This window comes from Spirochaetota bacterium (genome assembly GCA_004297825.1).
Classification (GTDB): domain Bacteria; phylum Spirochaetota; class UBA4802; order UBA4802; family UBA5368; genus FW300-bin19.
Genome location: SCSX01000089.1, coordinates 57,672 through 101,558, shown reverse-complemented (window position 1 = coordinate 101,558; position 43,887 = coordinate 57,672). Strand labels below are relative to the sequence as shown.

At 58.8% G+C, this 43,887-nt stretch carries 45 protein-coding genes (1 of these 45 cut by a window edge); 14 read left to right on the top strand and 31 right to left on the bottom strand.

What is annotated here, in order from left to right; genetic code table 11:
• Positions 1–109: 109 nt before the first annotated feature.
• Positions 110–496, bottom strand: coding sequence for a nucleotidyltransferase domain-containing protein (locus tag EPN93_20100; protein TAL30420.1), 387 nt, complete (start codon positions 494–496; stop codon positions 110–112).
• Positions 438–842: a HEPN domain-containing protein gene (locus tag EPN93_20095; protein TAL30419.1), complete on the bottom strand. Its 405-nt coding sequence runs from the start codon at positions 840–842 to the stop codon at positions 438–440. Before EPN93_20095 ends, EPN93_20100 begins: the two co-directional genes overlap by 59 nt.
• Positions 843–1,029: 187 nt before the next feature.
• Here EPN93_20095 and ispD point away from each other — a divergent pair, with 187 nt between their 5' ends.
• A complete protein-coding gene (gene ispD, locus EPN93_20090) occupies positions 1,030–1,722 on the top strand; it encodes a 2-C-methyl-D-erythritol 4-phosphate cytidylyltransferase (protein TAL30418.1) in 693 nt (230 codons plus the stop codon).
• Here the strand turns inward: ispD and EPN93_20085 are convergent.
• The 10 genes from EPN93_20085 to EPN93_20040 form a co-directional block, all read right to left on the bottom strand.
• Positions 1,719–2,240 carry a hypothetical protein gene (locus tag EPN93_20085; protein TAL30417.1) on the bottom strand — a complete coding sequence of 174 codons (522 nt, stop codon included), beginning with the start codon at positions 2,238–2,240 and terminating at the stop codon, positions 1,719–1,721. The genes ispD and EPN93_20085 overlap by 4 nt on opposite strands.
• Positions 2,237–2,674 carry a hypothetical protein gene (locus tag EPN93_20080; GenBank protein TAL30416.1) on the bottom strand — a complete coding sequence of 146 codons (438 nt, stop codon included), beginning with the start codon at positions 2,672–2,674 and terminating at the stop codon, positions 2,237–2,239. The genes EPN93_20085 and EPN93_20080 overlap by 4 nt, the downstream gene beginning before the upstream one ends.
• A 12-nt stretch (positions 2,675–2,686) precedes the next feature.
• Positions 2,687–3,187 carry a hypothetical protein gene (locus EPN93_20075; GenBank protein TAL30415.1) on the bottom strand — a complete coding sequence of 167 codons (501 nt, stop codon included), beginning with the start codon at positions 3,185–3,187 and terminating at the stop codon, positions 2,687–2,689.
• 4 nt (positions 3,188–3,191) lie between these two features.
• Positions 3,192–3,887: an MgtC/SapB family protein gene (locus EPN93_20070; protein TAL30414.1), complete on the bottom strand. Its 696-nt coding sequence runs from the start codon at positions 3,885–3,887 to the stop codon at positions 3,192–3,194.
• Positions 3,880–5,292 carry an argininosuccinate lyase gene (argH, locus tag EPN93_20065; protein ID TAL30413.1) on the bottom strand — a complete coding sequence of 471 codons (1,413 nt, stop codon included), beginning with the start codon at positions 5,290–5,292 and terminating at the stop codon, positions 3,880–3,882. Before argH ends, EPN93_20070 begins: the two co-directional genes overlap by 8 nt.
• Before the next feature lie 53 nt (positions 5,293–5,345).
• A complete protein-coding gene (locus tag EPN93_20060) occupies positions 5,346–6,374 on the bottom strand; it encodes a hypothetical protein (protein ID TAL30412.1) in 1,029 nt (342 codons plus the stop codon).
• The gene (locus EPN93_20055) at positions 6,374–8,404 is read right to left on the bottom strand and encodes a hypothetical protein (protein TAL30411.1); all 2,031 of its coding nucleotides are present in this window, start codon (positions 8,402–8,404) and stop codon (positions 6,374–6,376) included. Before EPN93_20055 ends, EPN93_20060 begins: the two co-directional genes overlap by 1 nt.
• 151 nt (positions 8,405–8,555) lie before the next feature.
• Positions 8,556–8,906: a flagellar protein FlaG gene (locus EPN93_20050; GenBank protein TAL30410.1), complete on the bottom strand. Its 351-nt coding sequence runs from the start codon at positions 8,904–8,906 to the stop codon at positions 8,556–8,558.
• 158 nt (positions 8,907–9,064) lie between these two features.
• Positions 9,065–9,907, bottom strand: coding sequence for a flagellin (locus EPN93_20045; GenBank protein ID TAL30409.1), 843 nt, complete (start codon positions 9,905–9,907; stop codon positions 9,065–9,067).
• A gap of 269 nt (positions 9,908–10,176) precedes the next feature.
• Positions 10,177–11,028, bottom strand: a complete 852-nt coding sequence (locus tag EPN93_20040) for a flagellin (GenBank protein TAL30408.1) — start codon at positions 11,026–11,028, stop codon at positions 10,177–10,179.
• Positions 11,029–11,654: 626 nt separating this feature from the next.
• Here EPN93_20040 and EPN93_20035 point away from each other — a divergent pair.
• Positions 11,655–12,233, top strand: coding sequence for a DUF2179 domain-containing protein (locus EPN93_20035; GenBank protein TAL30407.1), 579 nt, complete (start codon positions 11,655–11,657; stop codon positions 12,231–12,233).
• A gap of 10 nt (positions 12,234–12,243) precedes the next feature.
• Here the strand turns inward: EPN93_20035 and EPN93_20030 are convergent, their stop codons facing one another.
• Positions 12,244–13,365: a DNA photolyase gene (locus EPN93_20030; GenBank protein TAL30406.1), complete on the bottom strand. Its 1,122-nt coding sequence runs from the start codon at positions 13,363–13,365 to the stop codon at positions 12,244–12,246.
• Between the two features lie 265 nt (positions 13,366–13,630).
• Between EPN93_20030 and EPN93_20025 the strand changes: the two genes are divergently transcribed.
• Both EPN93_20025 and EPN93_20020 read left to right on the top strand, forming a co-directional pair.
• Positions 13,631–14,110, top strand: a complete 480-nt coding sequence (locus tag EPN93_20025; protein TAL30405.1) for a hypothetical protein — start codon at positions 13,631–13,633, stop codon at positions 14,108–14,110.
• Between the two features lie 221 nt (positions 14,111–14,331).
• Positions 14,332–14,679, top strand: a complete 348-nt coding sequence (locus EPN93_20020) for a histidine triad nucleotide-binding protein (protein ID TAL30404.1) — start codon at positions 14,332–14,334, stop codon at positions 14,677–14,679.
• Here the strand turns inward: EPN93_20020 and EPN93_20015 are convergent, their stop codons facing one another.
• The 10 genes from EPN93_20015 to EPN93_19970 form a co-directional block, all read right to left on the bottom strand.
• Positions 14,680–15,939: an HlyC/CorC family transporter gene (locus EPN93_20015; GenBank protein TAL30403.1), complete on the bottom strand. Its 1,260-nt coding sequence runs from the start codon at positions 15,937–15,939 to the stop codon at positions 14,680–14,682. It abuts the gene before it with no gap.
• On the bottom strand, positions 15,936–17,195 hold the full coding sequence (locus EPN93_20010) for an HlyC/CorC family transporter (GenBank protein TAL30402.1): 1,260 nt from the start codon (positions 17,193–17,195) through the stop codon (positions 15,936–15,938). Before EPN93_20010 ends, EPN93_20015 begins: the two co-directional genes overlap by 4 nt.
• Positions 17,196–17,249: 54 nt before the next feature.
• Entirely contained in the window at positions 17,250–17,654 is a 405-nt protein-coding gene (locus EPN93_20005) for an XRE family transcriptional regulator (GenBank protein ID TAL30424.1), read from the bottom strand.
• 50 nt (positions 17,655–17,704) lie between these two features.
• Positions 17,705–18,895 carry a M23 family metallopeptidase gene (locus tag EPN93_20000; protein ID TAL30401.1) on the bottom strand — a complete coding sequence of 397 codons (1,191 nt, stop codon included), beginning with the start codon at positions 18,893–18,895 and terminating at the stop codon, positions 17,705–17,707.
• The gene (locus EPN93_19995; GenBank protein ID TAL30400.1) at positions 18,583–20,868 is read right to left on the bottom strand and encodes a PBP1A family penicillin-binding protein; all 2,286 of its coding nucleotides are present in this window, start codon (positions 20,866–20,868) and stop codon (positions 18,583–18,585) included. The genes EPN93_20000 and EPN93_19995 overlap by 313 nt, the downstream gene beginning before the upstream one ends.
• A gap of 21 nt (positions 20,869–20,889) precedes the next feature.
• The gene (rlmN, locus tag EPN93_19990) at positions 20,890–21,936 is read right to left on the bottom strand and encodes a 23S rRNA (adenine(2503)-C(2))-methyltransferase RlmN (protein TAL30399.1); all 1,047 of its coding nucleotides are present in this window, start codon (positions 21,934–21,936) and stop codon (positions 20,890–20,892) included.
• Positions 21,937–21,968: 32 nt separating this feature from the next.
• On the bottom strand, positions 21,969–22,919 hold the full coding sequence (locus EPN93_19985; protein TAL30398.1) for a DUF4384 domain-containing protein: 951 nt from the start codon (positions 22,917–22,919) through the stop codon (positions 21,969–21,971).
• A 93-nt stretch (positions 22,920–23,012) separates the two neighbouring features.
• Entirely contained in the window at positions 23,013–23,870 is an 858-nt protein-coding gene (locus EPN93_19980) for an NAD-dependent epimerase/dehydratase family protein (GenBank protein TAL30397.1), read from the bottom strand.
• Between the two features lie 11 nt (positions 23,871–23,881).
• Positions 23,882–24,724 (bottom strand): formate dehydrogenase accessory protein FdhE, encoded by an 843-nt coding sequence (gene fdhE, locus EPN93_19975; GenBank protein TAL30396.1) that lies wholly within the window; start codon positions 24,722–24,724, stop codon positions 23,882–23,884.
• Positions 24,725–24,726: 2 nt separating this feature from the next.
• The gene (locus EPN93_19970; protein TAL30395.1) at positions 24,727–24,894 is read right to left on the bottom strand and encodes a twin-arginine translocase TatA/TatE family subunit; all 168 of its coding nucleotides are present in this window, start codon (positions 24,892–24,894) and stop codon (positions 24,727–24,729) included.
• Between the two features lie 426 nt (positions 24,895–25,320).
• On the opposite strand from EPN93_19970, the gene EPN93_19965 reads away from it, so the two are divergent.
• Both EPN93_19965 and EPN93_19960 read left to right on the top strand, forming a co-directional pair.
• On the top strand, positions 25,321–26,871 hold the full coding sequence (locus EPN93_19965; GenBank protein ID TAL30394.1) for a hypothetical protein: 1,551 nt from the start codon (positions 25,321–25,323) through the stop codon (positions 26,869–26,871).
• A gap of 191 nt (positions 26,872–27,062) precedes the next feature.
• Positions 27,063–27,512, top strand: a complete 450-nt coding sequence (locus tag EPN93_19960) for a hypothetical protein (GenBank protein ID TAL30393.1) — start codon at positions 27,063–27,065, stop codon at positions 27,510–27,512.
• Positions 27,513–27,682: 170 nt separating this feature from the next.
• On the opposite strand, the gene EPN93_19955 is transcribed toward EPN93_19960, so the two are convergent.
• On the bottom strand, positions 27,683–28,081 hold the full coding sequence (locus tag EPN93_19955; GenBank protein TAL30392.1) for a hypothetical protein: 399 nt from the start codon (positions 28,079–28,081) through the stop codon (positions 27,683–27,685).
• Between the two features lie 299 nt (positions 28,082–28,380).
• Between EPN93_19955 and EPN93_19950 the strand changes: the two genes are divergently transcribed.
• The 6 genes from EPN93_19950 (at position 28,381) to EPN93_19925 (ending at position 36,276) form a co-directional block, all read left to right on the top strand.
• On the top strand, positions 28,381–28,779 hold the full coding sequence (locus tag EPN93_19950) for a hypothetical protein (protein TAL30391.1): 399 nt from the start codon (positions 28,381–28,383) through the stop codon (positions 28,777–28,779).
• A gap of 206 nt (positions 28,780–28,985) precedes the next feature.
• Complete coding sequence (locus EPN93_19945) at positions 28,986–31,424, top strand: 5-methyltetrahydrofolate--homocysteine methyltransferase (protein TAL30390.1); 2,439 nt, start codon at positions 28,986–28,988, stop codon at positions 31,422–31,424.
• A 154-nt stretch (positions 31,425–31,578) separates the two neighbouring features.
• Positions 31,579–32,094: a hypothetical protein gene (locus EPN93_19940; GenBank protein TAL30389.1), complete on the top strand. Its 516-nt coding sequence runs from the start codon at positions 31,579–31,581 to the stop codon at positions 32,092–32,094.
• 51 nt (positions 32,095–32,145) lie between these two features.
• On the top strand, positions 32,146–34,161 hold the full coding sequence (locus tag EPN93_19935) for a hypothetical protein (protein ID TAL30388.1): 2,016 nt from the start codon (positions 32,146–32,148) through the stop codon (positions 34,159–34,161).
• A gap of 14 nt (positions 34,162–34,175) precedes the next feature.
• On the top strand, positions 34,176–34,994 hold the full coding sequence (locus EPN93_19930; GenBank protein TAL30387.1) for a 4Fe-4S dicluster domain-containing protein: 819 nt from the start codon (positions 34,176–34,178) through the stop codon (positions 34,992–34,994).
• Between the two features lie 22 nt (positions 34,995–35,016).
• Positions 35,017–36,276, top strand: coding sequence for a hypothetical protein (locus EPN93_19925; protein ID TAL30386.1), 1,260 nt, complete (start codon positions 35,017–35,019; stop codon positions 36,274–36,276).
• Positions 36,277–36,376: 100 nt separating this feature from the next.
• Here the strand turns inward: EPN93_19925 and EPN93_19920 are convergent, their stop codons facing one another.
• From EPN93_19920 to EPN93_19890, 7 genes are all read right to left on the bottom strand, one after another.
• The gene (locus EPN93_19920) at positions 36,377–36,787 is read right to left on the bottom strand and encodes an ATP-binding protein (protein ID TAL30385.1); all 411 of its coding nucleotides are present in this window, start codon (positions 36,785–36,787) and stop codon (positions 36,377–36,379) included.
• Between the two features lie 159 nt (positions 36,788–36,946).
• On the bottom strand, positions 36,947–37,831 hold the full coding sequence (locus EPN93_19915) for a bifunctional 5,10-methylene-tetrahydrofolate dehydrogenase/5,10-methylene-tetrahydrofolate cyclohydrolase (GenBank protein ID TAL30384.1): 885 nt from the start codon (positions 37,829–37,831) through the stop codon (positions 36,947–36,949).
• A 250-nt stretch (positions 37,832–38,081) separates the two neighbouring features.
• Positions 38,082–39,467 (bottom strand): EAL domain-containing protein, encoded by a 1,386-nt coding sequence (locus tag EPN93_19910; GenBank protein ID TAL30383.1) that lies wholly within the window; start codon positions 39,465–39,467, stop codon positions 38,082–38,084.
• 88 nt (positions 39,468–39,555) lie between these two features.
• Positions 39,556–40,260: an ATP-binding cassette domain-containing protein gene (locus EPN93_19905; protein TAL30423.1), complete on the bottom strand. Its 705-nt coding sequence runs from the start codon at positions 40,258–40,260 to the stop codon at positions 39,556–39,558.
• A gap of 38 nt (positions 40,261–40,298) precedes the next feature.
• On the bottom strand, positions 40,299–41,060 hold the full coding sequence (locus EPN93_19900) for an ABC transporter permease (protein TAL30422.1): 762 nt from the start codon (positions 41,058–41,060) through the stop codon (positions 40,299–40,301).
• Positions 41,061–41,133: 73 nt separating this feature from the next.
• The gene (locus EPN93_19895; GenBank protein ID TAL30382.1) at positions 41,134–42,807 is read right to left on the bottom strand and encodes a hypothetical protein; all 1,674 of its coding nucleotides are present in this window, start codon (positions 42,805–42,807) and stop codon (positions 41,134–41,136) included.
• A gap of 21 nt (positions 42,808–42,828) precedes the next feature.
• On the bottom strand, positions 42,829–43,179 hold the full coding sequence (locus EPN93_19890; protein TAL30381.1) for a hypothetical protein: 351 nt from the start codon (positions 43,177–43,179) through the stop codon (positions 42,829–42,831).
• A 200-nt stretch (positions 43,180–43,379) separates the two neighbouring features.
• On the opposite strand from EPN93_19890, the gene EPN93_19885 reads away from it, so the two are divergent.
• Together EPN93_19885 and EPN93_19880 are read left to right on the top strand one after the other, a co-directional pair.
• Positions 43,380–43,592: a hypothetical protein gene (locus tag EPN93_19885; GenBank protein ID TAL30380.1), complete on the top strand. Its 213-nt coding sequence runs from the start codon at positions 43,380–43,382 to the stop codon at positions 43,590–43,592.
• Positions 43,550–43,887, top strand: partial view of a hypothetical protein gene (locus EPN93_19880; protein TAL30379.1) — the start only. Its footprint extends 421 nt past the window's final position; 338 of the gene's 759 nt are visible here — the first part of the coding sequence; it begins with the start codon at positions 43,550–43,552; the stop codon falls past the right edge of the window. The genes EPN93_19885 and EPN93_19880 overlap by 43 nt, the downstream gene beginning before the upstream one ends.

Genomic DNA, 43,887 nt, shown 5'->3' with positions numbered 1-43,887 from the left:
ATACACTTCACGCGATCCCCCGCCGACAATGAGGAATCGTTCGTACCATAATCTTACAATTCGTCCGCCCGAAGGTCAACCTGTTTTAATGGAAGTTGAAGGATGGTCATTACGGCGAGACGACCACCGGCACCGTCCCGGCGCGATCGAATACCCACACGGCCTCTTTCTCCACCCTGGCGCCGAATGCGCCCTTTCGCATTGTTTCCCATTCGGTAACCGAATATACGAAAAGGTCCGCGGGTACGGGAAGCGTAGTGGAATCGTACTTCAGGGCGCGTCTCTCGAATGGAATCCCGGTTTCGTTCACCACAACGACAACATCGAGATCGCTGCCTACTCCCCAGTCACCCCTGGCATACGAGCCGAAGTAGCCGATACGGAGTATCCCGGAATGGGTAGCGGCCCGAGTTTTTGCCCAGTCCCGGACGGCCGCGTCAACTGCCTTCGCGTTCGGCCATTTGAGCACGGACGAACTCAACGATCGTACGGGCATAGGTAACCGCCTCCTCACTCTGCTTGCGTCCATAGTGCTCAAAAGGTGCCCCCTCAGTGTGTCCATTCGGGTATCGGGAGGGTATATAGTAACCATCGAGGATGTGTGCCATATCGAGGAAATCCTCCGGTGCGCTCACTTCTGCCGGCAGCTCACGAATAATTTTCGCCAGACCGTGCCCCCACGCCTCCTGACCGCGATTAAGGTGCAGTGCCTTAATCGCTTTTTCCGCGGCCTGGTGCGCGGCAAAACAGGACCACTCGAAACGTGCGGAATGGTGCGAGTCGGAGGCTTGTTCAAGGTCGCGTTCCGCCTGGCGCAGCCAATCCTTTGAACGATCGGGCATTTACCACCTCTTGAACATGGTATCAATCCACGGGCAAATCAAATTCGTTTTGAGGATGCACTGATACGTCGCATGCTGTCAAGAATTACTTTTTATAAGCCCGCCTGCATTAGATAATTGACGCCTGCCGTTATCCCGGAGAGAATTTCCCCGGTCTGAATACAATCGAGAGGAAGCGTCCCGACAAATGTCCTCCACCTACTTCATTATCCTCGCCGGCGGTCGCGGCGCGCGCCTGGGGAACGATACGCCCAAGCAATTCATGGACCTGGGCGGAATGCCCGTCATCGCCTGGTCCATGCGCGCCTGCGCAACGGTTCCGGAAATATCGGGTCTGATACTCGTGTGCCCCGAAGACGAGCGCGGTCGCGTGGAGTCGATCGCCGCTTCGCACGGACGGGGCCTTGTGCGCGCGATTGTCGCCGGCGGCGAGACGCGCCAGGGCTCCGTGTACAACGCGCTCTCGGCACTCCCCTTCGCGGACGACGACATCCTGCTCTTTCACGACGCGGCCCGGCCGTTTATCGGTCCCGGGATCATTTCCCGCTGCGTCATGGAGACCGCCGCGCACGGCGCCGCCGCCGTCTACGTGAGGGCGACCGATACGATCACCCGGGGCGACGGCGGCTTCGTGGAATCGATTCCCCCCCGGGACGCGCTCTTCGCCGCGCAGACGCCGCAGGGCTTCCGGTACGCGGTTATCCGCGCCGCCCACGAACGGGCGCGCGCGGCGGGCCTCTTCGACGCGAGCGACGACGTGCGGCTGGTTATGGAATCGGGGGTGAGGGTGAAGATGGTGGAAGGGGAATATCGGAACCTCAAGATCACGACGGCGTTCGACTACGACGTGGCGCGGATGATCGCGGGGCAATACCGTTAGCTTCCGCTCCGGAGACGATCCATCCAGAAGTCCACATACGTCCGGTCGAGCAGTCCCCCGGCTTTTTCTTCGATGCGTGCACAATCGATTCTATCCTGGTCGCGGGAAGACAGTTTTTTCATGATATACAGGTCATCGAGCGACACGACAGGAATTACACACCCGTCCAGGTCGATTTCGATGCGTCGTTCGAGAATGTTGGACGCAAAAACCTGATTCACGGGAACGATCAGGTCGATTATGATTTCCATCCCCGCGTTGATCCCGATCACTCGCGAGAGTTGAAGAATACCTATGTTCATGGCGGTTTTGTGAAGGATTATTCGTTCGAATTCCGGCTCCAGGGCCCGTGTGATCCTCTCGACATCCGCGAGGGAACCAATGCAAAAATCCACATCCATGGTCGACCGCGGCATGATATGAATTCCAAACGCGAAGCCGCCCGTGAGGGCATAAGGAATTTTCGAACCGTTAAGCGCCTTACATGACGATACAAGGACATCTCTCAACGTCATCATCGATCCTCGCCCGCGCTCTGCCGAGGTCGTCCGCCATTCGGAGTGCTCCTGGATTCGATGATGAATCGCCAGAATCGTCGCTCCCTTTCTTCATCTGTTTGCAACGGAGTTTCGCCGCGACGCGCCGCAATCCAGAGCGCCTTGGAAAGCTCTCCCAGCTCCAGGGTGCGTTCCAGATTTACGCGATATTCCGTGAGATCCTTAGTAAGGGATGAACGGGCAAAAATCCCGTCCAGGGTCCGCGTTGAGCGCTCGCCTGACTCGAAATAAAACTGCGCCGCCTGGGACAGCCACTCCAGTCTCTGGCCCGGGCTCATTCGTTTAAACTCCGTCCCCCCCTGGAACGCCGATTCCGGTATATCGGCGATGAGTGCGCGGAACGCGTCCCGGTTTCCCTGCTCTTCGGAATTTGGCTTTCGCCCGGCCCTTTTCATACTACCTGCGCTTTATCGCCCGCCTTCCAGTTTTTTCAGTGCGTCGATATCGAACGCATCCTTATCCCTGGGCGGATTGACGGACTCCTTCATCTCGATTAGTTTGCCGACCGACACGACTTTAATCACCGCCCCCCCAATATCGGCCTCCACCGTATCATCTATCAGGTTTTCAAAACGATTTTTTTCTGTGAGAAAAACATCCACCTGCCTGTAGGGGTTTCCTGTATCCAGAAAGGTGAATACCAGCGCGTGTTTCTGCTCGATCATTATTGCCCGCTTTTCTTCGTCCAGCAGCGTTTCCGCGGGGACGGGGACCCGCGGTACAAGGTTCAACTCCGTCATGACCTCGAGAAATCGCTTAAGGTTGTCCCTCTCGAAATCCACCGAGAGATCGATATCGAGCGTCATCCGTTCAATGCCATGGAGCACAAGCGCGACGCCCCCGCACACGATAAAACGGACGTGTCGCCCGACCAGGGCCGTCAGGATTTCATGCAGGTGGTTTCTCATTCCCCTACTCGATCCGCAGCGTCTTGATGTGATCGAGCGCCTTGATGGCTTCGAAGAGCAGGCGTATGCTGAAATCCTCGTCGATGCGGCAGTTCAGGACGATCTCCGTGGTCCCCGCCTCCACGTCCTCGGTGACCGAGGTGCTGCGGATGGAGATGTCGAACCGCTTCACCTGCTCGATAACCTGCTTGGGGCTCAGGAGCCTGGAGTTTATCACCACGGTAAGCACGCGCATGTCTTTGTGGGCGAAGAACCGGTCCTCGATGCGGTCGAAAAACTGGAGGATGACGACGAGCAATACGGTGGAGAGCATCCCCAGGAAATAGAATCCGGCGCCGATCGCGAGCCCTACGCCGGAGATGGTCCAGATCGAGGCCGCGGTGGTGAGGCCGCGCACGGTAAAGCCGAACCGGAATATCGCCCCCGCGCCCAGGAAGCCTATGCCGCTGATCACCTGCGCGGCGAGGCGTCCGGGGTCAGAGCCCGGGGACATCTTCATGAAATCGAGCGGGATGTAGATGGACGTAAGCATGATCATGCAGGAGCCCAGCGCAAGCACCATGTGGGTGCGCAGGCCCGCGGGCTGGAAATGCTGCTCGCGCTCGTAGCCGACCATGAAGCCCGCAAGCATGGCCACCAGGAGGCGGACCATGACCGTTACGGGGTGGTCGAGCGGGAGGCCGGTGAGCGCGTCAATCATCCCTTATCGCCTCCAGGCGCTCCCGGATGAGTACGATCTGGGTTTCCACCTCCGGCCGCGCGGTGCTTCCCTTCGAAAGCTTGCGCTCCGGCGAGGTTTCCGGATTGAGCACCTCGCGTATGTCGTCGCCGAACGCCGTACTGAATCCCTTGAGCACATCGAGCGGAAGCTCGAAGAAATTAATTTCACTGTCCTCGCAGTGACGGACCAGGCTCCCCACGATCTCGTGCGCACTGCGGAACGGGACGCCCTTCGCGGCCAGGTAATCGGCGAGGTCGGTGGCGGTCGAAAAGTTCGCGAAGAGCCCGCGCTTCATGTGCTCCCCCTGAACCTGCATTCCTGCGATCATCTCACGCATCCCCAGGAGGGAAAGCTTCACCGTGTCGACGGAATCGAAGAGCGGCTCCTTGTCCTCCTGCAGGTCCCTGTTGTATGCGAGCGGAAGCCCCTTGAGCGTGGTCAGGAGCGACACGAGGTTGCCGTTGAGCCTGCCGGATTTTCCGCGGATAAGTTCGGCGATGTCGGGATTTCGCTTCTGCGGCATGATGGACGAGCCCGTCGTCACCGCGTCGGAAAGCCGCACGAAGCCGAACTCGGCGGTCGACCAGATGACCAGTTCCTCGCACTGGCGCGAAAGGTGCGTCCCCAGTACCGCGGCGAAGTAGAGGAAATCGAGCGCGAAGTCCCGGTCGCTCACCGAATCCATGGAGTTGGGCGTGATGCCGGCGAAGCCGAGCTCATCCTTCACGAAGTCCCGGTCGGTTTTATAGTTTACCCCGGCGAGCGCCCCGGCGCCCAGCGGCGAGAGATCGGCGCTGGCCATGAAGAAGCGGAGCCGGGCGAGGTCGCGCAGATACGCCCACGCATGGGCGAGCAGGTGGTGCGAGAACCGCACCGGTTGCGCAACCTGTAAATGCGTGTATCCCGGCATCACAACGTCGATATGCTCATGGGCGCGGTCCGCCAGGAGTCCGATAAGCGCGCCCAGCAGCCGGGCGATCTCCCTCGATTCGTCGCGCAGGTAGAGCCGGAGGTCGAGCGCGACCTGGTCGTTCCGCGAGCGCGCCGTGTGCAGCTTCCTGCCCGCCTCGCCGATACGCTCGGTGAGCGCCGCCTCGATGTTCATGTGCACGTCCTCACGGGACGGCAGAAAATCGAACCTCCCCTCCCCGATTTCGCGCTCGATGTCCTTGAGGCCCCCGACGATAGCCACAAGCTCGTCCGCGTTGAGCAGCCCGATCTTCTTCAGCATTCCCGCATGCGCGATGGAGCCCCGTATGTCCTGCCGGTACAGCCGCGCGTCAAAATGGACGGAGGCGGAAATCTTCTCGGTGATATCGGAGGACTCCCCCGAAAAGCGCCCGCCCCACAATTTTCCGCTTCCCTCGTTTTTAGGTCCTGTCATTTCATCGTTCCGGTGCTGGATTGAAATATGGTCATTATCTGCGAGTCCGGGATTCATTCCGCGCTCATGCGGTCCAGGAGCGCCCTGACGTGGCCGTCAAGACCCTCCAGCGCGGGCCGGAGCTCGTACTCGAGCACGTCGCTCAGCGAGATGATATCGTTGTTCTCCAACGCCTCGCTCATCCTCGTGATGAGCTCCTGGAGGAACGCGTTCTTCTCCTCGATCGTGACGCCGTCCGACGCGACCTCCCCCGGCTCAAGCTTGAAGCTGAGCATTCCCTGGTTGCACGCGCGGAAATAGCGGTACAGGAAATCGGTGAGCTCGTCGATTTTCACGGAACCCTCGCCGTCCTTCCCGGCCTGGTACGCGAGCGCCGCCTCGCCGGCCGCTTCCGCCCTCGCGGGGACTTCGCGCATTATTTCCTTCAAGGCCGCGATCAGGGTATCCGGGGAATCTATGCTCCTTACGACGAGCGTCCTCACGTGGTCGCTCCGGAGGAGCATGACCAGGATTTCGCGCGCATGCCGCAGCGAGGCTCCCTCGCCCGAAAAGAACCGCGCGGCCTCCCGCGGGGAACGGACGCCCTTCAGGCTTTCATGCGCCGCCTTGAGCGCTTCAATCGTGTGCTGTACGGTAGTGTCGCGGTAACCCGTTGCCGCCGGGTCCAGTTCCAGGAGCGAAAGCGCCGTGCGGATCACCTCCGCCAGCCAGTCCATTCCCGCCCCCAGCGACCCGAGATCGGGGCCGGGCCCGTCGCCCTCCGCCGAAAACGAATCCATGAAGCGGATCGCGCGGTCGCAATAGGCGATTCCCCCCTCGATCGCGGCGATCACCACGTCGGCGCGCGACTGGACCACGCAGTTGAGCACCTTCACCTGGTCCAAGGGTACGTCGGGCACATCGTCCACCGAATAGCTCGTGTCGTCCAGGCGCGCCTCGACGAAAACGAGGTCTCGTTCCTTCGCCCAGTCCGATATCGACCGTACGACGTCCGTGACCGCGCGCTCGTGCTCGAGCTCGAAATTCACTTCGCAGCTGTTGATTCGTATATCCACCCTGTTCTCCTGTCCGATGCGCGGCATCAGTTGCCGCCTTCCCCGGCTTTCATCTGGTTTTTCATCCAGTCCCCCTGGCTCTTGGCGCCGGATATGGACTGTTCCATGCTCGCGAATTTTTTCCGGAGCTTTTCCTCGTATTTTTTCAAATGTTCCTGCTTCCGCGCGATCCTGTCGTCCGCGCTCTTTATCGACGAATCCTCGAGATCCATTTTCGAGGCGATAAGATTTTTCCCCGTACTCACGTACGGCTTCAGGAGGTTTTCGACGGCGAACGCCATGCCGTTGTCGATGCGGTTGTCGCCGTCGGTATCGGACCCGAAAAATTCCTCCACGGCATCCGGCCGCTCGCGTATCGTCGAGGCGAGACTGCCCTCGTCGACGACGAGCTTGCCCTCGCGGATGGTCTCCCACGCGGAATTGACCGCCCCGGTCGAAATCCCCATCTGGGTGAAGAGTTTTATGGGCTTTTCGGTGCGGCCGGGATAGGCGCCGTTCACCGTCGCGCGCAGCGAGTTTTCCAGTCTCAGGATCGTCATGTCTCCCATGAAAATCCCGTTCTTGTCCTTGTTCGCCTGGTATGCCCCCACCTTGTCCACCTTTTCGGCCTTCGTGAGCTGACGGTCGTAATCGATGTACGCGTTATACGCCTCGACGAATTGCTTGATCTTCTGGACGGCCTTTTCCGAATCGTGCTCAACCTTCACGTGCACGGGCTTGACCGTCTTTCCCTTCAGGTTGAGGGTGAGCCCCTTCACCACGTCGTTCAGTCCTTCGTTCCTGTCGCGGGTAATATCGACCCCGTCCACCTTGAGCTTCGCGTCGGCCGGTTTCGAGATGACGTTCTTGGGCTCAAGGAGACCCGTCGTGTCGATGGGCGTCAGGAACGCGGCGTCGGCGAACTTCGCATCGCCCTCGTTGCAGTAGAAAATAACCTTGGTGATTTTTTTATCCTGGAAATCGCGGCCCACGGGAATTTCCATCCTGCCCTTGAAATTTTTCTCGATCGGGTAGAGTTTTTCCTCGCGGGTGTTTTTCTGCGCGTCCACGCTCACCACGCCCACGCCCAGCAGGTCGGTGACCTGCTTTTGGGGCTCCTTTTTATCCAGCGGCCGTATGCGCGACACGTTGTAGCCCTGGAGCTCGATCCCCTTGATGATTGTCTTTTCCTCGGGACCGACCTCCAACTTGAAGGGGAGCGCCTCGTCCTTTTCCCTCCCCTGGGCGACGGCATACTCGACGGCGACCTCGAGCAGGGAATTCTTCTTTACCGCGATCTCGGCGGGCAGCAGGTATTCCCTCCAGAGAAGGCCCGTAAGCTTCACGAACTTACCGTCCTTGTCGAGATCCAGGTTGCCCGTATTCTGGGGTATCTTCGCCTCCCCCGCGTAGGGAACGAAATAGCGCGCATCGAAGACCATGGCCACCTTCTCGTTGTCGCCCTCCTTGGCCCCCTTCACCAATCCGCTCTCGTAAAGAATGTCGCGCTCGCCGGACAGCCTGATCTCGCCCTTCTTTCCGGGGGATTTCGACTCGACGGTCAGGAGCTGCTTGTCCTCGGAGGTGTTCACGATGGACGTGGAAACGATATCGGTCGCGTCCGCGTCCAGCTGTTCCTGGAGGGCTTTGAGCGTGCCGCCGCGGAACTTGACGGCGTGGGACACGCCGTTCACCTCTATCTTGAATTTTCCCGCGGAAAGCTTCTGGTCCGAGGCTACTGGATCGGTCGTGATCTTATGCGCGGCTGCGATTTCATCGACCTGGATGGCGCGTTCCCCCGGCTGGGCGTGCCGGGACGCGATCACCTCGAGAGCCCCGGGATCGTCTGTAATCGCCTTCTTTTCGTTATATTGGGCGCGAAAGCCGTAAAGGTCCTTCGACGCGTCGGATACCTTGGAAAGAACCGTGCCAAGTTTGCCGAGCGCCTGCTTGCGCTGGTTGAAAGTCTCTTTTTCCGCCTGCCACTGGTATATCGGCCTGGCCTCAACCTCGACCAGTTTCTTGATTATACCATCGGTGTCCATTCCGGAGGCCATGCCCCCCATGGTGACCGGCATACATTACCTCTCCCGATCGAAGGCGCACGCATCGACTGCCGAGCGCCTTAAGTCTCAGTACAAAATACCAATACCCGCACACTTCTTCAATATATTATCGGAAGAATCCGTGCGTTCGATGAGAGGCTTTTCGCCCTTCAAGGCTTGCGGCCTAGCGCGCTTCGTCCACGAACATGCCTATGAGCTCGCGCATATGCTCGAGCAGGCGCAGCATCTCCCGGGACGGTATCTCGCGCACCACCTCATGGGTGCTCGAATCCTGAAACCGCATGATCACGCTCTTGGTCTTTTCGTGTATCGAGAAAGACACCGTGCGGTTCACGGATTTTGCCGCCGAGTTCAGCGTATCCACGATGTCGCTCAGCTGATCGCCCGAGAATTTGGGGTCAGCCGCGGACTCCTCGCGTTCGTACGCGTGGCGCTCCTTGTCCGGCCGGACGGGACTCATTCTCGTCTGCGCCGGGTTTTCTACTACTTTGGTCAATACCTTGTTGATTTCCATATCGTACCTCCTTGTATCTGGCAACACTCACCAGAACTCCTTCATACGCCTTTACACCTCCCTGTAGAGTTAAAAAGTTTCCCTCCCCGGCCTCCCAACCGGAGAGGGCTGCCGCATTCCGCACTGCCGAGAATGCGCCAATAAATCAAAAAGGATTCTCATTGGAGCAGCTGTAATATCAGCTGAGGCTTCTGATTCGCCTGAGCCAGCATCGAAATACCACTCTTAACGAGAATCTGGTTCTTCGTAAACTCAACCATTTCCGAGGCCATATCCGCGTCCCGAATCCGGGAGTCGGCAGCAAGCATGTTTTCGTAAGACCGCGTCAACGCGCTCACCGTATTCTCGATACGGTTGTAGTAGGCTCCAAGGTCGGCCCTTTGTCGATTCAGCTTGTCCAGGGCCACATCGATTAAGCCGATCATGGAATTCGCCTGCCCGACCGTCGAGATCGAGCGCTTCTTGTTGCCATCCGACAGATTGAGGGCCTTGGAACTCATCGTTCCTATATAAGCCTTCATCCGCTGCCCCTGGTTAGGCCCCACGTGGAAGAACATGCTTCCGATCTTGCTCTTGCGAGCATACATACCGGTGAGCATCTTCATCCTGTTGAACTCCGCGGAGGTGGTAATGCGATCCACCTCCTCGACGAGCTGTGAGACCTCGACCTGGATCTGCAACCGGTCCGCGTTTGAATAAATACCATTGGCTGACTGCACCGACAACGCACGCACCCTTTGCAAGATGTCGTTGATCTGCTGCAGTGAGCCCTCCGCGACCTGAATAAAAGAAAGCCCGTTCTGGGCGTTCTTTTCAGCCTGGAGCAGGCCGTTGATCTGGGTGCGCATCTTTTCAGATACCGCCAGACCGGAGGCGTCGTCGCCGGCGCGATTAATACGCTCGCCCGACGCCAACTTCTCAATGGCCTTATCCATCTTGTCGGAAACGCTTTGAAGCTGCCTGTTTGCGAAAATGGCGCTCATGTTATGACTGATTCTCATACGACACTCCCTCCCTTAGGAATTTACAGGGCGGCCCCGTATAATTTATTTCAAGGCCGCCGGGGTTTTTCGGCGCCACATCCTGTGACGCCGGGCCGGCCGCCCGTCCGAAGGTATTCTCCTTGGTACTGAAGCCCGGACTGCCCATTATCCAGACAACACCAGCCGCCGGAACAACCGACAGCTTGGACAGTCACTAAAACCCGGGAGATTGTGGTGAGAATCAAGTTGAGTTTTCAAAGAACCGGAAAACGACGATCTTACAATGATTATTGCCCTATCAAGCGTAAGATCGACTGGGGTTGCATATTCGCCTGTGCGAGCATCGCAGTGCCGGTGTGCACAAGTATGTTGCCTCTGGTGAAGTTAACCATTTCCTCCGCCATGTCGGCGTCTCGAATACGGGACTCAGCGGCCTGAATATTCTCATACGCCGTCATGAGACCCTTCGAGGTCAATTCCAGGCGGTTGTAATAGGCACCAAGATCGGCGCGCTGCTTCGAGAGTTTCTGCAGAGACTCATCGAGTATGCCGATCGACCTGTTTGCCCCGCCGGGAGAAGAGAGGGTCAGGATCACCTTACCGGTGGCGTCCCGCATCCTGAAGGCCTGCGCGGTCATGGTGTTGATATACACCTGCTCGCGCTGGTTCGCGTTGGGACCCATGTGGAACCACATGGACGCCTTCGCGCCCTTCCTGCTGAACGATCCCGTAAGGACCTTAAACCTGTTGAACTCGGCCTGTGATGCTACACGGTCGACTTCGTCTACGAGCGCGGAAACCTCCACCTGCATGAGCTGCCGGTCTTCCGGCGAATAGATACCGTTCGCCGACTGAATGGCAAGCACACGTACGCGCTGAATGATCTGCGCGGTCTGATCGAGATACCCCTCGGCGGTCTGAATGAAAGACATACCGTCCTCGGCGTTCCTCTCAGCCTGGCGCAGGCCTGAAATCTGCGTTCTCATTTTCTCGGAAACGGCAAGCCCGGAAGCGTCATCGCCCGACTTGTTGATCCTAGTGCCGGACGAAAGCTTCTGCATGCTCTTGTCCACTTCCCAGTGAGAAAACTTCAGCGTCCTGTTGGCGTTTATCGCGCCCATGTTGTGATTAATGATCATTTTACACTCCTTTGTTCTCTGTATTTGGCTTCCCTGCCGCCGCCGCCCAGGGCAGTGGGCGACGGTTTGATACCAGGAAAAACGGCTGAGACTTACAGTAACAGCCGGGACATACGTATTGTTCCAGGCTTGTCTTTGGGCGAACACAAGCTTGTAACGTCCCGGAATCGGAATGCGTGATCATCGTATCACGGTGCAACCCCAGTGTTTTCAAAGAACATTCGACGTGTGGAGACCACGCCCTATTCGTTTATTCGTCCCCTTCGGCATTAGAATTTAATTTAACTGCAATTTTTTAGGGGTGATTGCGCAGTATTATTCAAAAATGCGGCGTTATATCATGCAATTTTATCCCAAAATGCACTTTTTTTAATTTTTGATGAATTTGTTAGAAAAAGGTTGAATTTTATGCGAATCCCGGGGTGTGCCTATCGTTGGCACGCTTTTCAAGGGGGAATCGGGATTTAACGGGATAAGCGGACAAAGATTTCGGGTGACCGATAGTACCGTCCGTCCGTGTCCCCCCGATCTCTTCAATCTCCGCCTACCCATCAGGGCGCTAAGATTCGATTGCTCCTTGTACTCAGAAAGCCGAATCCCGTTCAATAACCGGGAAGGAGGAACCGATGGACCTGTCGCGCTTCATGCCCCCTGAAATAGCGGGCATGCTCCTCATCTTCCTCGCGCGCATCATGGACGTGTCTATCGGAACGATCCGGATAATCCTGGTTTCACGGGGATACCGCACCCTCGCGCCGCTGTTCGGCTTCGTCGAGGTGCTCATATGGCTCGCGGCCATCCGCGAGGTGATGTTCGGCCTTCACGGGGTCGCGAGCTACCTGGTCTACGCCGCGGGCTTCGCGACGGGCAATTACGCGGGAATGTGGCTCGAATCGAAGATCGCGATCGGGACCCAGGCGATCCGCATCATTACCACGGAGAAAATGCTCACCCTCCCCGTGGTGCTGCGCCAGGAGGGCTTCGGGGTCACCACGATAAAGGGTCGCGGGGCGAAGGGCGAGGTTACCATCATCTATACCATAGTGCCGCGCAAGAAGGCGCGAAAGGTGTTCGAGACCGTAGAGGCACTGGAGCCCGGCGCGTTCATCTCCGTCGAGGACATCAAGTCGCGGGCGCGCGGATTCTTCGGCGAGCGCAGGGGGTTCGCGAGCGTGTTCGGCAGCCTCATCGAAAAGAAGAAATGAAACGCGGAAATCAGCGGACCGATACGCCGAAGGTGCGAATAAGGTGCCCGCTCATATCGGCCTCGAGCTCCTCGTTCGATTCAAACGAACGGCCGAACACGTCCTCCCAGACGTGCCGCGGTTCCATGCAGAGGTATACGTACGGCGCGGATGAGTGCGCGCGGATGCGGGCGAGCATGCGCCTAAAAAGAGCCTTGCGCCGGGGCGCAAGATAGCGAAGCTTGCCATCCGGTCCGGGGAACATCTCGGCGAGGGTGAGGTCCTCGTCGGGGAATGCCTCCCGCAACGACTCCCTGAAACCCGCGCTGTGCCGGAAGCAGCCCAGGGAGATCCATACCACCCTTTGCCCGTCCACCGCGCGGAAAAGCGAATCGGCGACCCGCTCATACTCCTCCTCGCATCCGGGGTAGAGGATCATCGGGTCGAAGTGAAAGGCGACGAAATATCCCGCCCGGACCGCGCGCGCGGCCGCGTCCAGGCGCTCGTCCAGCCCGGCGGCGCCCTCCTCGTAACGGGCGATTGCGCGCGGGGTATTCAGGCTCCATGCCAGGACGGCGTTTCCCTTTTCGCGAATGTCCAGGAGGTGGTCGATGCGCGAGGACTTCGTTTTAAGCTCGATCATGACGTTGCGCATGGTGGCCGCGCGGCTCACGATCGCGCGGCCAAACCCGGTCACCTCGTCCATCATGAGCGAATCGGTGAACTCGCCGGTCCCCACGCGGTACACCATCGAGGTATCCGCGCTTCGCTGAAATGACGCGAGCTCATCGAGCGCGGCGTCCAGGTTGGTAAACTGGACGATCCCGAACGAATTCAGGTAGGAGCTCAGGTAGCAGTAGGTGCAGTTGAACAGGCAGTTGAAGCCCGTGTTGATGAGCCGGTACCGGCAGCAGGTCACGTTCGCGGAACCGGGACAGACCTGGAAGAAACGCCCCAGGAAACGCTTGAGCACAAGGACCTGCTTGGAGGTGAGCCCCTCGTCCCGCGCCCGCGCGAGCATTGCGCCCAGCTCCGCCTCGTTGGCGTAAGAGGCCGCGCGCGGTCCCTCGAGCGCAAGGAACGAGCGTACCAGGGGAAGCGCGCGCTCCGCCCGGTCATACACCACAAGCTTGATGTCCCTTACGGTGTTCATGGGTTCCACTGTGGTGCCCGCCCCCGCGCACGCAAGCAGTTTACCGCGGCACCTCCGGGATTTCCTGTATATCCGACGGCTCCCTCCCGTTTCCCCCACAGAATCCGCCGCCGTCTCCCGCGGTTTCGCCCTTTGTCCCCTCACACATCGGCAGAATGTATATTAATTTTCGGGCGCCCGGAACATAGCCGGGAAAACCGTTCATATTTTCCATGCCCCATTCGTATTCACTTTGGACGCTCGGTTTTGTCCCGGAGGATACGGAATGCTTCGCACTTCTATAAACATGAGCCACATCGTCTTCGTGAATATCGCCCTTGCCGCGGCAAAGCTCAAAACAAGCCGCCAGGCTGTCGTCATCATGCTCCTGAAGCGCGTTCTGCGCGATATTGATCGGTTTCAGGGAGGGTTTACTCTGGTTAAGTATCAGCCCCGTGATCCTTTGAAGCGCTGGCATTGTTTTCCGATTCGCTTCAGGAAGAATGAGAATGAGTTTGCGTCGGATTTCCGTAAGTTGAGCCGGTTCTCGGTCTCATATCTGGTAGCCATTGCGACGAAGCGCTACCTGTACGAGCTGCTGCACGATTCAGCCGGAAGGCATAATTATGTTCGGTTCCCCCATTATGCCATCGGCCAAAGGAGCACAGGGGGCATTCGGTGCTGGGAATTCTACTGGGGGGACACCGAAAACCACCCTACAAGAGCTTCACCCACCAAAATACTCCGCCGCACCGCCTCACATTAAGCATCACACCTGCACACGCACGCCAAACCATGGGTAAGGTATGCACATTTACGCCCACCTCCCCGGAAAATAATACATACCCCATCGGCATGGCGCCGGAACCGGCGGATAGTACTTGACCTTGGCAGTCTTCAATGTTCTGATTTTATTTACGCGCGGATAGCGCACACCGGGACCCCGGACGCGCCCCCCGCGCGCCACCTCTGCGAAAGGAGCTGCGTATGGGATGCCTTTTCTGCGATATTATCGGGGGAAAAATCCCCTCGAAAAAAATTTTCGAGAATGACACGGTGTACGCGTTCGAGGATATCAGCCCCCAGGCACCGGTCCACGCGCTGGTGATCCACAAGACCCACATACGGAACATAGACGAGCTTACGCCGGAAAACAGTTCCATCATGGGCGATCTCTTCCTGGGGGTAAAGGAGGTGGCGCGCATCAGGAAGATCGACGAGGCGGGCTATCGCGTGATCATCAACAACGGCGCCGCGGGCGGACAGGTCATCTGGCACCTCCACGTGCACGTGATGGGCGGGAAACCGGATATGGGCCCCATGCTCTCCCGGTGATCACTTCTTTACGCGGGGGGCGAGCAGCGTCACCTTTTCCGTAAAGCGCGGGGTCGCCTCATCCACGACAAATACGAAGTTATCGAATTCAAACCGGTCGCCCCTCGCGGGTATCCTTCCCAGGTGAAAGGCCAGGAAGCCTGCGACGGTCTCGAAGCCCTTTTTCTCCACGGCAAGCCCGAAACGCCTGTGCAGAAAATCGATGTCCAGGTTGCCGCTCAGTTCGAACTTTCGTTCCGACACCTTTTTAAAAAGCTCCCTGCGGGGATGATCGCGCGTCTGTATCTCCCCCACGATCTCTTCCGCGATGTCTTCCCTGGTCGCCATGCCTTCCACCGCGCCAAACTCGTTCACCACGAATACGACCGGTATCTTCTCGCTCCTCATCTCGTAGTAGAGCGCGTGGATGTTCTTGGTGGAGGGCACGAAGCGCGGAGGATGGATTATCTCCTCGATGCTGCCGACCGCCGTGTTCGCGAGCAGGTCGCGGTAAAACACGTAGCCGATTATGTTGTCGACCCTCCCCTCGTACACCGGGATGCGCGAAAAGCTCGTCCGGTAAATGACGTCGATAAGCGATCTCACGGTCTGCCTCTTTTCCACCGACACGAGGTCGATAAGCGGCGTCATCACCTCGTACGCGGTTACCTTGTGAAACGAAAGAAACTCGTTGATGAGATCGTGGTGATCCTTGTCGATAATCCCGTGACGCACCCCCAGGCGGAACAGGAGGTCGATCTCCTCCCTGGACCGCGCCAGCCCGAACCGGGATGAATCTTCCAGCTTCATGAGCGATCGTATCCCGCGGGAGAGCCCCAGCGAGGCGCGGATCGCGGGCTTGAAGGCCGCCATGAGAACCAGCACCACCGGGGATAGCAGCATGAGAAACGTTTCCGCCTTCGCGCGCGCCAGGACCTTGGGAAAAAGCTCGCAGCAGACAAGAAATACTATCGTTTCGGCCACGGTGATGACCAGGAGCTCGCTCTCGGACGAAAGGTAATACGAGGTTGCGATGTACGCGATAAAGGCCGAGGCGGCGATATTGACGATATTGTTGCCGATAAGCGCCATGCTGATCGCGTCCTCGACGCGCTCCATGACGAGCAGCGCCCTCTTCGCGCGCCTGCTCCCCTTTTCGGCCAGGGGCATGAGCTTCATGGGGCTCGAGCTGATGATCGCCGTTTCGATCCCCGAAAAGAAAAACGAGAAGGCCATGAACGCCACGATCGACATATTGTAAACCACGAATTGCGATATCATCGGTGTTCGTCCCCGCGCATGACCTCGATGCTCACGATGCGATTGTTCGCGGTGCGCTTGACCCGCAGAACGTGCTTTTGGGTCCTGACGACCTCGTCCTTCCCGGGAAAGTGCTCAAGCCGCTCGATCATGAAACCCGCCATCGTTTCGGATTCCGAGCTCGAGAGATCCTCGCCAAAGGCGTGATTGAAATCGTCGATCTGCATATCCCCTTCGATAACGGCGCGATCTCCCGTTATGCGGCGCACCTCCGGCCTGCCCGGGTCGTCCCAGTCCGAGAACTCCCTTCCCATGAGCTCGGACAGTATGCCGGAGAGTGTGACGACGCCCGCGGTGCCCCCGTATTCGTCCACGACGATCGCTATCTGGATGCTCTTGTTCAGGAACTCGACCAGGAGCTCGCCCAGCTCCTTGGTGGCGGGATAGTGGTGCATGGTATAGAGCATGCGGTTGATATTTTGCGCCTTCTTGAATCCCCATCGGTAGGGGATCAGGGTGCGGGAATCCAGGACCCCCACGATATCGTCCAGGTCCTTCTTGAACACCGCGGCGCGCACGAGCCCGGATTTGAGAAAGATTTCGGCCGCCTTCTCGACGCTCGCGCCATAGGGCACGAAGACCGCCTGGTTGCGGGGCGTCATCACGTTCTGCGCCTCCTTCTTTGAAAAGCGGAGCACGTTCTTTATGAAAATCCCCTCCTCCTTGCCAATGAGTCCGCCGTGCTCGCCCATCAGGAGCGCCGCGTCCAGTTCGTCCTCGGTGATCAGGCCCGAGCTGTCGGTCTTCAGGCTGAAAAGCCGGATGAACACGTTCACAAGCGCAAGGAGTGCCTCGCGCACGGGGTAGAAAAGCCGATTGAAAAAATTGAGCGGTGAAATCACCAGCCTGGCAAAGTACACGGGGTCCGCGATCGAAAACGTCTTGGGCATCACCTCGCAGAGGATGATCACCACCGGGGTGACGACCGCGATCGCGATGAAATGTCCCACGTCGCCGTACACCTCCAAAAGCAGCCGCGTGGCAACGGTCGAAGCGGCGAAGCTCACGAGCAGGTTGCCCAGCAGGATGGTAATGAGTATCTTTTCGGGCCTGTTCATCACCTCGCCCACGAGCTTTTCCCGCGCATGCGGCGACGACGCGAATTTGAGCAAATGGGAACTTTTAAGGGAGAACAGGGCGCTTTCCGAACTGTTGAAGAACGCAGAGAGCGCCAGGGAGAACACGATGACCAGATAATCGATTGTGGTATGATTCATGTATGTTGAGCGTTCGCAGGGCCCGGAGAACCGGAACGTGCGGGGGTTCCTTCTTTACGAGGGGAAGAGCTCGGACTCCTTGGTCTTTAATATCTTGGCGCAGGTTTTCTTAAACTGGGCCGTGGGCTCCTGAAGCCCTTTCTCCACCTTCGAAAGGTAGGAGGGCGAGCACCGCAGCTGTTTCGCGAGCTCGTACTGTTTTATTCTCTTTTCCTTCCTCACGCTCCAGAGCTTGTTGCTGAAAGACTTGTTGATCGTGCGTATTTTCGCGTCGTCGATCGCCGCCGGGAAGAGCGAAATCGCGGTCACACCAAGGTACTTGGCGCACGCCTGCCTGAATTTGTCCGAAGGCTCCTGGATGCCTTTTTCAATCTTGCACAGGTACGACGGCGAAACGCGCAGCGCTTTCGCCATATCGTACTGCTTGATATTCTTCTTCCTCCTGATGTAAGGAATCATGTTTTTCACGGACAGGTTCCCCCTCCAGCGTTACCCGGCGCTTCCATGCGCTACTGGATCTCGAGCTTGGCGTTGAAAGTAATATCTTTAACGGCTTCGTTGCCGCGGAAGTCCCGGGCCACGATCTTTACTGTATTGGACCCCTGGGCATAGACCGGATCGCCCACGCGGTAGTATCCCTTCTCGTCGAATAAATCCTGAAATTTTTTGCCTGAAATTGTCAATCCATTTTTCGAGAAATTTATTTCCGAGAAATTTATTTCCAGCACCTTTTTGCCGTTCAGCTCGACCGCGAGGTAGTGAACCCCTACGCTCTCCCTGCCCCCCATGGAATCGGAAATGCTCACCAGCAGGGGGTGGTGCCTGGTCAGCCGTATGTTCGAGTTATTGCCCAGGACATGGTATTTCTCGGGCAGCCGCAGGTAGACCTCGGCGATGCGGGGCGGCGCGGTGTCCTCGAAACCCGGCATGAAGCTCATGGGGTCCACCGAGGAGCGCGAAACGGGATCCATTACCGTGAAGTGCAGGTGCCGCCCATAGGAGCGGCCCGTGTTGCCGATAATTCCCACGACGTCCCTCTCACCGTACGCGTCCTTGTAGGACCCGCTGTCCTCCAGGTGGAGATAGAGCGAATATCTGCCGTCCTCGTGCCTCAACACGCGGTAATTTCCCCCTCCTGAGTAATGGTCCAGGGGGAAGAGCGCCTTGTCCCAAAGATAGGCAAGCTCGCCCTCGGCGATAGGGTACACCTTGAGATCGGCGCACACCATGTCCACCCCGTCGTGGAAATGGTCGGCCCTGGCCTCGCCGAACACGGAGGTTATCTTACCCTGGTCGACAGGCCACCGAAACGAGGCCCCCAAGAGGGCCAGGGTCAGTATGCAGCCGATAAAGAGCGCGCGTTCTTTCATGCCCGAAATTCCCCGTTTCATTTGACCGCCGCCTTGCCCTGCCCTTCCGCCTTCTTCACGTGGATCGGGCAATATTCCCCTGGCTCGGTACCGGAGTAGAATATCTCGTCGACCGCGACACGGGGGCAGATACCCTTCTCCCGCGGAACCATGCCCGAGTCCAGGCAAATCGTCTGCCGCGTATATCCGTCCTCCGGGAGCTGGAAATCCCCGGGGTACGATCCCTTCTGGTAGCATTGTCCGATATAATTCGACCAGATGTTCGCCGATATTACCCCGCCCGCGCGTCCCTGGCCAAGCGAGATGGCGCCCTTCCGGTTCCCGACCCATACCGCGGTCACGATATTCGCCGTATAACCGATAAACCATGCGTCGCTGTAGTTAGATGTCGTTCCGGTCTTGCCCGCGACAGGGAAGGGGATGTTTCTTCCTTTAATGGCGTAATACGCGGTGCCCCCCTCCTCAAACACGCCCTTGAGCATCGATACTGTAACAGCGCACGCCACGGGGTCAATAATTTTACGAAATTTTTTTCTCTTCTCGCGGACCTCGTCGGCGACCTCTTCCTCGAAGTTCCATACGATGTTCCCGTTGTAGTCCTTCACGTGGCGAAGGCCGTAGGGCTTGATGAAATTCCCCCCGTTGACGAGTACCGCGTGCAGGGTGCAGTTCTCCAGCGGGGAAAGCTCGTAGGCGCCCAGCGCCATGGAGAGGGTCTCCTGGAACCTGTGGCCCATCTCGGACGAGGAGAGGTCCAGGCCGGCGCGGATATACCTTATCACCTTCGAATAGCCGGTGGTATCGAGCACTTTTACGGCGGCGATATTGATGGACTTCGCGAGCGCGTCCCGGGCCGTCACCTTGCCCAGGTACTTGTTGTCGTAGTTCTTGGGGGCGTACCCCTTCCTGAACACCTTCTCCTCGTCGATGATCGCGCTGGATGGCGTGATGTCCCGCGCTTCGAGGGCGGCCGCGTAGATGAGCGGCTTGAAAGACGAACCGGGCTGGCGGTAAACTTGCGCCACATGGTCCATCTGATTCTGCGTGGAAAAACTGTACCCGCCCACGTACGACACGATCTCCCCGGTCTGCGGGTTCAATGCGATGAGCGCGCCCTCGATGTTGCTCGCGTTTTCGCGCTCCTCCTCGTACGCCCTGGTGCCGCGCTTCTGCTCGGCCTGCGCGAGGTGGTACTCCCTTTGTCCCAGCACGCCGGCCTTGAGCTCCTTTTCGGCGACGTCCTGCCGCGCCCCGTCTATCGTCGTGTAGACCGAGAGGCCGCCCTTCTTCACCACGTCCTCCCCGAACTTGTCGACGAGCATTTTGCGTATCTGCTCGTTGAACAGCGGCGCGCGATTGACCCGATACGAGCTCATGAGGAAGCTCCCGATGAGCGAGGAGACGGGCTTCCCCCCCGCGTCGAATTTCACGTCCCACTTGCCGGTGAATTTCCGGAACTGGTAATCGGCCGCGTCCTTCCTCGTGAAACCGGCGTCCACCATCGACTGCATGATGCGCTTCGTCTTGGACAGGGAGTTGGGGAGATTGGTGAGCGGCGAGTATATGAGGGGGTTCGATATCGTCCCCACGATCATGGCGCACTCGGTTTCATTCAGTTCCCTGACCGAGGTGCCGAAAAACATGCGCGAGGCCGCCTCCACGCCGTACGCGCCGTTCCCGAAATAAATGAGATTGAGATACATCGAGAGTATATCGGTCTTATCGTAGCGCTTTTCGATCTCCCAGGCGCAGAATGCCTCGTAGATCTTCCGCTTCAGGCTGCGCTCCATGTCCGTGAACAGGACCTTCGCAAGCTGCTGGGTGATGGTGCTTCCGCCCTGCACCACGCGCAGGCTCACGATGTTCACCAGGAAGGCGCGGAAGATGCCCTTGAAGCTCACCCCCCGATGCTCCTGGAAATCCCGGTCCTCGCTCGCGATCACCGCCTTTACCAGCCACGACGGGATCGAAGCATAGGGGACGATTTCGCGCTTCTGCTCGAAAAACTCCCCGATCGTTTTTCCGTTCCGGTCGTAGATGCGCGTGGGGATATCGACCACCTTCGCGGAGAGATCGACGTCGCTGTAGCTGTACGAGGACCCCTGGCGGAGCTCCTCCGTGTGATCGATCAGTTTCTTGTAGCGCGCGAGCTTTTTCAGCGAGCCTTCCTTGTCGTGCTCCCATTCCAGGTACACGATCCCCGTGTACACTGAAAAGCTTACCAGTATCGCCATGGGCGCGTATATGAACACGATTTTCTTGTGCGCACGCACCCAGTTCAGAGCCGCTTTAAGCATCGCCATCGCCTATTTCTCCGCGTTCCATCAAATGCAGTCCCGGTAGCGCCTGCCGGAAAGCTGGCCGCACGCCCCGTCTATGTCTTTCCCCGAGCTCTTCCGCACCGAAACCGGCACGTTCATGATCTCGAGTTCCCGGATAAATTTTTCCATTGCTTCCGCGGACGGGGCCTCCATCCCGTGCCCGCCCGTGTTGAGCGGGATGAGGTTGAGCTTGATGCGCCCGTGGCGGAACAGTTCCCTGAGCCGCCGCGCGTCCCCCGGACCGATATTATCGGCGCGCATTATGTATTCGATCGTCACCCTGTTCCGCGAGGCTGGAAATTTATCCACCAGCATCGCGGCGATGTCGCGGATGGGGTACTTGTTTTCCACCGGCATGTTCGCGCGTCTTTTCTCAGGATCCGTATCGTTGAGCGAAATGGCGAGGTTGTACGGCCGCCCTTCGTCGATATAGCGTTCGAGCGCGTCGGCGATCCCGCAGGTGGAGATGGTGATGCGCCGCACGGAAATGTGGAACCCGAAATCGTAATTCATGATATCGGCCGCGCGCATCACGCTCTCGTAGTTGAGGAACGGCTCCCCCATCCCCATGAAGACGATGTTGTTGTTGCGGACGCCGGAAACCCTGCGCACGTGGCACACCTGGTCCAGTATCTCCGCGGCCTCGAGGTTCCTCTTGAAGCCGATCCGGGCGGTCTGGCAGAACAGGCAGCCCATGGGACACCCCACCTGCGACGACACGCACACGGTGAGCCTCCCGTCGTCGGTACCGTCGCTGCGGATGAGCACCGATTCGATAAAGTGACCGTCCCGGGTGCGGAAAAGGAACTTCTCGGTGCCGTCCAGCGCGGACAACTGGCGGTCGGCGACCTCGATCACGGATACCGCGTAACGCGCGGCCAGTTCCGCCCTGAGGCCCTTGGAGAAATTCGTCATGGATTCGAACGAATCCACGTTCTTCTCGTACAGCCAGTTGAAGAGCTGCCGGGCGCGGTAGGGTTTCTCCCCCAGGCCGCGGAAGACCTCCTCGGCCTCCGGCAGCGTCAGGTTTTTAATTCCGGGTGTGTCCATAACGGAAGAGCGGCGCGATGCGGGCGCGAGGGCTATTCGGAAACCTCCACCTCGAGCACCGTGCTTTCCCACTGGTTCTTCTTGAGCCCGGTCGCCTTCAGGCTTATCCCCCGGGTCATTTCGAGCTTCTCGTTTTCCTTAACGGTCTTGAATCCTTCTCCTGCAAGCTTTGCGGGGTCCAGCCAGTCCACCTTTTTCTCGGTGAAAAAGGCCGCCACGGTGTCGCGTCCCGCGGGCTTCTCGAACTGGAACTCGAACGCGTCGTCCTCGCCGGGGATCGTGTATTCCCGTCCGGCTTTCACCGCGTTGGATTTCGCGTAATCGTTGGGGAAGAGCACCACCACGTCGCCCCCCGGCTGGATGTCGACGATAGTCACGTAGCCGTCCCGGTTCGCCTTGAAGTGGAACACGATGCCCTCGCCCACGCGGCCCGCGCCCGCGGCGCCGGGCGTTATTTTTCCGGCAGCCCCCTTGCGCTCGATCCATATATCGAGCGTGATGTCGGGGCTGTCGTTCCTCATCTTCTTGAGGTTGTCCCGCGCCAGGAAGACCTCGATACCCGCGGCGAGCTTTTTGGCCAGTACGTCTATCTGACCCATGCCGTCCACCGTCGCGGCCGCGATGAGCCTCTGGGTCTCGGCATGCACGGCGCGCGCCGAAATGGAGCCGTTCATCACGGAGCCGTGTATCATGATCTCGATGCCGTGCATCTTTCCTACCTTCACCGCGCTCGCCTCGTCGACGAAGCCCCCCATGCCCAGGGCGAGCTCCTGCTCGTATTCCTTCATCTTCGCGCGCTCGACGAGCCGTATGAATCGATAGCCGGAGAGCGAGGAGGTGAGCCCCCCGATGACCGCTTCCCCATCGCCCTGTCCCTGGGCGGCGAATGGAAGGATGCCGGCCGTCACGGTCTGCTGCTGCGCAATTGCGGCGGGCGCGGACAGGATGATCGTGAGGCAGGCGATTATAAGTAATTTTTTCATGGCATTATACCGGTTCCCGCAAGTGTGCAGTCACGGCGCGATGCGCGCCGGTAGCGATAAAGATACTTTAAACGCGTAAAAAGTAAACCATATTTAGGGGGAAAAGCGCGCTCTCACGAATTCCTCCAGCGAGCGCTCCCAGCCGGGGCATTCTATGCCGGTGTCAGCGCACAGCCTGCCGGCGTCCAGCATCGTATTCGCGGGCCACTCCACGGGACTCACGAATTCCTCGTAAGAAAGCTCCCTCACCCCGGGAACGCCGTCATGACCCCGCACGAAGCCGAGTATTCGCGCAAAACCCCGAAGGAAATCGGCGGCGGACATCGAACCGGTGCTCGCGCAATGGTAGAGGCCCGTGTGCTTTCCGGAGAGGAGCGTGCCCGTAATCCGGGCGACGTCGGCGGCGCTCAGGGGCGAAATGCATCGCTCGCGGATGACGTGCGCCGTTTCCCCGCCCGCAAGCGTCCCCATCGCCGCATCCATCCAGCCGGCGCCTGCCCCGTAAATATCCGGCAGGCGGGCGATCAGGCTGTCGCACCCGCTCTCGCGGACCAGGCGCTCCCCCAGCAGGAGCGAGTCGCCGAACACCGTGGCGGGATCGGCCGGATCGTCCTCGGTATAGGGGCGCGCCTTGCGGCCGTCGAAGACGTATGCGCTGCTCAGGAAGACGAAGCGCACCCCCCGCGCGGCGCAGAGCTTCGCCGCCTCGCCCGGGATGAAGCCGTTCACCCGGTAGGCGTCCTCGCGCGCGTATTCGCAATGCTCGATATCGTCCATGCGGGAAAGATGAAGGTAGGTGTGCGGCTTCATCCGATCGAAAAGCCGGGACAGGAAATCCGCGTCGCCCGGGCTTCCCTCGGCGTCGTCGAACGCGCACACCTGCAGCGTGTTGCGAAGCATGGGGAGCACAATGCGGGCGAGCGCGCCTTCGGCGCCGGAGAGCACTATCATGACGGATTCCCTCAGGGCCTCGAGTACCCCTTTTCCATGGCGGCCGCGTCCAGGCCGGCGGTGAGCACGTTTTCAACGGAGAGGTCCACGGATTCGGGCTCCTGGAACTTGTTGATGATCACGGTCTTGAGATAGCCTTTGCACGCGTCGCAGTAATCGATGCGGTGGCGGGCGTCGCCCTCGATGGTGAAGTATCCCATCGATTCGGTATCGGAATTCCCGCACACGGCGCAGTGCAGGCGCGTATACACCCATTCGGTCTCGCACAACGCGCAGTGAAGGAAGCGGCGACCGTCGTCGGCGCCCGCGATGCGCGCGATATCCGGGTAGTACCCGCACACGGGACACTCGGCGCGGAGCCATTCGTCGTTATTAAAACGCTCCCGGAGCGGCTCCGCGAGGGAGGCCATGAATGGCTTGATCCAGTTGGTCACGACGAACACCAGTTCCTCGAACCCGATCCTGAGCGCCGATGCGCGCTGCGTAAGGCCGTCCAGGTCCCTGGCGAGCAGGTCGTCGATCACCGTCCCGGCGAGTTCCCCCGCATCTGCGTCCCGGAGCACGTCGAAATTCATCCCGGTATTGAAGCCGCCCACCAGGTCGAGCAGTTCCCCCAGCCCCGATGCCAGCGCGAGTCTCGCGGGCGCGGTGAGCGCGATCGAGCCCGGGACCAGGAACGGGGGCTCCCCCGGCAGCGTCAATTCCATGCCGGGAACGAGCGCGGCATATTCTGCGCATCGTGCCGTCTGGTAGTTGAAGAGGGATTGGTAAAACTCGTATGAATCGGCCGGGAGGACCTGTTCCTCCCGCGCCCTTGCCTCGGCTTCGCTGAAAAACCTTCCGTGATCCTGCATTCCTATGACGGTTTCTTGTCGTTTTTGTCGTCTTCGCCGTTGATCGCTTTTTTAAACTCCTTGATTCCCGACCCCACGTCCTTCGCGAGCTTGGGGATCTTTCCCGCGCCGAACACAATCAGCACGATAAGAAAGATTATCACCAGTTCCCATATTCCGGGCATTCCCATTTTCGTCCTCCGCGCATACTACTGAATGGAGCATCTAATCCGTTCGCAAGTTTTTTTGTCAAATTAAAATTCTAACGTCGTCGTGGCCGTCGTAGAGACGTCCCGGCGGGACGTCTCTACGACGGCCACGCCACCGGCTCCCGTAGTATTGTAACCATAGCTCAGGGTGTACCAGGTGTCACGAAAAATCCCGCCGCGTCCACCCGCGGTTCCCGCGTACGCCATCGATCCCGGTACTACGTCGGGATAGGGGGCCGATTCGCACGGTCGCGGAACACGAGCCCGTTTCCAGGGGGGGGGGCGAATTTACGGCGAATCCGCGCATCGGACCCCCCGATTTTTCTATCCATATAATTTCCCGCCGGTCCGAATATATAAGGGAGGAAGGCTCATGCCGAAAATATCGCGCAATCCCGGGAACCCGCTATGAACACGAAGAACAAGATAATCCTCTCCGGCGTCATCATCACGTTCGTCCTTCTTTTTTTCTATGTCTCGATACGCTTCGGCATGATCGAGAGGGAATACACGGACGAGCTGACGGCCGAGTGCGCGGCAATCGCAACGGTCCTGCGCGCCTACGGGGGCGACGGTCCCGTCGAGGGCAAGGACCTGACCAGGTTCTTCGAGTACGCGGGGAAAAAATACGACAACATCGCCGTGCTCGCGGTGAAAGACCGCGCACACAGGCTCCTCGTGAGCGGACGGAACGAAGCCTTCATCGACAGCGAGGGCTTCGAGGGCCTCATCCAGGGATTCACCCGGGACGAGTTCCCGGCAGGAAAGCAGGCGGCGTTCGCGGTCCGATATTACAGCCAGCTCAAATACTACGTATTCGCCGTGGGCGCCCAGGACACCGTGCTGCTCCTCGCCTACCCCTACCGCCTGAGCACCGAGCTCCTGGTCAAGCTCCTCCTCGAACTCGCCCTCATGGCCGTGCTCGCGCTGATGCTCACCGCGGCGTTATACATTTACCTGAAAAAAACCGGGCGCGTCCGCGACGAAGCGCCGTACCGCGTGATTCACCTTATGAAAAAGGAACGGCCCACCGAGGAAACCAGGGAAACCCCCGCGGCGCGCGTCGAGGCCGACGCCGCGCAGGCGCTCCACGACTTCGTGTTCGAGGTGTTCAGCCGCGTATCGGCCGGGTACGGTCCGGGCTCCATCGCCCTCTACGTGATGAACGCCGCATCGGGCGAGCTCGAGAAGATATACGAGCTTTCCGGCTCCACCTTTCTCAAGATCGACTCCGCCGATTTCGAGCGTATCGATCTCTCCGGCGAAATGGGGGAAGAGCTGCGAAAATCGTCAATACTCATGCTCGACCGGAGCCGCAGGATTATCATACCGCTCTCCTACAGGGGCTCGCTCCTGGGGACCATCGTCCTCTTTCGCGACACCGAGTTCCGCGGGCCGGAGGTCCGGGACATCTGCGCCCAGGCGGGGGCGCTGTCCAAGGCGGTGAGCGATTTCCTGGTGCTTTCGGACGTGGTTGTGGACGCGCAGACCGGCCTGTTCAGCAAACCCTACTTTCAGCTCAAGTACGACGAATACTGCCGCGCCCATGAAGGAACCGGTACCGAATTCGCGGTGCTGCTCCTGGCGCCGTTCGGCGCGGGGTCCCCGGCGGACGATACGGCGGCGCTTCGCGTCTTCAAGACCGCCGCCTACAAGACGGCCGGGGTGCTGGGCCGCGCCGCGACCATGAGCCGCTTCGACGACCACATGGCCATCCTCCTGCCGGGCACGGGCGAGGCCGGAGTGCTCGAGGCGGCACAGCGCGTGATCGCGGCGCTCAGGGGCACCAGGGTCAAAATCGGGAAGCGGGAAGCGGTTGATATCACGCCGCTCGTCGGCATCGCCGCGGCGGGAACGGAGGGTCCGGGGGGCGATACCTTCGGCGCGGCACTCCGCAACCTGAACCATTCCAAGGCGCGCGGCGAGAATATCCTGTTCGCGCTGCAAGGCGCACGGTGAGCGGGACATAATGTTATCGTACCGCGATCCGGATACCTTCAATGAAAAATGAATTATTTGCAATTTTTGATTGACAAACAAAGCACCCGGGGCTAATCATCCGCGCAAATCCGCATGAGTGAATTCCCGCTGTTTTCGCGGAGACATGCATGCGAAAAATCACTTTAACGTAACTCAAAGGAGTTAAAAAAATGAAGAAGGTTTTCACCGTTATTCTCGTATCCGTTTTCGCGCTTGCGTTCGTAGCATGCGGTCCCAGCGCCGGTCAGGTTGAGCTCGAGAAGCTTTACAAAGACTTCACCAAGAAGACCGATGAAGCCACCAAGGCCGTCAAAGACGCGAAGATTGCCGACGACGCCCTCAAGGCGATCGAGAAAGGCATTGCGCTTCCCAAGGACCTCGCCGACAAGAAGGCCGAACTCGTGAAGAAATTCGCGGACGCCAAGGACAGCGACGCCACGAAGAAGGTTGCCGAAGATCTGAAGAAAGCCCAGGACGCTTTTGGAAAGGAAAAGGCTGCCGCGAAGGCGAAGTACGAGAAAGACAAGAAGTTTGTTGACGCCCTCGAGAAGCTCGAGAAGCCCGTCGAGAAGAAAGCTGACGAAAAGAAGGCTGACGAAAAAAAGGCCGAAAAGAAGTAGGCTTTCGCACTTTCTTACCACGACAGTGCCGGCACGACAGTGCCGGCATTTCTGTTTTCAGGCGGGGCCGTTTCCCCCCGCGGCTTGAAATCGGCGGTCCACTGCACATCAACCCTGAAGGCGCGAAAACGTTTTCGCGCCTTCAGGGTTATGCGTGCGCGAATGACCTTCTAATAGAATTCCTCTGTAGCGAGCGCGAATATCGTCGCCGACGCCTGCGCCAGGGACATCGCAAGGGATGCCCCGAGCACGGCCAGCGAAACCGGCGTTTTAAATTCGCTCCTGCCCCGCAGTATGAAAAAGAGATGGATGAGGAAGGCGAATACGCCTCCCGCGGCGAGCACGCATGAAAGGACCATGCCCGTGAAGGTCGCACGCTGCACCTGGGTGAGTCCATAGAGGATGACCGCCACCATGGGAATGTGCGCGAGCACGAAACCTCCCCCCCCCCCGGGCAGCCGGAAGAGCTCCCATTCGCGCCAGTACGCGGAATCGATCTCATGCACTACCAGGAGTGTGGCGTTACAAAGGTACAGCCAGATAAGTACGTCTTTAAGGACGGGATCCATGCGCATTCTCCAGTGGATTTTTCGAGGCGGCGCGTCCGCCTTCCGGACATAGCGTTCCCCGGGCTCTTGAAAAAGTAAAGCAAATATGCTTTTAGTCCAATACGCGCACCGCGAATCCCGGTCGCCGATAAAAATATTAAGTTTGACATTTGCCTTTCCGACCCCTATCCTCTTGGTTCGCAGGCATGATCGCGCCTGTCTCCAGGAAATTTTTCTCCGCGACAATCCACCGGGGCCTATTATTTCTGCAGGCAAACGCTTTTCATGGACGCGAATAATTTAATACATGGAGTATCACCATGAAAAAGATCTCTTTGGTAGTATTAGCGGGACTGGTGGCGTTCTCTATCATCGGGTGCGGCCCCTCGCAGGGACAGGCCGAGCTCGAGAAGCTCTACAAGGATTCCAACACTAAAATCGCGGACGCCACCGAGGCCCTGAAGGCCGCCAAGACCGCGGATGAAGCGGTGAAAGCACTCGAAACGGGCTTCGCCGCGCTTCAGGACATGGCGAAAAAAGAAGAAGCCATCCTGAAACAGTACCCGAGCACCCGTGAGAGCGAATCGCTCAAAAAGCTCCAGGCCGACGTGACCAAGATCTCCGAGGCGTTCACCGCCGAATTCATGCCCCTCATGAATAAATTCATGGGCGACAAAAAGGTCATGGATGCGATGGATAAGCTCTCGAAGGTGAAGTAGGGCCTATTCTATCGATCACGCGAAACAGAAGGCGCGGATTCGAATCCGCGCCTTCTGTTTCGCGCGCCTTTGAGCATTCCCGGGCACTTTACACAAAAATTCCATCGACAAATCGGCGCCTTGACGATACTATGGGCAATGGTATCGTACGCAGACCCCAGCCGCTGCACTACGCCTGAACCCTGAACTACCGGAGCAGATACACCATGCCATCACGATCGTCCGTAGAAAGATTTCTCGGGAGACTCAGCGATTCCCCGCCCCTCATCCTCGACGGTGCCACCGGCACCATCATCATGAAGGCGCTGCCCGGGTTTCGCGGGTGCATCGAGTCGCTCAACCTCGAGCGGGCCGACCTCGTGCGCGACATTCACCGGGCATACCTGGACGCGGGTGCCGATATCATCGAGACGAACACGTTCGGGGGAAGCGCGCTCAAGCTGGAGGAATATGGACTGGCCTCTTCCTGCAGGGAGATCAACGAGCGCGCGGCGGCCATCGCCCGCGAAGCGGTTTCCGGGAGCGGGGCGCTGGTCGCCGGGTCGATCGGCCCCAGCGGAAGACTCGTCGAGCCGCTGGGTGAAACGCGGGTATCCGCGCTCTACGACTCCTTCGCGCTCCAGGCGGAGGGACTCGCGCGCGGGGGCGCCGACATCTTCATAATCGAGACCATGAACGACATCCTGGAAGCGAAGACCGCGCTTCGCGCCGCCCGTGACACCGCGCCCCTGCCGGTAATCTGCAGCATGACCTTCGAACCGGGCGGGAAAACGCTCACCGGCACCGACATCTTTACGGGCCTGGCGACCCTCGCGGAGTGCGGCGCCCACGCCGTGGGGATCAATTGCAGCATGGGCCCGGACGGCATCCTTGCGCTTTACCGCGATTCCATAGGCGAGTTAAAGCGAATCGGCGTCCCGCTCACCGTGTGGGCGAACGCCGGGCTGCCTGAATTTACCGGCGGGCTCGCCCATTATCATCTTTCTCCCGAAGAGTTCGCGGATACCTCGATGGAGTTCGCGAGAATGGGCATCGCGGTGATCGGGGGATGCTGCGGCACCACGCCGGGTCATATCGCCGCCCTGAAAAAGAGGTGCACGGCCTGCGGGGAACCGTCCCGGCCGGGGCGGGTGAGCTACCACTTCATCACCAGCCGTTACCAGACACTGGATCTTTCCACGCACGGCGGTCCCCTCTACATTGGCGAGCGGCTGAACCCGACCGCGCGCAAGAAATTCGCCGAGGAGCTCAAATCCGGCCGGAACATTTTTTTGCGCGAGGAATCCCGGAAGCAGGAGGCCGAGGGCGCGTACCTGCTCGATATCAACGTGGGCGTACCGGGGCTCGACGAGGTTGCGTCCATGCGCAACTCTATTTCCATATTAAGCGGCCTGGTCCGTACCCCCCTCATGATCGATTCGGACAATCCGCTGGTGCTCGCGGCCGCGCTCGATCTCTACCCCGGGGTGGGGATCATCAACTCGGTAAACGGAAAAGAGAGGAGCCTTGAGGGCGTGCTTCCCCTGCTCCGGCGCTGCGGTTCGTTCGTGGTGGCGCTCTGCCTGGACGAGACGGGGGTCCACCGGGAGGCGGGTGCGCGCATCGCCATAGGCGAGCGGCTCATCGAGAGACTCGCGGAATCGGGGATCGAGCCCGGGCGCGTGTTCATCGACCCGCTCATGCTCGCGGAAAGCGCCGAGCCGGGGGCTGCGATGGAAACGCTGGCGGTCATCGAGCATTTTTACAGGAAGGGCATCCGGACGAGCCTGGGCATATCGAACATTTCATTCGGGCTGCCCGCGCGCAAGCACATCAACGCCGTGTTCCTCACCATGGCGCGGGAGAAGGGACTCACCGCGGCGATCGTGAATCCGTCGGCCGTCCGGATCATCCGCGAGTTCTCCGTGGAAGAACGGCTGGCCCATGAATTTCTCACGGGAAGGGACCCGGGGGCGACGGCGTATATCAGGAACTTTAAGGATAGCGGGTCCGATACAGCCCCCGCCGTGTCGAAACCGTCGGAGGGCCCGCTTGCGCGTGTCGAAAGGCTCATCATCGAGGGCAACGGGGACGAGATCGAATCGGCCGTGCGGGACGCGCTCGCAACCGAGCCCCCCGACGGCATCATGAACGGCGCGCTCATCAAGGGCCTGGGGACGGTGGGCGATCTGTATAACAGCGGGGAGTATTTTCTCCCGCAGATGATCGCATCGGCGAACGCCATGAAAAAAGGATTCGCCCTCCTGAAGCCCCTGCTCACCACGGAAGGCTCCCCGCGCGCGGGGAAGGTAGTCATTTGCACCGTGCGGGGCGACGTTCACGATATCGGGAAGAATATCGTCGCGATGATGCTCGAGAACCACGGGTTCGAGGTTTACGACCTGGGCAAGGACATACCCGCCGAAGACGTGCTGAAGGCGGTTGAAAAGCACGGGCCCCACCTGCTCTGCCTCAGCTCCCTGCTCACCACGACGCTTGGAGAAATGGGAAAAATAGCCGGGATGATCGAAAGCCGGGGACTGCGGGTGAAAATGCTGATCGGCGGCGCAGTGGCGACACCCGAGTACGCCGCGAGCATCGGCGCGCACTACGCGGCGGACGCGGTTGCGGGCGTAAAAATCGCGAAGGGGCTTGTCGCCGGATAAAAATGGTGCCGTTACCATATTTTTGTTGACACACCAATCTCCGCCGGGAAAATCGAACAGGCGTTACACATCTTCACTTTTTGTTAACTTTTTTTAGTAAAATTTTAATATAGTCGCACCCGCATCAATACTCTAAGTAATAAGGAGAGAGTGTGTGAAACGATCACGATCTTTGCTGCTGTTCTTCCTCCCTTTCATTATTTTCACCTACGGTTCGTTCGTTGTGTTTCAAAAAGCCTGCGATCATGCGATGAACGTTCAGGCGGAGAAAAAGATTCCGTTTATCCACAAAACCCACATCGACAAGTACGGCGCCGACTGTGAAACCTGCCACGCATATTCATCCAACGGACGATTCAAAGGGCTTCCCAGCATTGCGGAGTGCAAGATGTGTCACGACGGGAACTCCGCGAAAGAGAAATCGATGTTCGCCAACTACAAGGACACCGATGTTCCCTGGACTTCCTTCGCCCAGCAGCCGGACCTCGTCTATTTCAGCCACATTGCGGTCATGAAAAACGAGAAACAGGCCCGGTGCGCGTCGTGTCACGGGGACAAGGGGCACTCGACGACTACCGACAAGATCAAGGGCACAATGCCGATGGGCCAGTGCATGGACTGCCATGACGCGCTCAAGATAAGCAACGCCTGCATGGTCTGCCACGACTGATACCCGGTTTGCAGCACAAGAAACCCTGAACAAAGAGGAGTGCGATAATCCATGAATAAACTCGAAAGAAAAGACGTGATAAAACTGGCGGGCGGCGCGGTCCTCGGGACGGCGGTTGGAACGGTGTTCTCCGGCGCTCCCTTCCTGGGCCTCCAGTGGCTGGTCGAATGGACCCAGGACCAGTACGTACCCGGAAGCGGCGATGAAAAATTCATCGCGAGCATCTGCCAGTCCTGCTCCAACAAGTGCAATCTCTCGATTCGCATGATCGGCAACCGCGCGGTCAAGGTCGAGACCTCGAACAGCGCCTGCCCTGTCGGCGCAAACGCCCTCCAGCTCCTGTACCATCCCGAGCGCATACGCCAGCCCCTCAAGAAGGTTGGCGGGAAGGGCAACAGCAAGTTCAAGCCGGTGAGCTGGGACGAGGCGATCAAGGACATTTCCGCGAAGGCCGAAAAGCTCAAGTCCGAAAACAAGGGCGCCGCGATCGCCGCGATCAACGGGCAGAACGCGGGACTCTCCGGACAGCTCCTTGCGCGCCTGCTTAAAACGCTGGGAAGCGCAAGCTGCTTCGTTGAGCCTGGGCTCGCGACTCTTTCGGCGGCCGCGGTCAAGGCAACCCAGGATATCGACGGGTCCCTTCATTACGATTTTGAAAACAGCGATTATATCCTGAGCTTTGGCGCCCGCCTCGTGGAAGGCTGGGGCGAGCCGTCCAGGATGAACAAGGTATTCGCGGGCTGGAAGGCGCGGAAGGCGAAATACGTACAGGTCGATACGATCTGCACGCGCAGCGCTTCCATAGCGGACCAGTGGGTCCCCGTCAAGGCCGGCAGCGAAGCGGCGCTCGCGCTGGGCATCGCCTACTATCTCATGAAGATGGGACGGGGTTCCAACGCGGCGAATTTCGGCGAACTGGCGAAGATCATCAACGCGGATTTCACCCCTGAAAAGGTGTCGCAACTTACCGGCCTCAAGCCCGAAGCGATCGAGCAGATCGCGAAGGACCTTGCGGGCGCGGGCAATGCGGTCGCGGTGGCCGGCAGGGGCGGATGGGGCGTTTCCTCCTCGACGGCGGAGTTCGTCGCCGTGCAGGCGGTGAACAGCCTCATCGGCAGCCTGGGCCGCAGGGGCGGCGTGCAGGTGGCGGTGAACGGCGGACTCGGTGAGCCAGCGGTCGACGCGGCCGCGGCGGAATCGATCAAGAAGGCCAAGAAGCAGAGCGGCCTTGACGATTACATCAAGAACGGTGTTCAGCCCGAGCTTCTGTTCGTGAACGAGGCCGACCCGGTATTCAAGAGCGTCTACGGCGCCCCGCTTGCGGAAAAGATGGAAAAGACCGCGATGGTGGTCGCCTTCCTCCCGCTCATAAACGACACGGCACAGTACGCGGACTACATCTTCCCCACCCTCTCGTGGCTTGAGATTCCCGCCGCGAAGGGCAAGGACGCCGCCGCCGTGAAGACGGAATCGAAGCACGCCGCCGACGCGATTCTCCAGATCGCGAAGAAGATCAAGGGGTCCGATACCGCCTTCGCGTGGAATTCGTTCAAGGACATCATCGCCGCCGCAGGCAAAACGGAGATTCGCGGGGCCGGAAACCTCACCATTCCCGCCGACGTCATGAAAGCCTTTGCCGCCGAGCTTCCCAAGAAGCTCGCGCCCGCCAAGGATTTCCCGCTGGCGATGATTCCCTTCGAGGCCGCGCTGCTGGGCGACGGCGACGGGCTTGCCTTCCCGTACGTGCTCAAAGGCCTGGACGACACGACCCTCACCGGCAGGAAGATGTGGGTGCTCATGAACCCGGAGACCGCGAAAAAGCACGGTGCCTCCGAGGGCTCAAGGGTCGATCTCGAATCGAAGCGGGGCGAGGTCGGGAGCGTGAAGGTGCATCTGACCAAGACCATCGCCCCCGACGTGGTGGCGGTTCCGCTCGGTTTCGGCCACAAGGCCTATACCAGCTACGCAAAGGGCAAGGGCGTGAATCCCAAGCTAATAATGTCGAATGACATCGACTCCGTATCCGGCGCCGCCGACTGGTGGTACACAAGCGTGAAACTCAGCTAAAGAGGTGTGACACAATGGCCCAGGAAAAGAAAAAAGAGACCAACATGAAAAGAAGATGGGGCATGGCCATCGATCTGGACAAGTGCACCGGGTGCGGGCAGTGCCAGGTCGCATGCAGCCAGGAAAACAACATGCCTCTTTTCGAGGACGATTCCGAGATTCTCAAGCGGGTAGTATTCCTCGATGTGATGAAAGTCACCAACGACAGGGACAAGGACGCGCAGTACCCCAATGTAAAAACGGCGTTCATCCCCAAGATGTGCCAGCAGTGCGGCGGGAACGATCCCGACCATCCCAAGCCTCCCTGCGTATCGGTATGCCCCGTGGTGGCGACCGATGTCGGCGACGACGGCGTGGTGAGCCAGGTGTGGTCGCGCTGTATCGGCTGCCGGTATTGCCAAGCCTCGTGTCCCTACGAGGCGCGTCAGTTCAACTGGTGGAAACCGGAGCACGAGGGCAGTTTCAAGGAATCCCTCAACCCCGAGGTTTCAGTAGCGTCGCGCGGAACGATTGTCAAGTGCACCTTCTGCAGCCACATCTGGAAGAGGGAGCGGGACAAAATGCTCGCCAAGGGCGTCAAGGACATCAACGCGGTCCTGTACACCCCGTCCTGCGTCGCGGGCTGTCCCACGGGCGCTATGGTGTTCGGCGACCTGAACGATCCCGCATCGGAGGTTTCCAAACTCTCGAAAGACAAGAGGGCGTTCAGGCTGGTGCACACGGTCGACAATTGGGACGAGGCGAAGAAGGCACACCTCAAGAAAAACTACCCGAATCCCAAGGTGTACTACCTCTCCAGCCAGGAGTGGCTCCGCAAGATGGCGGCGTTTTAATACCACGTGGGAGACATGAACGATGAAATATATTAAAATGGCATTCGATTTCTGCGTCACCGAGTGGAACAGCTACTCGAAAAACATCCGGATCACGCTGCTGGTGCTCGGCTTCCTCGCGGCCGGGTTCATCGTGTTCGGCATCCAGATCCTGTTCTGGGGGCTGGGCTACACCGATATGAACAACATGTTTGCGTTCGGCCAGTGGATTATCGGCGACCTTGGACTTGTCGCGCTGGGCGGCGGCGCGTTTACCACGGGCTTCCTGCTGTACATTTTCAGGAACGACAAGCTCGAACCCATCATCAACTCCACGGTGCTCCTCGGGTTTCTCTGCTACCTGTTCACCCTGGTGTTCCTGGTGTTCGACATCGGTCAGCCGCTGCGCGCATGGTTCGGGTACGCCTATCCCAACTGGGGAATGAGTCTCATGCCCCAGTCGATGCTCACCGAGGTGGTATGGTGCCTGACGCTCTATTTCTGCATTCTGTTCGTCGAGCTCGTCCCCATTCCGCTCTCGCACAAGCTCCTGGACCAATACCCCGTCATCCACGCGATAGGCCATTACATGCACAAGCTCATGTGGATCATGGCCGCGGCGGGAACGTTCCTTTCTTTCTTCCACCAGGGTTCCCTGGGCGGCGGCATGTGGGGCGTGTTGTACGGCAAGGCCCAGTGGTTCAGGCCGCATTTCTTCTTCCTTGCGATCGTCATGGCGACCGCGGGCGGGACGTCCTTCATGCTGCTGTGCGCGTGGCTGGCAGGCAAGGTGATGAAAAAGGAAACGGCCCCCATGGAGACGTTCCAGTCCATCGCGAAGATTTCCGGGATCATGATGATCGCCTATTTCATCTTCAACGTCTACGATGTTTACTCGCAGGTCGTCACCTACGCCCCCCAGTTCGACCGTACCTTCGTTTCCCTCTGGGGCGGATATTACGGGCTGTGGATGCTCGTGCTTGAATTCATATTCATCGTCGGCGCGATTATATTCCTGGTCATTCCCGGTCTCCGCAAGGTCGAAAAATACATGATCTACGGGGCGATTTCCGGCGTCATGGCGATCGTGATGAACAAGAGCATTACCGTGCTCCATGGCTCGTCCGTGCCGAATTTCCCCTGGAAACCGTTCGTGGGGTACAATCCGACCATCCAGGAATGGTTCGTGTTCCTGGGAGGGCTTTCGACCATGGCACTCATCTACATGTGGTTCGCCAAATACTTTCCGCTTTTCCCGCACAGTGAAAAGCACGGTCACGATGAAGGCCATACCCACTCGTAGAACTCTAGCACTTCGATAATAGAAACGCCGCGGACCGTTCCGCGGCGTTTTTTATGCAGTGCATCCGATGAGGAGATTCCTTCCCGGTATCGCCTTTTCTTCAAATCATCACTGAAACGCAGTTCCCCTGCTTGTTCCAGGAAATCTTGCCGAAATTCTTCATGATGTATATTCCCCTCCCCCCGTACCTGAGCTTGTTCTCGGGATGCGTGGGATTCCTGAGTCCTGTATATCCGAAACCATCTCCCTCGTCTATCACGGTGATCCTGGCGTTATTTTTCAGGGGTGTGATTACCACGCATATCCTTTTCGAGGGATCGCGCATGTTGCCGTGTTCCACGGCGTTCGTAACGGCTTCATCCAGGACGAGCCGGAAAATGCATTCTTCCACGCCTTCAATAAAGCCCTGCTCCTGCTTGAGACGAAAATACTCCAACGCCTCGCGGACCAGGGAATTGGCTTCCTCGTGGGTATTGTAAATGCTTCTGAAAAAGGCGTTTATCGATTCCATTGCAAACAATATCTACTACACTATATACTACATTCTCACTCCGTAGCGAGAAATTTTTTTTATAAACTGAATTTTTTTGATTTCGATTTACAAGAAGCACGACCGGGCTTTTTTCACCATTGCCCGGTGTTTTATAGTGAATGGATTTTATTCTTTGCCTCATCCGTTCTGGAGGTGAAATGCCTTCACCGTGTTTTTCAGGAGCATGGCGATAGTCATGGGGCCTACGCCCCCGGGAACGGGAGTGATCGCATAGGCGCGCGCCGCGACTTCGTCGAACTTAACATCGCCGATCTGTATGGTCCTTGCGGGGTCCTTCGGGTCCGGCACCCTGTTGGCGCCCACGTCAATGACCACCACCCCGTCCTTGACCATGTCGCCGGTTATCATCCCGGCCTTTCCCGCGGCCACGACAAGAATGTCCGCCTGGCGGGTGTAATAGCCTATATCCGGCGCGGCCGTGTGGCATATGGTGACTATACAATTCGCCGACCTGTTCTTTTGAACCATGAGGTTCGCGATGGGTTTACCGACGATATTGCTGCGTCCCACGACCACCAGGTGTTTGCCCTTGAGGTCCTTGACCACGGTGTTGATGAGAATCTGACACCCGTGGGGCGTGCAGGGGAAAAAACAGTCTTCGTCCCCGGCGACCATCTTGCCCACGTTGACCGGGTGAAACCCGTCTACGTCCTTTATCGGGTTTATCCTGTTCAACACGGCGCTCTCGCCTATCTGCGGGGGAAGCGGGAGCTGGACCAGTATACCGTTCACCCCGCGGTCCTCGTTCAGCCGGTCAACGAGCGCGAGGAGATCCTCCTGGCTCGTGCCCGCCGGCAGGGAATGCTGAATCGACCCGATGCCCGCCTCTTCGCATCCCTTCCCCTTCATGCGTACGTAGGTCGCGGAGGACGGGTTATCGCCCACCAGCACTACCGCCAGCGCGGGCGCGATCCCCCGCCGTTCCCTGATGATCGCGACCTCGCGCCCGATCTCCTCGCGGATCCCCGCCGCGACCGCTTTCCCGTCAATGAGTATGGCCATCTTTTTCCGATCTCCGATTTTCTTTAGACTTGTTGCGAAACTGCCGTCTCGCGCCCGCAGGGAACCCCTGCGGGGGGCCTTTAAGGGGCTTCGCCCCTTAATCCCTGTAAAAAATTGAGTTATACAACAAGTCTTTTAATCATACGCTCGCCGCGCGAAATGCGCGCCTTCACGGGACGCGCAACCCGGCCCGCAAAGGGGAACATCATTCCCGCCGCATGGGGAAGCTGTCAATCACAATTGAGGCGTACTACCACGAAGGATTTTTTGTCAGCAATTCCTTGAGCGTGGAGAAGGCGAGCGGTTTCGAGAAAAAGTATCCCTGGCCATAGTCGCAGGAGAGCGAACGCAGGAGCTCGATATGGCCCTCGTTATCGACGCCCTCCGCGACGACCCTGCGCTTGAGGTTGTGCGCGAGCGCGACGACCGACCGTACGATTTCCTCGCTCTCCTCGTCCACGTGCATCCACTTGACGAAGGACTGGTCGATCTTGAGCACGTCGACGGGGAAATGCATGAGATAGCTAAGCGAAGAATACCCCGTCCCGAAATCGTCCATGTACAAGAGGAAGTTCTTTGACTTGAGCGTGAGGAGCATGAGGTTGGCCGAGTCCTTGTTCTCCATGAAAGCGCTTTCGGTCAGCTCGAGGCGTAGGCTCTCGTGGGGCAGGCCGTTCGCGTCGACCGTCTTCTCGATCCTCTCGCAGAGGTCTTCCCGTATGAACTGTCGCGCCGATACGTTCACGCTCACGTAAAGCGGCGGGTCCGAGGGAAATAGCGCATGAAGCTCCGCAAGCTGCCGGCTCGCCTCCCCCATGATCCAGTAACCCAGGGGAATGACGATATCGGTTCGTTCCGCGAGTCCGATAAAATCCCCGGGCGGGAGAAATCCCTTCACCGGGTGATTCCAGCGTATGAGCGCCTCGAAACCGGAAATCCGGCCCGAGGCGAGATGTATTATCGGCTGATAGTAAAGCTCGAAACGGCCCTGCCCGATCGAGGCGAGCATGTCCTCGCAGAGCGCGTTCTCCTCGGGGGTAAGCGCCACCTTCCAGTCCAGCTCGGGCACGAGCATTGAATCGGCGTCGATTTTCGAATATGTGGAGAGCATCTCCCTGAGCACGGCGCTGTTGTGGATGGAATCGTCCGCGTTCCTTAACAGCCCGCCAAGAAGCGCCCGTGCGTTCCCCGGCGTGACGTAACGCGCGCCCCTGTACTGCACCTCGACCGGGGTCTCATGCGTATCGGACCGCGCGCGCGATTGCGTTCGTCCTTCGAGAATGCCGCGGATGCGGTCGAGCAGGTGTTCCGCCCGGCAGGGGGTGGTGATATGATGCAGGTTGCGCGAAACCTCGTAGAGGGCGAGCTCCAGGGTGAAACGGGGCATCATGACGATGAGGGGTATATCGGCGCCCGCCATCGCCTCCCCGAGGCTTTTGACCTGCTGCGCGAGGGAATCCTTCGCGTCGGATCTCACGATGAGCGCGTCTATTCCCCCTGTCTTCACACGCTCCCCGGCGCTCTCTACGCTTTCCTCGCGTACGCCGTAGCCCGATCCCGCCAGCACGCCGCGGAGCCTGCCCCCCTTCCCGGACGTCAAGTCGATGAGTGCAAGGGTGATCTCTTTCGGGTTCATCTCCACCTCGGGGCCGATCGTGCCGCGAGTATATCCGCGCCCCGCCCGGACGGAAAGGATTTTTTTCCGATCGTCATGATCGCGCCGCTCACTCGGCCTGGATGGGACCTTCGAGCGAACCGTTAATGAATTGCCGGACGAAGGGATTTTTCGTGTTCTTGATTTCGTCCGCGGTTCCCACCTGCACGAGGTCGCCGCCAAAAAGCATGCCGATCCTGTCCCCCACGTGGAAGGCGCTGTTCATGTCGTGCGTCACCACGAGCGAGGTCACCCCGAACTCCGCCTGCATCTGCCGGATGAGGTCGCTTATAATGCTCGACATGACGGGATCGAGTCCCGAGGTGGGCTCGTCGTAGAGTATGATATCCGGGTTCGTCACAAGAACGCGCGCGAGGGCGACGCGCTTCTTCATCCCGCCCGAAATATCGCCGGGCAGTTTGTTGACCGCGTCATCCAGTTGCAGGAGATGTATCTTTTCATTCACAATTCGCTCGATCTCGTCCGGGGGAAAGCGCTTGAGCTCGGTGAGGGGGAGCGCGATGTTCTCTTTCACCGTGAGCCAGTTCAGGAGCGCCCCCGACTGGAAGAGGACCCCCATGCGCTCCCGGAGCTTTTTCCTGATCTCGATCGGCGCGCCGTTCATTTTCACATTGTCGATGAGCACGTCGCCCGCGTCCGGCTCGAGAAGGCCCGCGATGTGGCGCAGCGCCACGGTCTTCCCGATACCCGACTGGCCTATGATGACGAAGGTCTCACCCTTGCCTATGGTGAAATCGATCCCGTTCAGGACCATCTTGGGACCGAATGATTTATGTATTTTTTTAAGCTCGATCACGATCCGCCCCCATAGAAAATCGCGGTGATGATATAGCCCACAATGATGACCATGAGGAACGAGGCGACCACCGACTGCCGCGTCGCGTTCCCTACCCCGATCACGCCCGAGGTGGCCCTGAGCCCGTACGCGCAACTGATGAGCGCGATGAGGAGTCCGAATATGTGCGCCTTGAGGAGTCCCACGTACATCGCCTTGAAGTGGATCCCCTTGAAAAGGTGCTTGAAATAGACGTTGGGCGAAATCTGGAGCACGGTGCTCGCGACCAACGCGCCGCCGATGCAGGCGAGCACCGTCATGTAGACGGATACGATAGGGAGCATCGCGGCAAGCGACACGACCCTGGGCATGACGAGCAGGCGCACGGGGCTTATCGACATCATCTCAAGCGCGTCGATCTCGTCGTACACCTTCATGGTGCCGAGCTCCGCCGCCATGGCCGACCCCACGGACGCCGTGAGTATAATCGCCGACATGAACGGCCCCATCTCGCGCGTCATGGTCGCGATAATGAGCCGCCCGATCATGGACTGCTGCCCGAACGCCTTGAGCTCGATGCCCGTCTGCAGGGCGAGCGTCATGCCGGTGAATACGCCCACGAGGGAGCATACGAAAAAAGTCTTTATGCCGGCGATATACATCTGCTTCACGATCTCCCGGCGCTTTTCGAGCAAATCTTTCAGGTGATAGGTCACGTCGAAAAGCAGGAGCACGGTAAACCCGGTCTGTTCGAAGAATTCGATTACCCGGGCACCCATGAACCCGAAGACCCCGATTAATCTTAATGTCGCCCTGCGCAGTATGTTCATTTCGCCTCGATCCGCCCTGAGCTCAAAAAAGCCTCGCGGAGTAATGTATACGATCGTCCGTGGTGAGCATGGCGGGGCGGGCGAAATCGCCGGTGTACGCGTGATTCCGGCCGTCGATGCGCGCGATCAGCAGGTCGTCCGTTTCATCCGTGTCCCGCGTTTCGTCCCGGAGCGCCACGCCGTCCTGGTTTATGCGGACGGGAATCCAGAACAGGTTGATCGACGTGCCCTTCCGGTCCCGCTCGTATCCGAACATCGAGGCGAGCACTGAGAACTGGGTTACGACGTCACCCTCCGTGCGGAACGTAAAAAGGATCGGTACCTTAATATGCATGAAATCCTCGCCCCACCGCTGGTAATACGTCCTTAGCAGGAGCCCAAGGCGTTTCTCTCCCGAGGTAAGCTTCCGGTATTCGAACAGGGTCCAGAACGGCTGGTACATGAGCTCGTACCCGTCGGGATCACGGAAGGGCAGCAGCGAAAGCATATTGAAACACGAATTTCCGGCGCTGTCGTACTCGTAGTGGAAGAGCGGCCACACCTTGAAATACCGCCACGCGGAGCCGTGGTGCTTGTCCGGCGACTTCGGGTAATCCCTCTTAAAATACCAGACAACGAGGGCGTTGATATAATACTCGGAGCTGAAGCTTTCGGTGGTGTGTTTGAGCGTGAAATACAACGGCGATACGAAAAAGGTCTCCTTGGACCCGTAAAGGTATTTCCCGTAGAACGGGAAGAATATCCTCTTGTAGATGCTCGGATTCGTGGAATCCTGGATCATGACCAGCGGCCACGGGAAATTAAGCTCGAAGTCCCCTGATTTGCGGTTGAACCCCCAGGAGAAGAGCGGCCAGAGAAGCGTGGAGCCTTCGCCCTCGCCCGAATCGTTCCAGCGCCTTCCGTAAAACGGCATGGCGAACAGGGTTCGCTGCGTATCGTTCCCCACGCGGACGTTTTGCTCGTTAAAAATGAATAGATATGAATAGTTATCATAGACGCCCTTCTTGTAGTTATGCGCATAGAGAGGGAGAATCCTGAATTCATCGCGCCCGGGACCCGATCCCCATTGTATAAGCGGCCAGAATATCGCCCTGGCGTGGAAATCCCGCGTTTCATAATCCGCATACGCCGGGATAAGGGAGGCCACCGTGAGGAGGGCGGCCGACCAGAGGGTGGCGGGGGGGTAGATAAAGAACAGCATGAAGCCCGGGAAAGCGTACGCCGATATGCGGTCCTGTGCGAGCTTGCCCTTCACCGTTCCGCCCACGGGAAGCACCATGAGGTAACGGTCCCGTTCCACGGCCGAGTCGCCGTAAAACAGCAGGGGGAATATCCCGAGATCGTAGTCCTCGATTCCGTCTGTATGGGTATAATCGACCGATTCGACCAGGCCGAACAGGGATTTCAGGTCAGAGCTTCCATCTTTCGCATAACGCCAGAACCCTAAAGGCATAAGCGAAGCGTCGAACGTCTTCCCGCCGGCATAGTGGTTTTTCATGTAGAAGGGGCGGACCACCGTGGTGCGGTAGTGGTCCAGGTTATCCGTTTCGTAAATCATCCAGAACCAATCCTGGGAGCGTGCGTTCCCGGCCAGGGCCCGGTCGGGAACTAAAATGGCGAACACGCACGTGAGCATTACCGCACACCACGCGCGCGCGGGGGAGAGTATCCCCTTTCGTATGATTGCGTATCCCATTGCGCGCTCCCCGTCCGCTCCCTAGGCTTTCCTGATCCGTTCGATAATCCCCGCCAGCGCCAGGGAATCCTCGGGCGCGATCATGGTGATCTCGAGGCCCATCTCCACCCTCTCACCGCTCCCCGCGGTCAGGAGCGCCTTCCACGCGACGCGCGCGTTGGCGACAAGCATTGTGCCGCCCGCGATGATCTTGATGAATAATTCCGTGAGGCCCTCGAGTTCCCGGACCAGGTCCGCACCCGGGTTTTCGACGGTCAACCCGACACCCCGGACGCTCAGGTCCTTGACGCCCGCGCGCACGGGCCCGGATTCGAGTGAAAGCTCTATCGCCACCTCTTCCCGGTCGGCACGATCCCTCAAAAACTCAGCCATGTTATATCGCTGCGCCGCCCTGTTCTGCATTGAAGACAATCCCGAATCCTTTTTTATTTGACAAACCCGTCCTTTACCTATTATAAAAGCTATACCATGGCAAATAAAATATCAAGAAATGCTTAACAATTTTTAAACTGCGGTCCATCCATGGTTGTGCCGCCGGGATCCATCAAACACGCATTTAAGGAGCCGAACCAATGAACATCAACAAAGCGGTCGACAAGGGTTTCGAAGGCATGGGATTCAAGCAGCTCGCCGATGCGCCCGTCAACGCGCTTCAGGGCGTGAGCGAAAACGATGCAAAGCTTCTCGCCGACGCCTTCAGCGTGAAGACGATCAAGGACCTCGCCAACCTCAAATTCGTGAAATGGGCGCAGGCGATCACCGCACTGGCCGACCTGGAGCAGTAGCGCTTCCCGTGCGCCCGGCGAAACCTCGCCGGTCCGGGGCGCTCACCCGCGCCTGCGCGGCGTGGGCGGTCGGCCCGGCGCTATGCGGGGCGCTGCTCTTCATCGATCCGCCTCCCGCCCGCGCCCAGCTCCCGGGAAAAAAAAGATACACCACCGGTGACACGAGCCCTCTTTACCATAGGATTCGGGTCGAGGGCTTCGAAAATTCCCCCTGGGGAAAAGCCAACCTGGTCGCCGGAACCAATGCGCGCGCGGAGATCGAGGTTTCAATCGAGGAACAGTTTGCCGCACCCGT

What these genes read in the sequence shown, in the direction of transcription:
- EPN93_20000 (TAL30401.1), bottom strand. Translation starts at nt 18,895, where the DNA reads ATGGGTCGGGAACCGGAAGGGCGCCATCTCGCTTGGCCAGGGACGCGC.
- EPN93_19970 (TAL30395.1), bottom strand. Translation starts at nt 24,894, where the DNA reads ATGGGAATGCCCGGAATATGGGAACTGGTGATAATCTTTCTTATCGTG.
- EPN93_20005 (TAL30424.1), bottom strand. Translation starts at nt 17,654, where the DNA reads ATGATTCCTTACATCAGGAGGAAGAAGAATATCAAGCAGTACGATATG.
- EPN93_20100 (TAL30420.1), bottom strand. Translation starts at nt 496, where the DNA reads ATGCCCGTACGATCGTTGAGTTCGTCCGTGCTCAAATGGCCGAACGCG.
- EPN93_20010 (TAL30402.1), bottom strand. Translation starts at nt 17,195, where the DNA reads ATGAATCATACCACAATCGATTATCTGGTCATCGTGTTCTCCCTGGCG.
- EPN93_20085 (TAL30417.1), bottom strand. Translation starts at nt 2,240, where the DNA reads ATGATGACGTTGAGAGATGTCCTTGTATCGTCATGTAAGGCGCTTAAC.
- EPN93_19965 (TAL30394.1), top strand. Translation starts at nt 25,321, where the DNA reads ATGAACACGAAGAACAAGATAATCCTCTCCGGCGTCATCATCACGTTC.
- EPN93_20045 (TAL30409.1), bottom strand. Translation starts at nt 9,907, where the DNA reads ATGAGAATCAGTCATAACATGAGCGCCATTTTCGCAAACAGGCAGCTT.
- EPN93_19915 (TAL30384.1), bottom strand. Translation starts at nt 37,831, where the DNA reads ATGGCCATACTCATTGACGGGAAAGCGGTCGCGGCGGGGATCCGCGAG.
- EPN93_19950 (TAL30391.1), top strand. Translation starts at nt 28,381, where the DNA reads ATGAAAAAGATCTCTTTGGTAGTATTAGCGGGACTGGTGGCGTTCTCT.
- rlmN (TAL30399.1), bottom strand. Translation starts at nt 21,936, where the DNA reads ATGGACACACCCGGAATTAAAAACCTGACGCTGCCGGAGGCCGAGGAG.
- EPN93_20095 (TAL30419.1), bottom strand. Translation starts at nt 842, where the DNA reads ATGCCCGATCGTTCAAAGGATTGGCTGCGCCAGGCGGAACGCGACCTT.
- EPN93_19945 (TAL30390.1), top strand. Translation starts at nt 28,986, where the DNA reads ATGCCATCACGATCGTCCGTAGAAAGATTTCTCGGGAGACTCAGCGAT.
- fdhE (TAL30396.1), bottom strand. Translation starts at nt 24,724, where the DNA reads ATGCAGGATCACGGAAGGTTTTTCAGCGAAGCCGAGGCAAGGGCGCGG.
- EPN93_20035 (TAL30407.1), top strand. Translation starts at nt 11,655, where the DNA reads ATGGACCTGTCGCGCTTCATGCCCCCTGAAATAGCGGGCATGCTCCTC.
- EPN93_19925 (TAL30386.1), top strand. Translation starts at nt 35,017, where the DNA reads ATGAAATATATTAAAATGGCATTCGATTTCTGCGTCACCGAGTGGAAC.
- EPN93_20080 (TAL30416.1), bottom strand. Translation starts at nt 2,674, where the DNA reads ATGAAAAGGGCCGGGCGAAAGCCAAATTCCGAAGAGCAGGGAAACCGG.
- EPN93_19905 (TAL30423.1), bottom strand. Translation starts at nt 40,260, where the DNA reads ATGGTCCTGAACGGGATCGATTTCACCATAGGCAAGGGTGAGACCTTC.
- ispD (TAL30418.1), top strand. Translation starts at nt 1,030, where the DNA reads ATGTCCTCCACCTACTTCATTATCCTCGCCGGCGGTCGCGGCGCGCGC.
- EPN93_19985 (TAL30398.1), bottom strand. Translation starts at nt 22,919, where the DNA reads ATGAAAAAATTACTTATAATCGCCTGCCTCACGATCATCCTGTCCGCG.
- EPN93_19995 (TAL30400.1), bottom strand. Translation starts at nt 20,868, where the DNA reads ATGGCGATGCTTAAAGCGGCTCTGAACTGGGTGCGTGCGCACAAGAAA.
- EPN93_20070 (TAL30414.1), bottom strand. Translation starts at nt 3,887, where the DNA reads ATGATTGACGCGCTCACCGGCCTCCCGCTCGACCACCCCGTAACGGTC.
- EPN93_19895 (TAL30382.1), bottom strand. Translation starts at nt 42,807, where the DNA reads ATGGGATACGCAATCATACGAAAGGGGATACTCTCCCCCGCGCGCGCG.
- EPN93_20020 (TAL30404.1), top strand. Translation starts at nt 14,332, where the DNA reads ATGGGATGCCTTTTCTGCGATATTATCGGGGGAAAAATCCCCTCGAAA.
- EPN93_19960 (TAL30393.1), top strand. Translation starts at nt 27,063, where the DNA reads ATGAAGAAGGTTTTCACCGTTATTCTCGTATCCGTTTTCGCGCTTGCG.
- EPN93_20030 (TAL30406.1), bottom strand. Translation starts at nt 13,365, where the DNA reads ATGAACACCGTAAGGGACATCAAGCTTGTGGTGTATGACCGGGCGGAG.
- EPN93_19955 (TAL30392.1), bottom strand. Translation starts at nt 28,081, where the DNA reads ATGGATCCCGTCCTTAAAGACGTACTTATCTGGCTGTACCTTTGTAAC.
- EPN93_19980 (TAL30397.1), bottom strand. Translation starts at nt 23,870, where the DNA reads ATGATAGTGCTCTCCGGCGCCGAAGGCGCGCTCGCCCGCATTGTGCTC.
- argH (TAL30413.1), bottom strand. Translation starts at nt 5,292, where the DNA reads ATGACAGGACCTAAAAACGAGGGAAGCGGAAAATTGTGGGGCGGGCGC.
- EPN93_19910 (TAL30383.1), bottom strand. Translation starts at nt 39,467, where the DNA reads ATGAACCCGAAAGAGATCACCCTTGCACTCATCGACTTGACGTCCGGG.
- EPN93_19935 (TAL30388.1), top strand. Translation starts at nt 32,146, where the DNA reads ATGAATAAACTCGAAAGAAAAGACGTGATAAAACTGGCGGGCGGCGCG.
- EPN93_20050 (TAL30410.1), bottom strand. Translation starts at nt 8,906, where the DNA reads ATGGAAATCAACAAGGTATTGACCAAAGTAGTAGAAAACCCGGCGCAG.
- EPN93_19900 (TAL30422.1), bottom strand. Translation starts at nt 41,060, where the DNA reads ATGGGTGCCCGGGTAATCGAATTCTTCGAACAGACCGGGTTTACCGTG.
- EPN93_19890 (TAL30381.1), bottom strand. Translation starts at nt 43,179, where the DNA reads ATGGCTGAGTTTTTGAGGGATCGTGCCGACCGGGAAGAGGTGGCGATA.
- EPN93_20015 (TAL30403.1), bottom strand. Translation starts at nt 15,939, where the DNA reads ATGATATCGCAATTCGTGGTTTACAATATGTCGATCGTGGCGTTCATG.
- EPN93_20075 (TAL30415.1), bottom strand. Translation starts at nt 3,187, where the DNA reads ATGAGAAACCACCTGCATGAAATCCTGACGGCCCTGGTCGGGCGACAC.
- EPN93_20060 (TAL30412.1), bottom strand. Translation starts at nt 6,374, where the DNA reads ATGCCGCGCATCGGACAGGAGAACAGGGTGGATATACGAATCAACAGC.
- EPN93_20040 (TAL30408.1), bottom strand. Translation starts at nt 11,028, where the DNA reads ATGATCATTAATCACAACATGGGCGCGATAAACGCCAACAGGACGCTG.
- EPN93_20025 (TAL30405.1), top strand. Translation starts at nt 13,631, where the DNA reads ATGCTTCGCACTTCTATAAACATGAGCCACATCGTCTTCGTGAATATC.
- EPN93_19930 (TAL30387.1), top strand. Translation starts at nt 34,176, where the DNA reads ATGGCCCAGGAAAAGAAAAAAGAGACCAACATGAAAAGAAGATGGGGC.
- EPN93_20055 (TAL30411.1), bottom strand. Translation starts at nt 8,404, where the DNA reads ATGCCGGTCACCATGGGGGGCATGGCCTCCGGAATGGACACCGATGGT.
- EPN93_19920 (TAL30385.1), bottom strand. Translation starts at nt 36,787, where the DNA reads ATGGAATCGATAAACGCCTTTTTCAGAAGCATTTACAATACCCACGAG.
- EPN93_19885 (TAL30380.1), top strand. Translation starts at nt 43,380, where the DNA reads ATGAACATCAACAAAGCGGTCGACAAGGGTTTCGAAGGCATGGGATTC.